Source organism: Streptomyces sp. KR80 (assembly GCF_052245555.1).
GTDB lineage: Bacteria > Actinomycetota > Actinomycetes > Streptomycetales > Streptomycetaceae > Streptomyces.
In genome coordinates this window covers 1-54,219 of the sequence record NZ_JBQQCD010000015.1, presented here as the reverse complement: position 1 = coordinate 54,219, position 54,219 = coordinate 1, and the positions used below count along the sequence as shown (strand labels likewise).

Sequence of the window (54,219 nt, the reverse complement as noted above, 5' to 3'; positions counted from 1 at the left end):
CAGGTCGTCTCCCGCACCGTCGAGGCCCTCCGTGCTCTCCTCGGCCCGGACAGCCTCGGTGACGTCCACCGCGGCCCGCTCGGCAGCCCGTTCGGCCGCCCGTTCGGCCGCCCGCTCCGCCGCTCGCTCGCCCTTCTCCGGCGTGACGAAGCGGTAGCCGACGTTCCGTACGGTCCCGATCAGCGACTCGTGCTCCGGACCGAGCTTCGCCCGCAGCCGCCGCACATGGACGTCGACCGTCCGCGTACCGCCGAAGTAGTCGTAGCCCCAGACCTCCTGGAGCAGCTGCGCCCGGGTGAACACCCGACCCGGGTGCTGCGCCAGGTACTTCAGCAGCTCGAACTCCTTGAAGGTCAGGTCAAGCACCCGCCCCTTGAGCTTGGCACTGTACGTCGCCTCGTCGACCGACAGATCGCCGTTGCGGATCTCCATCGGGCTGTCGTCGGCCGAGAGCTGCTGCCGGCCCATGGCCAGCCGCAGCCGGGCCTCGACCTCGGCCGGACCAGCCGTGTCGAGAAGCACGTCGTCGATGCCCCAGTCCGCGGTGACGGCGGCGAGCCCGCCCTCGGTCACGACCAGGATCAGCGGACAGCCGGGTCCGGTGGAGCGCAGCAGCTGACACAGCGACCGGACCTGTGGGAGGTCGCGCCGCCCGTCGACGAGGATCACATCGGCGCCAGGGGTGTCCACCAGGGCCGGGCCCTCCGCGGGCGCGACGCGTACGTTGTGCAGCAGGAGGCCGAGCGCGGGCAGCACCTCGGTCGAGGGCTGCAGGGCGTTCGTGAGAAGCAGCAGAGAACTCATCGACGGCCCCTTTCGGTCATGGGGTCGTGGTCACAGGTTCGGATGGTTCGGTCCGGCACGGATCGCTTGGCCATTACGTCAGTTCCTCCTCGGTCCCTGCGAGGACAATGCGGCACTGCTTCATCGCGGCACTGCTTCGTACGTGGCGGCCCCGTGCCTGGAGCACACCGGCGCTCGGAGCACATCCGCGCTCATCCGCGCAGGTGTGCTTTAAAGCACGAAAGGACCCGGGGGCGTCGCTGCCCGGATCCTCCTGTCCAGCAGGATAGCCCACATGTGTTCCGAACCGGATGCCCAGTTCACGCGGCCTGGTGTTCCCTCGATCACTTCGGGTGGCCGCCCGACCCCCCGGCGCGTGACGCTGCTGACCGACGACGGGGTGCGGATCGAAGCCGCGTACGAGCCCCGCGTGGCGCCCGCGACCGGCTCGACGGAGGGCTCCGGTGCCCGCCAGGACGACCTCGTGATCGTGATCGCGCACGGCTTCACCGGCTCGCTCGACCGGCCGGCCGTACGGCGCGTGGCGTGGGAGTTCGCCCGGTACGCAGCCGTGATCACGTTCTCCTTCCGGGGCCACGGGCGGTCCGGTGGGCGGTCCACGGTCGGCGACCGCGAGGTGCTCGACCTCGCCGCCGCGGTGCGCTGGGCCCGGTCGCTCGGCCACGCGCGCGTGGCGACGGTTGGGTTCTCCATGGGCGGCTCGGTCGCGATCCGGCACGCCGCGCTCAGCCGCCCGGCGCACCGGGGGCGCACGGAAGCGCGCGCGGCGAGCACGTACCCACTCGGCTCTCCCGGGGCCGACGCTCCCCCTGGGGTTCCCCATGCCGCAGGCCGGGGGGCGTGCCCCCATACCGACGCGGTCGTCGCGGTGAGCGCCCCCGCCCGCTGGTACTACCGGGGCACGGCGCCGATGCGGCGGCTGCACTGGATGATCTCCCGCCCCGCTGGCAGGCTCGTCGTCCGCTACGGGCTGCGCACCCGGATCCACCCGAAGGACTGGGACCCCGTGCCGCTGTCCCCGGTCGAGGCGGTGCCCTTGATCGCCCCGACGCCGCTGCTGATCGTCCACGGCGACCGGGACGGGTACTTTCCGCTGGACCACCCGCAGTCGCTGGCCGACGCCTCGGGTGGTGCGGCCGAGCTGTGGATCGAGCACGGCCTCGGCCACGCCGAGAACGCGGCGGAGCCGGAGCTCCTGCACCGCATCGGCGACTGGCTGAGCAGCGCCTTACCCCTGAGGACCGGCTGACGGCCGACCGGTTGCGCGGCACCGCCCGGCGGAGGGGCCATCATGGAGGACGGCACCGGCGCGGGTGCCGTACGCGGACGCCGTAGATCACGACAGGAGCCGCCCATGGCCGCAGCAGGAACCATCCGCTACTGGGCCGCGGCCAAGGCCGCGGCGGGCACCGCCGAGGAGCCGTACGACGCGACGACCCTCGCCGACGCCCTCGAGACGGCGCGGCGGCGGCACAGCGAGCGTCCGGAGTTCGCCCGCGTGCTCCTCCGCAGCTCGTTTCTGGTGGACGGCGCACCGGTCGGCGCCCGCAGCCATGACACGGTGACACTGGCCGAGGGCGGCACGGTCGAGGTGCTCCCGCCGTTCGCAGGAGGGTGAGCTCACGTCCATGAGCGACCAGCAGCACAACCAGTACGGGCCCTACGACCCGTACCAGCAGCAGCACCAGCCCCAGCAGCCGTACGCGCAGTCGCCTTACGACGCGTACGCCTCCCCTCCGGGCCCTTCGGTCTTCGACGAGTCGTCCACCCAGCCCTGGGAGGGCCGGACGTGGGACGACCAGCCGCAGCAGCACCAGCACCACCACTCCGCGTACGCAGAGACCGCGCATCTGCCGCCGACGCACGCGCGGGCGCAGGAACCGGACTTCACGTACCCCGCCCCACCGCGCCCCGAGGCCGCCCGGCCCGCCGCCGAGCATCTCGTACCGCCCGGTGCCCTGCCCCTGACACCCGCCCAGCGGGCCCGCGCCGAAGGCCGGTCGCCGATCATCCCGCCTGGGATGCAGCCCGCCCTGCTCACCGCGGGGATGGCCGCGCTGCTCGCGCTCACCGCACCCCTCGCTCGCCCCGCGCTCGCCGCCGCCGTCGTGCTGCTCCAGGCCGTGACCGCGGCCGGCTGGTACCGGCTGAACGGTATGTGGCCCGCCCGGCAGGGCATCGCCCTCGCGTTCGCGGGCGGCGTCACCACCGACATCGCCCTGCTCGCCACCGGCCGGGAGCACGCCCCGACGGTGGCGCTCGGCACCCTCGGCATCTGGTGCCTGCTGGTGCTGATCCTGCAGCTGCGCACCCCCAGCTCGGCGGACGAGCGGCTGTACGCGCTGACGGCAGGGGTCGCGTCCACCGCCTTCACCGTCCTCGCCGCGGGCCACCTCGCCGCATCCGCCGCATCCGAGGACGCGGTGGTGATCGGCGCCGCCGCCGTCGCCGTGGCGACCGTGACCCGCGCGCTGCGGCTGCCGCCGTACCTGTCCCCTGTCTTGGCGCTGATCGCGGCCACCGGGGCGGGCGTCGCGGTCGGCGGGCTGCTGGGTGCCAGTGCGTCCGGCGCACTGCTCGGCGCCGCGGCAGGAGGCTGCGCGCTGATCGGGCTGCGGGTGGCGAGCTACGACTACCCGTCCCGCTTTGTCCACCTGACCGCGGGGGTGGCCCTTCCGCTCGCGATGGCGGCGCCCGCGGTCTACATCCTGGGCCGCGCCGTCGGCTAGTTGTACTGATCACGCCCATCAGGTGAGCCGGACGGCCGGGTGAACCTCCCGTAGGCTCGCGGCGACGGCCCGGGACCAGGGGGCTGCAACGGGGGCCCGCAGGGGGTCTGCTCGAGAGGGTGGGGAGCTGTCGAATGCGTGCGCTGCGAATAGTCCTGATCTTCGCCGTGGTTCTGGGGGGCCTGTTCGTGGCGGCCGACCGCCTCGCGGTCGGCCTCGCCGAGGACGAGGCGGCGGAGAAGCTCCGTAGCAGCCAAAACCTCTCAGGCAGCCCTCAAGTGTCGATCAAGGGCTTCCCGTTCCTGACACAGGTCGCGGACCAGCGCCTGGACGAGGTCGACGTGACCCTCGACGGGATCACCGCGAGCGCCGGCGGGCAGGGGATCCGGGTCACCGAGATGAACGCCCGGCTGCTCGATGTACGGCTCGAGAACAACTTCTCCTCGGCCACCGCGACATCCGCCTCCGGTTCCGTACGCATCTCGTACCGGGATCTCTCCAGCGCGGCGCCTCCCGGACTGACCATCGGCTACGCGGGGGAGAAGGCCGGGCAGGGCCGAGTCAAGATCACCGGAGAGTTCCCCGGCGGCATCTCAGGAACGGCCATCAGCGCGGTCAGCGTCGCCGAGGGGGACACGATCCGGGTGCGGGCGGACGACATCGAGGCCCCGGGATCGGACATCGCGCTGGTGCGCCGGGCGATTCGCAAACTCATCGACTACGACCGGGACATCAGCGGCCTGCCGCAGGGCCTGGCGCTCGACACGGTCGAAGCGACCAGGAGCGGCGTCGACATCTCGGTGACCGGCAATCAGGTGAAACTCGCCGGCTAGTCCGGAAAGCGAGACGCGGTCGTCCGCTCGGCGGATACGCCCCGGCCGTACGGCGACGAGGCACCGCCGTGTTGCGAGAAAGAGGGGCCACCGTCCCGAATCACGGACGATCGCGTCTCACCATACGACACACCGGTGACACGCCCGCCCGCGCCTCCCTACGATCTGACCCATGAAGCGACAGGCGAATCTCACGAAGCGACGGGCAGTCGATCTTTGCCGTGTCGCCGCCATGCTCTGTCGCATGTTCTGAGCGGGTGCTCCGACTCCGCTTTCCGCCGGCCCCTGACGGGCCACCCCCGCTCCATCGAAGCGGGCGCACAGGCGCCACGCCTCCGTGCAGGAGCGCGCCCGCACCGCAGCCGCAACCGCAACCGCCATGCGCACCCCTAGGCCTTCACCTGGGGGATCCCCAGTCCCGGAGGAGAAGAACATGAGCCGCAGCGACGTCCTCGTGGACGCCGACTGGGTCGAGGCCCACATCGACGACCCGAAGGTGGTCGTCGTCGAGGTCGACGAGGACACCTCGGCCTACGAAAAGAATCACATCAAGAACGCCGTCCGCATCGACTGGAAGAAGGACCTCCAGGACCCGGTACGCCGTGACTTCATCGATCAGGCGGGCTTCGAGAAGCTGCTGTCGGAGAAGGGCATCGCCAACGACGACACGGTCATCCTCTACGGCGGCAACAACAACTGGTTCGCGTCCTACGCCTACTGGTACTTCAAGCTCTACGGCCACGACAGCGTGAAGCTGCTCGACGGCGGCCGCAAGAAGTGGGAGCTGGACTCCCGCGACCTGGTCGAGGCCGTCCCCACCCGCCCGGCCACCGAGTACAAGGCCAAGGCCCAGGACACCTCGATCCGCGCCTTCCGCGACGACGTCGTGGCCTCGATCGGCGGCCAGAACCTGGTGGACGTGCGCTCCCCCGACGAGTTCAGCGGCAAGCTGCTCGCCCCGGCGCACCTTCCGCAGGAGCAGTCGCAGCGCCCCGGCCACGTGCCCAGCGCCCGCAACATCCCGTGGTCGAAGAACGCCAACGACGACGGCACCTTCAAGTCCGACGACGAGCTCAAGGAGCTCTACGCGGAGGAGCAGGTGGACCTGACGAAGGACACCATCGCGTACTGCCGGATCGGCGAGCGGTCCGCGCTGACCTGGTTCGTGCTGCACGAGCTGCTCGGTGTCGAGAACGTCAAGAACTACGACGGCTCCTGGACCGAGTACGGCTCCCTCGTCGGCGTGCCGATCGAGCTCGGCGCCAACAGCTAACCCCCCGACCCCTCCCGAGAAGGACGAGAAGCGCATGTGTGGAGCAAAGGCCGGCGGCCCGGAACTGGCAGGAGTTGACGTGGCCAAAGAGACCATCATCCAGGGGTCGGTGACCCGCAACGGCGAGCCCATTTCCGGTTACGTCCGTCTCCTCGACGGCGGCGGCGAGTTCACGGCCGAGGTCCCGACCTCGGCGACCGGGCAGTTCCGCTTCTTCGCGGCGCCGGGCACCTGGACGCTGCGCGCCCTCGTGCCGGGCGCGACCGTGGACCGTACGGTCGTCGCCCAGAAGGGTGCGGCGGCGGAGGTCGACATCACCGTCTGACGGCGACGAATCTCTCGTGCGCGGCCGCACGGCACTCCTGCCGTGCGGCCGCGCCGTGTGCCGGGACGCCCGGCACCCGGTCGTACGCTGGACTTATGTACGCGCGGCGGCGACGGCGGTACTTCGCCCTCATGGGACTGTGCCTGACGCTCTTCGTCCTGGCCTGGGGTCTGGTACGGCTCTGGTCGGTCCCGGCGGCCGTCACGATGTGCCTCATCGCCATGATCATCCCGCCTGTTGCGGCGATCGTTGCAAACCGTCGCGGGCCGGACGACCGCTGGTGGGACGACCCCACCGGGGACGAGCAGTCCGACCTCTGGTGGGAGGAGCTCGACGGCAAGCGGCGCTGACAGCCGGCAGCCGATTCAGGGACCTCGTGCGAGGCCGACACCAGGCCCGCCGGGACCCGATCGGTGAACGTCAGTAGACGAGCGCTTGCGTGTCCCCGCCCAGGGCCTCACTGACGAACACCTGCGCCCCCGCGATGCGCACGCCCTCCAGGACATCCTTCTCCGTGATCTCCCGACGGGCGGCGCACTGCGTGCAGAGGGTGATCCGGCCGCCCGCGAGGATCGAGTCCAGCAGGTCGGGCAGCGGCGCGGCGTGCGGCAGTTCGAACTCGGCCGCGCGTCCGGGCAGGGCGAACCACGAGGACTCACCGGTCAGCCAGAGGGAGACGTCCACACCGCTCGCCACGGCGACCGCCGCCACCGTGAACGCCTGCGAGCACCGCTCCGGCGCGTCCGCACCGGCCGTCACCTTGATCACGAGCTTCTTCGCCATGCGCCCACTCTAGGCGGCACACCGCGTGCCGGATCAGGCGTACCAGGGGTACGCCCGACCTCGCGGCGCCGCCCCCACAGCCGCCGACTAAACTCGGCCGCGGCCCCGTAAACCCTCACCCGTCCCAGGAGCCCTCCGTGCTTGAGGCATTCTTCACCGTCATGCTGGTTCTGGTCTGCGTCGGCGTGGTCGGCTTCGTCGGCCTGACCGTGAAGAAGCTGTACCAGGGCCAGCGCTGACCTGACGTAATCCCGCTCTCTACAGATCGCCTGAGCTCATGATCGAGATCCCGTCCGACCTCAACCCGGACCTGGTGCCCCTCGCCTTCCTCCTCGGCAACTGGGAGGGCGCGGGGGTCTTCGACTTCCCCGGGGCCGACAAGTGCAACTTCGGTCAGGAGGTCACCTTCACCCACGACGGCCGGGACTTCCTCGAGTACGTCTCCCACACCTGGGCTCTCGACGGCGAGGGCAAGAAGGTCCGCCCGCTGGAGACGGAGACCGGGTACTGGCGGATCGACAAGGACCGCAAGGTCGAGGTCGTCATGGTGCGCGACCAGGGCGTGGCCGAGATCTGGTACGGGGACCTCGCTGCGAAGAAGCCGCAGATCGACCTGGTCACCGACGCCGTCGCCCGTACCGCAGGATCCGGTCCGTACTCGGGCGGCAAGCGGCTGTACGGCTATGTGAACGGCGACCTGATGTGGGTCGGTGAGAAGGCCACGCCCGAGGTGGAGTTGCGCCCGTACATGTCGGCACACCTGAAGAAGGTCGTCGACCCGCGCGAGTGGGCCAAGGACGTGAAGGACCTGCCGGACGACGGCATCGCGTTCTTCAAGTGACCTCGGCGGCGCCGATGTGGCGGCCCGCCGCTTGTCTGCTCCGGCCAGGCCCTCATGACACCGAGCCCGCCGGGACCACCCACCGGGTCGGCTGCCCGGTCAGCTTGGCGATCGTCTCGATGTCGTTGTCGTAGTGCAGCACCGTCAACCGCAGGGCGTCCGCCGTCGAAGCCACGATCAGATCAGCGATCGACGCTGAACGGTGCTGCCCCTTCGCGGTCATCGCGCCCTGAAGTTCATCGACGCGCGTCCACAGATCGTCCGGAGTGTCCGCCCAGCGCAGGGATGCGGACAATTGCGCCTTGAGTCGCTGCCGATCGTCGGCGTTCCGCGCGGAGAACAGCGCCTCAGCCCGCGTGGCACCGCACATGAACACCAGACCGCGCTCCATGAGGGGCACCAGCACCTCACGCACGGCGGGCAGGTGGAGGCGGGCCAGGGCGCTCTTGTCGATGAGATAGGACGTCACCCCCACATGCGCTCCTCGGCGTCCGGCTCCAGCAGCGCGGAGAACGCCCCATCCTCCGCAGACCGTACGAGCTCTCTGACCGCCGCGACCCTTATGACCTCGCCAAAGGCGGAGTCAATGGTTTCCCTGAGGGTCTCCGTGCCGAGAATCTCCCGGACTCGGGCGAGCTTCTCCGGGTCGATGTCCACGCTGGTCTTCGCCATGACAGCACTCCCTCCATCCAACTGACGGGAATCGGGATATCCACTTCCCCAGATTATCGATACCCCGAGATGGCTTCGATGGATTCCATGCCTCGCCTGAAAGCCAGGTCCGCGTTCGTCGCCTTCGCCGTCACCATCAGCTCGTCCCTCTGTGTCGATGAGCCTGCCGCGCCACGAGAAGACCCTCTGACGATCCGCGCCGCTATCGTCCTCGCCTCCCCGGAGAAGATCATCAGCAGCACCGCCGTCAGCACACACCACGGCCCTGCCGTCCGCGCCACGCGGAAACCCGTGTCTGTGTCGGTACCGACCATCCCCGAAGAGAAACCATGCGGGTGTTTCGCCGGGGAGCAATCGGCGGACCCCTTGTTACGACGGGGGCATCGCGACGACGCGTCGACGACGTACGCACGTCGCCGCCCCGCCCGACGGGGAGATCGCCTGGCCGCCTCCTACACTGGCCGTGTGGTGACCACCGACTGGCAGAGCGACCTCAGAAGGCGCGGGTACCGGCTGACCCCGCAGCGCCAGCTCGTGCTGGAGGCCGTCGACCGGCTGGAGCACGCCACACCCGACGACATCCTCACCGAGGTGCGCCGCACCGCGGGCGGGGTGAACATCTCCACCGTCTACCGGACGCTGGAGCTGCTCGAGGAGCTCGGGCTGGTCAGCCATACGCATCTGGGGCACGGGGCGCCGACGTATCACCTCGCGGACCGCCACCACCACCTCCACCTGGTGTGCCGGGACTGCTCGGAGGTGATCGAGGCCGATGTGTCGGTGGCCTCGGCCTTCACCGAGCGGCTGCGCGAGAGCTTCGGTTTCGACACCGATATGAAGCACTTCGCGATCTTCGGGCGGTGCGCCGCCTGTACGGCCGGGACCGGCACCGGCCGGACGGGCGCGGCCGATACCGGCGGACCGCCACCTACCGGACCGTAGGCTTATCCGCATGCTGCAACATCCATACGCGAGCCCTCTGCTGTCGCTGCCCGGCGCCGTCGCCGCTGAGGCCCCCGACGAGGGCGTCGCCGCGCACTACGGCGACCTGTTCCGCGAGCAGCGCGCACTCGCCGACGGCACCGGCTTCGTCGACCTCTCGCACCGCGGGGTCGTCACGGTCACCGGACCGGAACGGCTGAGCTGGCTGCAGCTCCTGCTCACCCAGCACGTGAGCGAGCTGCCACCCGGCCAGGCCACGGAGGCGCTGATCCTCTCCGCCCACGGCCACATCGAGCATGCGCTCTACCTCGTGGACGACGGCGAGACGACCTGGGCGCACGTGGAGCCGGGTACGCAGGGCGACCTGATCACCTACCTGGAGAGCATGAAGTTCTTCTACCGGGTGGAGATCACGGACGCGACGGGGGAGTACGCGGTGGTGCACCTTCCCGCCGGCTCGATCACCGAGTCGCCGGAAGGCGTCGTCGTACGCGAGACCCCGCACGGCCGGGACCTCTTCCTGCCCCGCCCGGACCTGGAGTCCTTCGCGGCGGCGGCCGGACCGGCGGCCGGCGTTCTCGCGCTGGAGGCGCTGCGGGTCGAGGCGCACCGGCCCCGCTTCGGCCTGGAGACCGACCACCGGACCATCCCGCACGAGCTGGGCTGGCTGAGCACGGCAGTGCACCTGGACAAGGGGTGCTATCGCGGCCAGGAGACCGTGGCCCGGGTCCACAACCTGGGGAAGCCGCCGCGGCGGCTGGTCTTCCTGCACCTGGACGGCAGCGAGGTGAAGCTCCCCGCGCACGGCGCACCGGTGCGGCTGGCGGCGGATGGCCAGGAGGGTCGGCAGCTGGGCTTCGTGACGACCTCCGCGCGCCACTACGAGCTGGGGCCGATCGCACTGGCGCTGGTGAAGCGGAACGTGCCGGTGGACGCCGAGCTCATCGCGGACGCGACGGCAGCCGCGCAAGAGGTCGTCGTCGAGCCGTAGCTAGACCTCGACGATCACCGTGAACGGGCCGTCGTTCGTGAGCGAGACCTTCATGAACGCTCCGAAGCGGCCCGTCTCCACCTGCGCACCGAGGGCGCGGAGCTGTGCGACGACCTCGTCGACGAGCGGCTCGGCGATCTCCCCGGGTGCGGCGGCGTTCCAGGTGGGACGGCGGCCCTTGCGAGCATCACCGTAGAGAGTGAACTGCGAAATCACCAGGAGGGGTGCATCGAGGTCCGAGCAGGACTTCTCGCCTTCCAGGATGCGCATCGACCAGAGCTTGCGGGCCAGTTGGGCCGCTTTGTCCTTGGTATCCGCGTGCGTGACCCCCACCAGCACACACAGGCCCGGCCCGACGATCTCCCCGACGGTCTCTCCGTCGACGACGACGCTCGCCCCATTCACTCTCTGCACCACAGCACGCATACGGACCATGATGCCCTGCGGCCGTCCGGGTCCTCTCCGGTGCGGTACCCATGCGCAGGCCTCGCGCCGAGTGGCACGATGCTTGCAGCCGGTGCGCGTCGGCGACTGCGTACCGAACGAGGGGACTGAAGACACATGAGTACACCTGGCGCCGGGCAGACACCCGGTCGCGTACCGACTGCCCACAGGGCGACGACCACCGCCGCGACCCGCCCCCCGACCCAGCGGACCGCGTCGCTGCCCGACGTACCGCGGCACGACCTCCGCGGGCTGCGGCTGCCCGAACTGCGCTCGCTGCGCCGCCAGTCACAGCAGGAGGAGGCGGATCTCAGCTATGTGCGCAGGCTGCTGCAGGGGCGGATCGACATCCTCGGCGCCGAGCAGGCACGACGTACGGCACCGGAGTCCCCGGTGGTGGAGCGGCTCTCGGAGATCCTCGCGGACGGCCCCTCCCGGGGTCGGTCGGCGCGCCATGTGACGCTCGGCACGCCGCACAGCGAGGAGTACCGGAAGCTGGCCGAGGCCATGTTGTCCGAGGTGGAGCTGTCGGACCTGGAGTCGCGGACGGACGAGGAGCTGCTCGGCGCGCTGGGCCGGCTGGTGCGCTGTGAGCAGCAGGTGTCCCGACGGCGGCAGCAGTTGCAGCGCACGGCCGACGACTGCAGCGCCGAGATCGCCCGGCGCTACCGCGCGGGCGAGGCCCAAGTGGACGACCTGCTCGCATGACGAGCGGGACAGCAGCGGCATCCGATGCACCGGGCATAGCGCAAGGCCCCTCGGTGGCGCCGGTACTCGCCGAGGCGGTCAGATCGGGCGTGACGGAAAGCGTCCACCGCGGCTCGCTGGTCGTTCTGGACGCCGATGGCGGGATCGAGTTGGCGCTCGGCGACGTGTCCTCACCCGTCCTCCCCCGCTCCTCGAACAAGCCGATGCAGGCGGTGGCCGTGCTGCGCGCCGGTGCCGATCTGTCGGGCGAGCGGCTCGCGCTGGCGACCGGAAGTCACTCGGGCGAGCAGTTTCATCTCGACCTCGTGCAGAAGATGCTGGCGCAGGCGGGGTTGACACCGGCGGATCTGCGGAACCCGCCGGATCTGCCGCTCGATCCGGAGGAGGCGCGGGCACGTACGGCGGCCGGAGGCGCCCCCGATCGCGTGGCCATGAACTGCTCCGGCAAGCACGCCGCCATGCTCACCGCCTGCGTGGCGGCCGGCTGGCCGGTTGCCGGCTATGTGGACCCCGGTCACCCGCTCCAGCAGCTCGTCCGGCAGGAGATCGAGGCGGCGAGCGGTGAGCAGGTCGGGCACATCGGGGTCGACGGCTGCGGCGCGCCGCTGATGGCCGTATCCCTCACCGGGCTGGCCCGCGCCTTCCGGGCGTATGTCCTCGCGGAACCCGGCGGGCCGGAGCACCGGGTCGCGGACGCCATGCGCGCGCACCCCGAGTTCGTGGCCGGCACCCGGCGCCATGACACCTGGTTGATGCGGGGTGTGCCGGGCGCGCTGTCCAAGGTCGGTGCGGAAGCCATGCAGGCGGTGGCGCTGGCGGACGGCCGGGGCCTCGCCTTCAAGGTGGAGGACGGTGCCAAGCGGGCCGTGGGACCGGTACTGGCGCGCGCCGTGCGGCTGTTGGGTGTCCGCGCGCCCGTCCTCGACCGGATCGCGGACGCACCGCTGCTGGGCGGTGGGCGCAGGGTGGGGGAAATTCGGGCGACGTTCTGAGGGGCGCCGGTCTAGCGTGCCGTCATGAGCCTCGAGATCCGTACGATCGCCGAATCCGACCTGCCCGACTGGCTGCGTGCCCTGGCCACCGGCTTCCTGCGGCCGCCGGAGTTCTCCGAGGAGGAGGTCCGGATCCGGCTCGGCGGCCTCGACCTGGACCGGACGCTGGGGGCGTTCGACGCCGGTCGCTGTGTCGGCACCTACCGCAGCTTCGCGCAGGAGCTCACGGTGCCGGGCGGTGCGGCGGTGGCGGCGAACGCGGTCAGCAATGTGACCGTGTCCCCCACGCACCGGCGGCGCGGGCTGCTCAGCCGGATGATGGCCACGGATCAGGCCCGGGCGAAGGAGCGTGGCGCCGTCCTCTCGACGCTCATCGCCGCGGAGTACCCGATCTACGGTCGGTACGGCTTCGGACCGGCGACGTGGTTCACCCAGTGGCAGGTCGAGGTGGCCCGGGCGGGTCTGGACCCGCGCTGGTCGGGCCCGGACGACGGCGGTCGGGTGGACCTGATCGACGGGGCGGATGTACGGAAGCTGGGCCCCGAGGTCCACGAGCGGCTGCGAGCTGAGCGGCCGGGGACGGTCAGCCGCACCGAGCGCTGGTGGCGGCGCGCCACCGGGGATCTGCGCTTGACTTCCGAGCCCTGGACGGAGCCCTGCCACGCCGTCTACCGCTCGGCGGCGGGGGACCGGCCCGAGGGCCTTGTCACGTACACCGCGGACGACACATGGGAAGCGAAACTGCCGCACTGCGGAGCGTCGGTCCGCGATCTGATCGCGGTGACCCCTCAGGCGGAGCGGGCGTTGTGGCACTTCCTGCTCTCCATCGACTGGGTCACCAAGGTCACCTCGGGCCTCCGCGCTCCGGACGACCTCCTTCCGCTGCTGCTGCCCAACCCGCGCGCGGCCCGGACCACCACCCAGGCGGACTTCCTCTGGATACGCCTGCTGGACATACCGCAGGCCCTGGAGGCCCGTACGTACTCCGGCTCCGGATCCCTGGTCCTGGACGTCCACGACCCGGCGGGCCTGGCGGCCGGCCGCTTCCGCCTGGACGCCTCCCCGGAGGGGGCGACCTGCGTCCCGACCGGTGCCTCTGCTGAACTGACGCTGACCGTCGGGGACTTGGGGACGCTCTACCTGGGCGATGAGTCGGCGGTCCGGCTGGCATCGCTCGGCCGGGTCCGCGAGGAGCATCCGGGAGCGGCGACGCGTGCGGACGCGCTGTTGCGCACCTCCAGCCGCCCGTGGTGCCCCGACATTTTCTGAGGTCGAAGATTCCGAACGAGGCACCGGTGTCGGGCGGGGCCCTGTGCCGAGCGCGGCGGCACCTGTGTGGGGGCCGGGCCGGGCTCAATGGGTGAGCAGCATCGCCAGCACCACGGCTCCGATGCAGCTGCAGGTGACGTTCCTGGACTTCACGCCGATGGCCAGCAGCGTGAGCCCGATGACGCCCATGGCGCCGAAGCGCCACTGCACGATCTGCTCGAAGCCGATGACGATGACGGCCAGCAGGAGGGCGACGATGGGCGCGAGCTGGGATTCGGGCATGGTGGTCCCTCCTCGGGGTTGGAGGTGCGACGACGGCTGTACGGATCCGGAACGGGCGGTACGGGAGCTGTGCCGGCAGGACCGGGCTGCACCGGGGCACCGGGACTTACCTGCAGTTGGGACGAGGTAGTTGCGGCACTCGCCGAACGGTTCTCTCGCTGATCTCACCGCAGGGCGGCCGAGATTCGCCCGTACGCCGTCGGACGGGCGGTGACACCTGACCAAGCAGCCAACTTCGCTGGTGGTTTTACCATCCTCGAGAAGTTGGCGACCAACTCTGCCTGGATTGTGCCCTGTTGGCGCATACGAGAAACAGCTGGCCGACAACTGCCCCCGGATGGCACGCCGGTTGTAACGTTGACGCGTGAGCCAGGAGAGCACTGCCCTCAACGGTCATTACCGGTCCTACCTGCAGGTCGCCGAGGCACTGCGGGCGCGGATCCACTCGGGCGAGCTGCGCCCGGGCAGTCGTATGCCAACTCAGGCCAAGTTGGCCGAGGAGTTCGGTGTGGAGCGCAGCGTGATCCGCCAGGCCCTGCGCGTTCTGCAGGACGAGAACCTGCTCACCAATGTGTCGCGCGGCAGCCCGGCGACCGTCGCGGAGATCCATACCGGAGAGGTCGGCACCGTCCCTCGGCCCCAGCCCGCCACGGTGGGTCTGGCGTCCCGCGTGGTCGCGGCGTTCGAGGCGCGCCACGTCCGCATCGACGCCCTCTGCCTGACCGCCGAGACCCTGTCCATCGCACTCGCAGAACCGATCCGCCAGGTGCATGCGGGGCTGCTGAGGCCGGAGACGGTGAAGGTGCGGGTACTGCTGCCCAGCCGCGACATCAACCTCGCCTTTCCCGTGCGGGTGGGCGACCACAGCGATGACCGGCCGCACCGGCACTGGCTCAACCTGCGCAACTTCCAGGGGCAGGCACTGCGCGGGTTCCTTCAGTCGCTCCGCAGTACGCCCTCGGTCACCGATGTGTCCGTGACCTTCCGCGCGCTCCCCTTCACCCCGCCCGTGAAGATGTACATCCTCAACAATCGGGAGGCGCTGTTCGGCTACTACATGATCACTCAGCGCGAAGAGGAGATCGAGCACGAGCCGGTCGAGATGTTCGACGCGCTCGGCATGCAGTCGATGCTGTTCCCGTTCCAGCGGACCGAAGCGGAGTCGAAAGACGGGACATTTGTGGAGCAGTCGCAATTGTGGTTCAACGCCCTCTGGGAAACCATCACCACGGACCTCACACTCGCTGAATGACTCGTGACGCGACGCGCCCGGGATTGACGCTGGACGACACCGTGCGGCTCAAGCAGCTGCTGGGCGACGCCGGGTGTGTGCTGTTCGACTTCGACGGACCCATCTGCCGGCTCTTCGCGGGCCATCCCTCGGCCGGCATCGCCCAGCGACTCAAGGACTGGCTGCGGGAACAGGGGCACCGGCATCTGGAGGCGGCCGCCCACAGCGCGGATCCCCATGACGTCCTCCGGGCCGTCGGGGCCTCCGGCCGGGGCAGCGAGCTGGTCGAGGCAGTTGAGCGAAGGCTCACCGTGGAGGAGGAACACGCCACGGCCGGTGCGCGACCGACCCCGTACGCCGATCCGCTGATCCGGACCCTGGTCGCCGTCGACCGGCGGTTGGCCGTCACCACCAACAACGCCGCCAGTGCGGCCCGGCGGTATCTGAACTCCCGTGACCTGGCCGGCTGCTTCGGCCCGCACATCTACGGGCGTGCCGCGGACCCGGCACTCCTCAAGCCCCATCCCGACTGCCTCACCAGGGCACTCACCTCGCTGGGAGTCCCGCCCCAGGAGTCCCTGATGATCGGCGACGCGCGGGCGGACGCCGTCGCGGCGCGGCGCGCCGGCGTGCCCTTCCTGGGGTACGCCCACGATGAGCGACGGGCCGAGGACCTGTATGCCGTGGGCGCCGCCCTCGTCGTCGACTCGCTCGAGTACGTCCTGGAAGCCGTCAGGGCAGAACGCGCCCCCTGACGGCCCCCTCACTCGTCCGGGCGCGCCCCGGGAGCCCGGCGGACTCGGCGCCCGCTAAGCTCGACCCCACTTCTCCTCTGTGATCGAACGCGCATGCCCTACCAGGCCCAAGCCCCAGTCGGTACCCGTGAGATCCATGTCCGTCGATACACAAGGCGCCAGCCGCTCCTCCGTCGTGGGCTCGGCAGCGACGGCTCGTCAGCGGGCAAGCAGCTGGCTTGCCCGTCGGCACCTCGAGCGGCAGATCCGGCGCGGCGGCTCCGCCGCCCTGTCGGGGCACCACCATGTGAATCACGTGGTGGAGATCGGCGGACATCTAGCGCGACTCCTCGGCGTGGAACCGGGTCAACTGGGCAAGTACCGGGTGCCGATCCCCGCCGTGGAAGTGGTCGCTCGGGCATGGACCTGTGAGTCCCTCGTTCTGGAGTCCGTGCGGGAGGTGATCCCGGAAGTGCCTCGGTGCATCAGGCACTTCGAGGGAACGGCGCTGCACTCCTACGTTCCCGGCACGGTCTTCTCGCAGGTCCACCCCGTGGGCGAGGCACTGTGCCGTACGACTCTGCGCGCCCTTGCCGACTACTTCGGGCGCATGGCGAGCCTGGCTGCGGACCGGCTTCCGCAACTCCCCGCGGACTGGCCCGCGGACAAGGACACGAACGGCTTCATCCGGCATCTGGTCGGCTTCACGGACCGGCGCGTCCACCAGGCGAATCGCGCACGCTTCGGTTCCCTGTTCGTCGCGCTGGGGCTCCGGGAGGACGCCATGGAGCGCTTCATGTCACGGATCCCGCCGCTGCAGCCCCGCCCGTTCAGCCTGCTGCACACGGACCTGCACCGGGACAACATCGTGGTCCGGCCCGATGGCTCGCTCTTCATCCTGGACTGGGAACTCGCCATGTACGGCGATCCGCTCCACGACCTCGCCACGCATCTGGTGCGCATGGGGTACTCGGATCGGGAGCGGACGGAGATGACGGCGCTGTGGGTCGATGCCATGGACCGCCGAGGGCTCTCCGCTCTCCGCGACGGGGTCGATGAGGACCTGGGCGTCTACCTCGCCTACGAACACGCCCAGTCCGCCTTCACCAACGTCATGCGCCCCGCCCTGAGCCTCGGCCCGGACCCCCTCGACGCCGAGGTGACCGCGGCGGCACAGTGGATCCAGACGGCCCTGCAGCTCGCCGAGGAGCCGCTCGGCCGCACGCTGGTGACCGACCTGCCGCGGATCGAATCCGCGCTGCGCTCATGGCATGCGGACCGCTCTCCGGTGCCACGCTCACGACCGGGTGGCTGAACCCCGTGGCGGCATCGATTCCCCGTCCGGACGGCGGACGCGGTTGCGAAGCAGGACCGCTTCCCGCGCAACCTTCGCCGCCCCCGAGGTGTCGAACCGGGCGAGTTCACCGGGAGTGCGCTCATGACGACCGACACAGGGATGGGGAAGCACCCATGACGCAACAGCGGATATCGCGGATATCCCGGCGTGGCCGCACGGCGCTGTCCGCGGCACTGGCCGCGGGAGTGCTCGTGCCGCCGATCGCGGGGGCGGGGTCCGCCGCGGCCGCGACACCGCAGGTGGTCTGCACCTCGGGCACGGCGGGGCTCGCCGCCAAGCTCTCCAAGGACATCACCGCCGCGCTGCGCGGCAGATCGGCCACCACGGCGGTCTCCCTCCGCGACCGCACCACGAACACGGTCTGCACCCTCCGCGCGGACCAGCGGTTCGACTCCGCGAGCGTGGTCAAGGTGACCGTCCTCGCCACGCTGCTGTGGGACGCGAAGAAGCACAACCGCTATCTCACCCAGCGCGAGGCCGACCTCTCCAAGGCCATGATCACCAAGTCGGACAACTCCGCCACCAGCGCGCTGTGGAAGCAGCTCGGTGTCGCCAAGGTCAAAGGGTTCCTGCAGGCCGCGGGGATGACCCAGACCGTTCCCGGCAGCGGCGGCTACTGGGGGCTCACCCAGATCACCGCCCGCGACGAGCAGCGGCTCCTGGACTTGGTGACCAGCAAGAACACAGTGCTGAGCGAGAACTCCCGGGCGTACATCCTGAAGCTGATGAACCAGGTCATCTCCGCCCAGCGCTGGGGCACCCCGGCCGGCGCGCCGAGCACCGCGAAGATCCATGTGAAGAACGGCTGGCTGTCCCGGTCCACGCACGGCTGGCGCGTGCACAGCATCGGGGCCTTCACCGGCAACGGTCACCAGTACACGATCACCGTGCTGACGCACGACAACAGCACCATGAACGACGGCGTCGCCACCATCCAGGCAGTCGCCCGTGCGATCCACAAGGACCTCAACCCGACCGCGAACCCGGCCAAGGTCTACACCCCGACGCGTACTCCGGACGAGACGATGCCCGCGGTGCCGCAGTCCTGAGGGCCGGTCCCCACCGGCCCTCGCGGTACGGCTCGGGTAGTGTTGCCGTCTCCAGTAGCGAACGACCGAGGAGGTGAGACCCATCACCGCTGTAGCAGGCTGGGTGCTCTCATCTCACGGCCGTGCGGTCGACCCGACATAGGTGACCGGGAGGGCGCCCTTCGGCATCCCGAAAGGCTCTCATGTCGGTTTCCCCCTCCCCTGTCCCTCGATCCGCCGTCGTCACCAGGCTTCGGGCCGCCGGCTGTGTCTTCGCCGAGGACGAGGCGCGTTTGCTCATCTCCGCCGCGCGGACGCCGGCCGACCTCACCGCCCTGGTGGATCGGCGCGTGGCCGGCGTACCGCTCGAACACGTCCTCGGCTGGGCGGAGTTCTGCGGCCTGCGGGTGGCCGTGGACCCCGGAGTCTTCGTACCTCGCCGCCGCACCGAGTTCCTCGTCCGCCAGGCCGCGGCCCTCACCGGACCGGCCGCCGCCCCTTCCGGACCACGACCTGTCGTGGTCGACCTGTGCTGCGGCTCGGGCGCGGTGGGCGCCGCGCTGGCCGCGGCCCTGGACGGAGTCGAGCTGTACGCCGTCGACATCGACCCCACCGCCGTACGTTGCGCCCGCCGCAACATCGCTGCGGCCGGTGGTCAGGTCTACGCCGGCGACCTCTACGAGCCGCTGCCGCCCGCGCTGCGCGGCCGTGTCGACGCCCTGGTCGCCAACGCGCCCTACGTCCCCACCGAGGCGATCGGGCTGTTGCCCCCGGAGGCCCGCCTGCACGAGCCGCGAGTGGCGCTCGACGGTGGCTCGGACGGGCTCGACGTCCAGCGACGGGTGGCCGCCGCGGCGCCCCGATGGCTGGCGCCGGGCGGCCACCTGCTCGTCGAGACGAGCGAACTCCAGGCCCCGCAGACCGTCGAGACCCTCGCCCGCAACGGCCTGATCCCCCGGGTCGCCCGCTCCGCCGCCCTGAACGCCACCGTCGTCATCGGCACCAGACCCAACCTCGGAAACCAACCGGGCTAGGGCACGGCACTACGTGCATCCAACGCTTGCGCAGCAGGTTCCTGTGCTCGTCGCTGCGACAACATCACTCATCGGTCCGCGAGTGGGACGAGTCGAAACCGATGAGAGAACTCGTCTCACGGTGTCCGCGAGGGCCTCGGTCAGGTGCCGACGTAGGCCGCGAGGTGCTCGCCGGTGAGGGTGGAGCGGTCGGCGACGAGGTCGGCGGGGGTGCCCTCGAAGACGATCCGGCCGCCGTCGTGGCCGGCGCCGGGGCCGAGGTCGATGATCCAGTCGGCGTGCGCCATGACCGCCTGGTGGTGCTCGATGACGATGACCGACTTGCCGGCGTCGACGAGCCGGTCGAGCAGGCCGAGCAGGTGCTCGACGTCGGCGAGGTGCAGGCCGGTGGTCGGCTCGTCGAGGACGTAGACGCCGCCCTTCTCGGCCATGTGGGTGGCCAACTTGAGCCGCTGGCGCTCGCCGCCGGACAGCGTGGTGAGCGGCTGGCCGAGGCTGAGGTAGCCGAGCCCGACGTCGGCGAGCCGGTCGAGGATTTTGTGCGCGGCCATGGGGTATCCCCTGCTCGAAGAGCTTGGGGAAGAGTGCGCCTCGCCGGCGCCGAAGAACTCCGCGGCCTCGGTCACCGACATCGCGAGCACCTCGCTGATGTCGCGGCCGCCGAGGTGGTAGTCGAGGACCGCTGCCTGGAACCGCTTCCCCTCGCACTCCTCGCAGGTGGTGGCGATGCCGGCCATCATCGCCAGGTCGGTGTAGATGACGCCGGCGCCGTTGCAGGTGGGGCAGGCGCCCTCGGAGTTGGCGCTGAACAGCGCCGGCTTCACGCCGTTGACCTTGGCGAACGCCTTGCGGATCGGGTCGAGCAGTCCGGTGTACGTCGCCGGGTTGCTGCGCCGCGAGCCCTTGATCGCTGCCTGGTCGACCGAGACGACACCCTCCCCGGCGGGGATCGATCCGTGGATCAGCGAGCTCTTGCCGGAGCCGGCGACGCCGGTGACCACGCACAGCACCCCGAGCGGGATGTCGACGTCGACACCCCGCAGGTTGTTCGTCGTCGCGCCGCGGATCTCCAGCGCGCCCTTGGGCGTCCGCACCGTCTCCTTGAGGGCGGCCCGGTCGTCGAAATGGCGGCCGGTGACGGTGCCGCCGGCCCGCAGCCCCTCCACGGTGCCCTCGAAGCAGACGGTGCCGCCCGCCGTACCCGCGCCGGGGCCGAGGTCCACGACGTGGTCGGCGATCGCGATCGTCTCCGGCTTGTGCTCCACGACGAGCACCGTGTTGCCCTTGTCCCGCAGTCGAAGGAGCAGGTCGTTCATCCGCTGGATGTCATGAGGGTGCAGGCCGATGGTGGGCTCGTCGAAGACGTAGGTGACGTCGGTGAGCGAGGAACCGAGGTGGCGGATCATCTTGACGCGCTGTGCCTCGCCGCCCGACAGCGTGCCCGACGGCCTCTCGAGCGAGAGGTAGCCAAGGCCGATCTCCTCGAACGAGTCGAGGGTCCCCTGCAGCGCGGTGAGCAGCGGCGCCACCGACGGCTCGTCGAGGCCGCGGACCCATTCGGCCAGGTCGCGGATCTCCATCGCGCAGGCGTCGGCGATGTTGGTCTTGCCGATCTTCGACGACCGGGCCGCCTCGCTGAGCCGGGTGCCGTCGCATTCGGGGCAGGCGGTGAAGGTGACCGCCCGGTCCACGAACGCCCGGATGTGCGGCTGCATCGCCTCCCGGTCCTTGGAGAGGAACGACTTCTGGATCTTGGGGATCAGCCCCTCGTAGGTGAGGTTGACGCCCTCGACCTTCACCTTGGTCGGCTCTCGGTAGAGGAAGTCGTGCATCTCCTTCTTGGTGAACTTGCGGATCGGCTTGTTGGGGTCGAGCAAGCCCGACTCGGCGTAGACCCGCACGGTCCAGAAGCTGTCCGACTTCCAGCCGGGAATGGTGAACGCGCCCTCGGCGAGCGACTTGGAGTCGTCGTAGAGCTGGGTGAGGTCGATGTCGGAGACCGTGCCCCGGCCTTCGCAGCGCGTACACATGCCGCCAGTGCGGGTGAAGGTCACCTTCTCCGTCTTGGTCTTGCCGGCACCGCGGTCGACCGTGAACCCACCGCTCGCCCGGACCGAGGCGACGTTGAAGGAGAACGCGTTGGGCGAGCCGATGTGCGGCTTCCCGAGCCGGCTGAAGAGGATGCGCAGCATCGCGTTGGCGTCGGTGGCGGTGCCGACGGTGGAGCGGGGGTCGGCACCCATCCGCTGCTGGTCGACGATGATCGCGGTCGTCAGCCCTTGGAGTACGTCGACCTCGGGCCGCGCCAGCGTGGGCATGAAGCCCTGCACGAAGGCGCTGTAGGTCTCGTTGATCAGCCGCTGCGACTCCGCGGCGATCGTGTTGAACACCAGCGAGCTCTTGCCCGAGCCTGAGACGCCGGTGAACACCGTCAGCCGGCGCTTCGGGATCTCGATGCTGACGTCCTTGAGGTTGTTCACGCGCGCGCCGTGCACACGGATCAGGTCGTGGCTGTCGGCAACGGGCAGCGCAGGCGACTGCGTGTGCGTCCTCGGGGCCATGCTCATCGTGTCTCCATCTGTTACACGGGGCCGCCTTCGCGGTCTCCGTCGGCGTCGCCTGGCTCGATCTAACCAAGCTTCGAGCAGTACGTCTGGTCTCCTTCACTTCCACCCGCGGAGCCTCTGGGCCCCGGCCACGCGGCGCGCCCGGCCGATGCGTCAGACCAACCGGCGGCCGTCGTGCATCAGCCCGCGGTCGAGCATCTCGTCCACCTTGCGCCACCCTGGATGCGGCGCGGGGAGATTCGGAACCAGCGCACCGTCCGCCGAGGCACTGCTGGCCACCCAGACGTCGATGTCGTGGGTGAGCCGATGCTCGGGGTCGCGACGACGCTGAGCGCGGGAGCGGGGATCGGCACTCATCGGTCCTGAAGCAGCCCGAGGACGAGGCCATCAAGGTCGGTGACGGTGGCCACCAGGCGGCCGCCACCGACGTCGTGCGCGGGCTCCTTCACGGTGCCGTCTGTGCAGGTCATGGCGGCGATCGCCGGACGCCTCAGCGCAGCTCCTGGATGCGGATCAGGTTGCCCGCGGGATCGCGGACGGCGCAGTCGCGAACGCCGTACGGCTGCTCGGTCGGCTCCTGGACGACCTCGGCGCTGCTGGCCTGCAGCCGCTCGAAGGTGCCATCGAGGTCGGCAGTGGCCAGCAGGATCCAGCCGTAGGTGCCCTTGGCCATCATCTCGACAATGGTGCGGCGCTCGTCGTCGGTAACCCCAGGGTCGGCGGCCGGCGGCGCCAGGAGGATGGACGTACCGGGCTGGTCGGCGGGGCCGACCGTGATCCAGCGCATCTTGCCGTGTCCGACGTCGTTGCGGACCTCGAAGCCGAGGGTGTCGCGATAGAAGGCCAGGGAGGCCTCCGGGTCGTCGTGCGGGAGGAAGCTCGCGTGAATGGTGATGTCCATAGCAGTCACGCTAGGTGGGGCTCGGGGCCGGCGCTTCTCGATTCCTGATCGGTCTGGTCACCTGTTTCGCCACGCAGGACGGCATCCCCGCCGTCGCGTGCGCCGCCTGGCGCCGATAGACGCTGGGCGGCACACCGACCAGCTCGGTGAAGCGAGTGCTGAAGGTGCCCAGCGACGAGCAGCCGACCGCGAAGCAGACCTCGGTGACGCTGAGGTCGCCACGACGTAGCAGCGCCATCGCGCGCTCGATGCGCCGCGTCATCAGATAGGCGTACGGCGACTCGCCGTAGGCGAGCCGGAACTGGCGGCTGAGGTGCCCGGCCGACATGTGCGCGCCGCGGGCGAGCGCCTCGACGTCCAGCGGCTGCGCGTACTCCCGGTCGATCCGGTCGCGAACGCGGCGCAGCCGCGCGAGGTCGCTGAGGTGCTGCGCTGCGGCGGGTCTGCTGCTCACCGCGCTAGCGGTACACCCTTTGCCGGACGCCACTGCCACTCCTCCTGCCAACGCGCCGCCTTGGCCTCATAGACCTCCCGCGGCGCGAGCACCGGTTGGGTCGAACCACGAGGTTGAACACGTCGGACAGCCCGTGAGGCGCATAGCCGCGCCAACCTCCGTCAGGCTACAGCCGGATGCCCAGACAACACGTCGTCGCCGCGAAGCAGTCGATCGCGGCCTCGGTGGAATCGTGCGTCTGGAACAAGCAGCCCGCCGTCACATACCAACCGGGCAGCTCCAACGCCGCTGCCGTGGTCAGCATCCGCAACATGTTGCTTACAACACTTTTGCAAGCGGCCGCTTGCAAAAGTTAGCGGGGCGAGGCAGCATCGAAGCATGGCTTCACTCAACGTCGGCAATCTCGGCGAGTTCCTGCGGGAGCAGCGGCGCAGTGCGCAGCTGTCGCTGCGGCAGCTCGCGGAGGCCGCCGGAGTGTCCAACCCGTATCTCAGCCAGATCGAGCGCGGCCTGCGCAAGCCGAGCGCGGAGATCCTCCAGCAGCTGGCGAAGGCCCTGCGGATCTCCGCCGAGACCCTGTACGTGCAGGCCGGGATCCTCGATGAGCGGGACCGGGACGGGCTCGAGGTGCAGAGCGCGATACTCACCGACCCGACGATCAACGAGCGCCAGAAGCAGGTGCTACTGCAGATCTACGAGTCGTTCCGCAAGGAGAACGGACTCGTGTCGGAGACCGACGTGCCGAGCAGCGACGTGCCGGACGACGAAGCCAGCCCACCCTCGAACTGATCCGGGAGAACCATCGCCATGGCCATCACCGAAGACCTGCGCAAGACCCTCACCGACCCGACGCCCCTCTACGCCGCCGCCGGCGTGACCGACCTGGCCGCCGAGAAGCTGAAGGAGGTGCCGGCGCTGGTCGAGAAGTTCCGCACCGAGGCTCCGGAGCGCATCGCGGCCGTACGGTCCACCGACCCCAAGGCCGTGCAGGAGCGGGTGACCAAGCAGGCCAAGGAGGCGCAGGCCACCGTCCAGACCAAGGTCACCGACGTCCTCGGCACGCTCGACACCGACCTGAAGAAGCTGCGCGACCAGGCGCAGGACCTCGCACTGCAGGGTGTCGGCAAAGCCGCCGAGTACGCGGTCAAGGCCCGTGAGACCTACGACGAGCTCGCCGAGCGCGGCCACCGTGCCGTGAAGACCTGGCGCGGTGAGACCGCGGAGGAGATCGCCGAGATCGCCGTGGCCGTCGAGCCCGAGCCCGAGCGGAAGCCCGAGGCCAAGCCGGCCGCCGGCCAGTCCGCCAAGGCTCAGTCGGCGCCCGCCAAGCCCGCCGCGGCGAAGAAGGCCCCGGCCCGCAAGCCGGCGGCGAAGAAGAGCACCCCGCCGGCCGGAAAGTGATCAACAGCGCCTGACGGGCGGAGGTACGGGGCCGGGCACATGATGTGTGCCCGGCCTTCGCCCCTTAGCAGGTCGTGCATGGGAGGGCCCCCCACGGGTACGGTTGCGGCGAGACGCTCGGACGGACAGTGTCTGTCGACAGAGCCGACGAACTGACCGAATCGTGACTGGCGGTGGACGGCGTGCTGGCGCAGGGCTTCGAGAACCTCCTGGGGTGGCTCTATCTGGCCATCCTGCTCTTCACCGTCTTCGCCTTCGGCGATGCGGCCTTCCGGCGCGAGGACGCGTACCGCGCGGCGGACAAGCAGACCAAGCCGTTCTGGTTGATCATCCTCGGGCTCGCGGTCGTGGTGAACCTGATCCCGGTCGGTCTGTTCTTCCTGGTGATCATCGGACTGATCGCGGCGATCGTCTACGTCGTCGACGTGCGGCCCGCGCTCAAGCAGGTCTCAGGCGGCGGGCGCCGTGGCAGCAGCTCCGACGGGCCCTACGGCCCGTACAACGGCGGCCGCTGACACTCCAGGCTGCAAAGACGGCGTCCCGTCACGCCATCGCGGCTGCCCGCACCGGGCTCGCGCCCGTCACGGCCGCCCGCGGTCGAGCAGCAGCACAGCCACATCGTCGTTCAGTTCCCCGCCGTTCAAGGACCGGGCCTCGGTCAGCGTCGCGTCCAGCAGCTCCTCGCCGCGCAGGCCCGCAGCCAGCTGCCGGCCGACCAGCTCGGCCATGCCCTCCTGGCCCAGGCGCTGGTTGCCCTGCCCGACCCGGCCCTCGATCAGACCGTCGGTGTACATCATCAGGCTCCACGCACCGCCGAGCTCCACCGGCTGGCGCGGCCAGCGGGCGCGCGGCAACAGCCCCAGCGCCGGGCCCCCGTCCTCGTACGGCAGCAGCCGCGGCCACCGCCCCGTCCGGGCGACCAGCGGCGCTGGGTGACCGGCCAGGCAGAGCCCCGCCCGCCGCCCGTCGGGGGCGATGTCCACCAGGCACAGGGTCGCGAAGATCTCCTCGTTCGCCCGCTCGTTCTCCAGCACCTTCTGCAGGGTCCCCAGGAGCTCGTCGCCGCACAGGCCCGCGAACGTCAGCGCCCGCCAGGCGATCCGCAGCTCCACGCCCAGCGCGGCCTCGTCCGGGCCGTGACCGCACACGTCGCCGATCATCGCGTGGACCGTGCCGTCCGGCATCCGGACCGTGTCGTAGAAGTCCCCGCCCAGCAGCGCCCGGCTGCGGCCGGGACGGTAGCGGGCCGCGAACCGCAGATCGGAGCCCTCCAGCAGCGGCCTGGGCAGCAGCCCGCGTTCGAGCCGGGCGTTCTCCTGGCCGTGCAGCCGCGATTCGGTCAGCTGGGTGTGTGCGAGATCGGCGCGTTTGCGCTCGACGGCGTACCGGATGGCCCGGTTCAGCACCCGCCCGTCCAGCTCGTCGCGGACGAGATAGTCCTGTGCGCCGACCCGTACGGCCTCGGCGCCGCGCTCTGCGTCGGCCTGCGCGGTCAGTGCGAGCACGGCGGTGCGGGGCGCGAGGCGCAGCACATGACGGAGGGTGTCCAGCTCGTCATTCGCGCCCTCCTTGCCGGGAACGGCCAGGGCCAGATCCAGCAGGATGCAGTGCACGTCATCGGTGAGGAGGCGCTCCGCCTCGGTGAGATTGCGCGCGGTACGGATGCGGACCCGCCGGCCCCCCGCGTCCAGCATCTCGGGGTCCGTCAGCGGCACTGCGGGATGGTCCTCGATCACCAGGAGCGTCATCCCGGGTGCGTTCAGGGCATCCCCGGTCGCCGCCGGTGCGGGCGCCGGCCCGGTGGCGTCCACCGGCCCGGCCTGCGACGGGACACCCGGCCGCCGCGCTGTCGGACGCGCCGAGAGGTCCGCCGGAACACCTCCCGCGGCCGGGACCTCCCCTTGCCGCGGTATGGGTACGGGCATTGCTCTGCTTCCTTCCCTCCCCCCGAGGGCACTGCGGCAGCCTGTCGTTACCGCTCGACCCGGAGCACACGGTTATTGGTTGGTTCGTGGAGCTGCCCCGGGCACTGACAGGCGACCTTAGCGGTACGGCGGGCCGCAGCGGAATGGCGATGCGCAGTCGCCGCGTGTCATATCCCGTTCGTTAATGGGCTTTTGGCCGGAAGCGAGACAATCAGGGAATGACGAACATCACGCTGATCACGGGTGACATCACGGAACAGAAAGTCGACGCCATCGTGAATGCCGCGAACTCCTCGCTGCTCGGAGGAGGTGGGGTGGACGGGGCGATCCACCGGCGGGGCGGCCCCGAGATCCTGGAGGAGTGCCGGGCGTTGCGTTCCTCACAGTACGGCGACGGACTTCCCGCCGGGCAGGCGGTGGCGACGACCGCTGGGCGGCTGCCCGCACGCTGGGTCATCCACACCGTGGGGCCCGTGTTCTCGGCCGCCGAGGACCGTTCCGAAACCCTGGCCTCCTGCTACCGCGAGGCGTTGCGGGTCGCCGACGAGCTAGGCGCGCGCACGATGGCCTTCCCCGCCATCTCGACGGGCGTCTACCGCTGGCCGCTCGCCGACGCCGCCTACATCGCGCTCTCCACGGTCCGCGCCGCCCGCATGAAGACGGTCGGCGAGGCCCGCTTCGTCCTCTTCGACCAGGACGCCTACGACGCCTTCGAGGAGGCGCTGCACACACTGGAGAGCTGACGGCTCAACTCAGGCCGCGCGGCCGTTCCTTGTCGGGGCGGACCACGCCGAGGATCCGCATCGTGCCCGCGCCCGCGACCGTCACCTGCCGGCCGGGCCGCGGTGCGTGCACCATCGCACCGTCCCCGAGGTACATCCCCACGTGGCTCGCGTCATGGTGATAGATGATCAGGTCGCCGGGCCGCATGTCCTCGATGTCCACCCGGGGCAGCTGTCGCCACTGCTCCTGCGAGGTCCGCGGGATGAGCCGCCCGGCCGCCAGCCACGCCTGTGAGGTCAGACCGGAGCAGTCGAACGTCTTTGGACCCTCCGCGCCCCACTCGTAGTCCTTGCCCAGCTGGCGCGTGGCGTACCTGATCGCCTTTTTGCCCGCGGCGGACGCCTTGCCGTCGATCCGGTCGAGCACTCCGGACTCCAGCCACTTCGCCTGCGCCGTGCGGGCGGCCTCCTCCTCCAGCTCGCGCAGCCGCTCGCGCTCCTCGTCCTCGAGCCGGGACTCCAGCTCCTTCGCCGCGGCGAGCCGGGCTTTGATCTCCTTCTGCGCGGCGGCCTTCTTCTTGCGGTTCTCCTCGAGCCTCTTCCACTGTTGGCTCGCCAGCCGCGCGTACCCGTCCAGGTCCTTCTGCGTACGCGCCAGGGTGGTCATCAGACCCTTGGTGGCCTGCTGACCCCCTCGTGCCAGCCGGGCGTCGTCGAGGAAGTCCTCGGGGTCGCTGTTCAGCAGCATCTGCGCCTCGTCGGGCAGCGTGCCGCCCCGGTACTGGGCGCGGGCCAGGGCACCTGCCTGGTCCCTCAGGCGCTCCATCTTCTGCTGGGCGACGACGATCGCCCTGGCGATCCGGACGATCTCCTGTGACTGCTTCTCGGAGGCCGCGCGTACGGCGTTGTACGCCTCGGTGGCGGCCTCGGCCTTGTGGTAGAGCGCGTCGATCTCCTTGCGGACCTTCTCCAGGCCCCGGTCCGGACGCGGCTGCGAGACCGACGGCGCCGACTGCGCCGGCTTCGGGTCCGGCTCTCTGGAAGCCGCCTGGGCGACTCCTGGGGCGATCAGCCCACTCACCGCGCACACCACCGCGATCCCCGTCACCACCCGCAGTCCCCCCTGCCGCCTCACCGGCCACCTCCCCAAGTCATCGCGCCACCGCGTCACCGCGTGTTCACGTCCAGTGCGGATGCTGCCACGCCTTGCCGTAATAGAACAGAGGCACCGCGCAGCGCACGACACGCCGGGTCGCCGCACCGACAGGCGAGGTTCACCTCACGTTCACTTGTGCCCGTCAGTGGATTCACTTCATCTGCCTAATTTCGGCCTTACCGGTGAGCGTGCAGCCCTCCGGGTGGATGCAATGCCAGACAGCTCTCTGCTTCGCCGTACCGCGGCGGGCGCTAGGAAGGAACACTCGAAGGTGAAGCTTCAGCGTAAGAACGGGCGCGGACTGCGAGCCCTGACCGTCGGCGCGGTCGCGGTCTCCGGTGCGCTCGTCCTCACCGCCTGCGGTTCGGACGACAACACCAAGGGCGGCGGCGACAACACCGCCGCCGCGAGCAACATCAAGTGCGACGGCGCGGGCCAGCTGCTGGCCTCCGGCTCCTCGGCGCAGAAGAACGCCGTCGACGCCTGGGTCCAGGCGTACACCGCGGCGTGCAAGGACGTGCAGATCAACTACAAGGACATCGGCTCCGGGGGTGGCATCACCGAGTTCCTCCAGGGCAGCACCGCCTTCGCCGGCTCCGACTCCGCACTGAAGCCGGAGGAGGTCACCGAGTCCAAGAAGGTCTGCAAGGGCGGCCAGGGCATCAACCTGCCGATGCTCGGCGGTCCGATCGCCATCGGCTACAACGTCTCCGGCGTGGACAACCTCGTCCTCGACGCCCCGACGATCGCCAAGATCTTCGACTCGAAGATCAAGAAGTGGAACGACCCGGCGATCAAGAAGCTGAACCCCGAGGCCAACCTCCCGGCCACCGACATCCAGGCCTTCCACCGCTCGGACGAGTCCGGCACCACCCAGAACCTGGGCAAGTACCTGGGCACCGCCGCGAAGAGCGACTGGAAGTACGAGGACGAGAAGTCCTGGCCGGCCAAGGGCGGTCAGTCCGCCAACGGCTCCTCCGGCGTCGCCTCCCAGGTCAAGCAGACCGACGGTGCGATCGGCTACTTCGAGCTGTCCTACGCGACCTCGCAGAGCATCAAGACCGTGAAGGTCGACACCGGCGCCGGCGCGCCCGTCGAGGCCACCGTGGACAACGCCTCCAAGGGCATCGCGGCCGCCAAGCGCGTCGGCCAGGGCAAGGACCTCGCCCTGGATCTCGACTACACGACCAAGGCCGAGGGTGCCTACCCCATCATCCTGGTCACCTACGAGATCGCCTGTGACAAGGGCAACAAGGCCGAGACCCTCGACGCCGTGAAGTCCTTCCTCACCTACACCGCGAGCGAGGACGGTCAGAAGGTCCTCACCGAGAAGGGCTACGCCCCGCTGCCGACCGAGATTGCGGCCAAGGTCCGCGAGACCGTTCCGACCCTCTCCTGACCCAACGGCCGGTTCCGCCCAGCACCAACAGGGCGGGACCGGCCGTCCGGGGTCACCACCATCCGGTGCACCGCCGCCAGGGGCTCGTCACATAGACAGGCCCCGCTTCAGACCGGAGCCAACATTGGACATCACACCCACCGCGACCGCCCCACCGCCAGGCGCCGTGCCCAAGGGCAAGGCCACCCGCCCCGGAGACAAGGTCTTCCTCGGTCTCTCCCGCGGGTCCGGCATCCTGCTGCTGGCCATCATGGCGGCCATCGCGATCTTCCTGACCTACCGCGCGTACCTCGCGGTCTCCAAGAACGAGGCGAACTTCCTCACCGCCTTCGAGTGGAACCCGGCGGGGAGCCCGCCGGAGTTCGGCATCGCGATCCTGGCCTACGGCACGGTCGTGAGCTCGATCATCGCCATGATCATCGCGGTGCCCATCGCCGTCGGTATCGCACTCTTCGTCTCGCACTACGCGCCGCGCAGGCTCGCCTCCCCGCTGGCGTACGTGATCGACCTGCTCGCCGCGGTCCCCAGCATCATCTACGGCCTCTGGGGCGCGCTCGTTCTCGTGCCCTACCTCGGCGGCCTGAACAGCTGGCTGGACGAGTTCCTGGGCTGGACGTACGTCTTCGACAAGGACGGCACGGGCCCGGCCCGCTCGCTGTTCACCGTGGGCATCCTGCTCGCCGTGATGATCCTGCCGATCATCACCAACGTGACCCGCGAGGTCTTCCTCCAGGTCCCGAAGATGCAGGAGGAGGCGGCCCTGGCGCTCGGCGCCACGCGCTGGGAGGTCATCCGCATGTCGGTCCTGCCGTTCGGCCGCTCCGGCATCATCAGCGCCTCGATGCTCGGCCTCGGGCGGGCGCTCGGTGAGACGATGGCGGTCGCCGTCGTCCTCTCCCCGAGCTTCCTGTTCTCCGGCCACGTGCTGGACCCGGGCGGCGGCACCTTCGCCCAGAACATCGCCGCGAAGTTCAACGAGGCGAACGAGTACGGCCGCGACGCGCTGATCGCCTCCGGTCTGGTGCTCTTCGTCATCACGCTGCTGGTCAACGGCGCAGCCCGCATGATCATCGCGCGCCGCAAGGAGTACTCGGGGGCCAACGCATGAGCAACGCAGTGATGGAGAAGCGTCCGGTTGCGGAGGCGCCGCGCCCGACCTCCCTCAGCCACGCCCGGCTTCCCCGCTGGGCCCCGGTGATCATCGCCGCCGTGTCGATCGGCGTCGGCTCCGGGATCGGCACCGTCGCCGGCTGGCACAGCAAGGTGCAGTGGGGCCTGATCTCCGCCCTCGTGTTCGTGTTCGCCAGCTACGCGGTCACCAGCAGTGTCGAGGGCAAGCGTCAGGCCAAGGACCGGGTGGCGACCAGCCTCGTCTGGGTCTGCTTCATCCTGGCCATCGTTCCGCTGGTCTCCCTCGCCTGGACCACGATCGTCCGCGGCGTGAAGGTGCTGGACGGCGACTTCCTCACCCACTCGATGGCCGGTCTGGCCAACACCGATGTGGGCGGCGGCATCTACCACGCGATCATCGGCACGCTGGAGCAGGTCGGCATCGCGACGCTGATCGCCGCCCCGATCGGCCTGCTCACCGCCATCTACCTGGTCGAGTACGGGCGGGGGAGTCTGGCGAAGGCCGTCACCTTCTTCGTGGACGTCATGACGGGCATCCCGTCGATCGTCGCCGGTCTGTTCATCCTCTCCACGTGGGTGCTGACCTTCGGGATGGGCTTCTCCGGCATCGCCGGCGCCTTCGCCCTGGCGATCCTGATGATGCCGGTGGTGGTCCGCTCGACCGAGGAGATGCTCAAGCTCGTCCCGAACGAGCTGCGCGAGGCGTCCCTCGCCCTGGGCGTGCCGAAGTGGCGCACGATCCTCAAGGTGGTTCTGCCGACCGCGATCGGTGGTATCACGACCGGTGTGATGCTCGCCGTCGCACGTATCACGGGTGAGACCGCCCCGGTCCTGCTCCTGGTGTTCGGTAACGCGTTCATCAACAACGACCCCTTCAGCGGTGCGCAGTCCTCGCTCCCGCTGTATGTCTACGAGCAGTACCGCATCGGCACCGAAGCCTCCTTCGACCGCGCATGGGCGGCAGCGCTCGTCCTGATCGCGTTCGTCATGATCCTCAACCTGGTGGCCCGCGGCATCGCCCGCTGGAAGGCCCCGAAGACCGGCCGCTGACGGCCACCGAAAGAAGCTGATTTTCCATGGCCAAGCGAATCGACGTATCCGGCCTCGCCGCCTACTACGGCTCCCACAAGGCCATCGAGGACATCTCGATGACCGTCGAGCCCCGCTCCGTGACCGCCTTCATCGGCCCGTCCGGCTGCGGCAAGTCCACCTTCCTGCGCACCCTCAACCGGATGCACGAGGTCACCCCCGGCGGCCGCGTCGAGGGCAAGGTGATGCTCGACGACGAGAATCTGTACGCCTCCGGCGTCGACCCGGTCGCCGTGCGCCGCACGGTCGGCATGGTCTTCCAGCGCCCGAACCCCTTCCCGACCATGTCGATCTACGACAACGTCGCGGCGGGCCTGCGCCTCAACGGCTCGTACAAGAAGCGCGATCTCGACGCCATCGTCGAGAAGTCCCTGCGGGGCGCCAACCTCTGGAACGAGGTCAAGGGCCGGCTGAACAAGCCCGGCTCCGGACTCTCCGGCGGTCAGCAGCAGCGGCTGTGCATCGCTCGCGCCATCGCGGTCGAGCCGCAGGTCCTGCTGATGGACGAGCCCTGCTCGGCGCTGGACCCGATCTCCACCCTCGCCATCGAGGACCTGATCGGTGAGCTGAAGGAACGATTCACGATCGTGATCGTGACGCACAACATGCAGCAGGCGGCGCGCGTCTCCGACCGTACGGCCTTCTTCAACCTGGCCGCGGTGGGTCACCCCGGCAAGCTCATCGAGATCGACGAGACCGAGCGGATCTTCTCCAACCCGTCCGTTCAGGCCACCGAGGACTACATCTCCGGCCGCTTCGGCTAGCCCCTCGCCGGGCAGGCCGCCCCTTCCGCGACGGGGCGGCCGGGCTGAACGGACACCAAGGCGTCCTGCGGTGCTGCATGGCGGTGCCACCGCAAGGACGAAAGGGCCCGCCCCTGGCTCCCGGGGGCGGGCCCGCGCCATTGTGGGCAGTCGTTCCTCCCCCAGCTACCGCTGGGCGGTGCCCCCAGGGCGGAACAGGTGGGCACAACGGGACCACCGGCGTGCAGCCGCGCACGAGACGGCACCCCTGGCGGCCGGTTGCGCACCGTCGCCGTGGTCTAGCCGAAGATCAGGTTCACGATCCAATAGCTCAGCGCAGCGACGACCGCCGCGGCCGGCATCGTGATGAACCAACCGGCGATGATGTTCTTGGCGACGCCCCAGCGGACCGCGTTGACCCGCTTCGTCGCACCGACGCCCATGATCGCCGAGGTGATGACATGCGTGGTCGAGATCGGCGCGTGGAACATGAACGACGCGGTGTACATCACGGACGCCGCCGTCGTCTCGGCCGCGAAGCCCTGCGGCGGGTCCAGCTCGATGATCCGCCGCCCCAGCGTCCGCATGATCCGCCAGCCACCCGCGTACGTACCGAGCGAGAGCATCAGAGCGACCGCGATCTTCACCCACACCGGGATGGCCTCGCCCTGCTCCTGCACATCGGCGATGACCAGGGCCATCACCACGACACCCATGGTCTTCTGCGCGTCCTGCAGACCGTGGCCGAGCGCCATGCCCGCCGCGGACACCGTCTGCGCTATGCGGAAACCGCGCTTGGCCTTGTGCGGGTTGGACCTCCGGAAGATCCACATGATGCAGACCATCACCAGATAGCCGGCGGCCAGCCCGACGATCGGCGAGAGGAACATCGGGATGACGATCTTCTCGACGACGCCGGACCAGATCACGTCCGTGCTCCCCGCGAGCGCCGCGCCGACCATGCCGCCGAAGAGCGCATGGCTTGAGGACGACGGCAGACCGAAGTACCAGGTGATCAGGTTCCAGACGATCGCACCCACCAGGGCCGCGAACAGAATGCCCATGCCCGACCGGCCGGTCGGCGTCTCGATCAGCCCTTCACTGACCGTCTTGGCGACCCCGCTGCCCATGAAGGCACCCGCGAGGTTCATGACCGCCGCCATCGCCAGCGCCGCCCGCGGAGTCAGCGCCCTGGTCGAGACCGAGGTCGCGATGGCGTTCGCGGAGTCGTGGAAGCCGTTGGTGTACGTGAAGAAGAGCGCGACCCCGATGGTCACGACAAGCGCCAGGGTGTCCATACCGGGGGTCAGGACTCCTTGACCGCGATGGTCTCGACCGTGTTGGCGACGTGCTCGAAGGCGTCGGCCGCCTCCTCCAGGACATCCACGATCTGCTTGAGCTTGAGTACCTCGATGGCCTCGTAGTTGCCGTTGAAGAGGTGCGCCAGGAGCTTGCGGTGGATCTGGTCCGCCTGGTTCTCCAGACGGTTCACCTCGATCCAGTACTCGGTGAGGTTGTTCATGGTCCGCAGGTGCGGCATGGCCTCGGCGGTCAGCTCGGCCGCCCGCGCCAGCACCTCGATCTGCTGCTCCACGCCCTTCGGCAGCTCCTCGATCTGGTACAGCACGACCAGGTCGACGGCCTCTTCCATGAAGTCCATGATGTCGTCGAGCGACGAGGCGAGACGATAGATGTCCTCGCGGTCGAACGGCGTGATGAAGGAGGAGTTCAGCTGGTGGAAGATCGCGTGCGTGGCGTCGTCCCCCGCGTGCTCCGCAGCCCGCATCCGGTCGGCGATCTCGGCCCGGGCGGAGGAGTCCGCCCCAAGCAGTTCCATCAGGAGCTTCGAGCCCGTGACGATGTTGTCCGCGGAGGCGGCGAACATGTCGTAGAAGCTCGTCTCCCTGGGGGTCAGACGAAAGCGCACGTGGGGTCCTCGGGGTGCATCGGATTCGGTCAGGCTGATGCTAGGCGCATCATCCGGCCACGGCTAACCGGCGTTCCTCAGTTTCGCGCATCGGCCGCGGCGCCCCACAGGGGGCCCCGACTCCCGCGAGGAATTTCGCTAACATATACCCGCTGGGGGTATATCCCCCTTTGCGGGTTTTACGGACAACGGAGGATCCCATGACGAGCACCGAGGCCACCGCCGTCGAGGCCGCCACCTGTGACGATCCTCCATCCGAGCCCGCCACGGGCACCGGCCCGCACGGCTACACCAAGGACAAGGACCAGCACCTCAAGCGCCTCCGCCGGATCGAGGGCCAGATCCGCGGCTTGCAACGGATGGTCGACGAGGACGTGTACTGCATCGACATACTGACGCAGGTTTCGGCCAGTACGAAGGCGCTGCAGTCCTTCGCCCTTCAGTTGCTGGAGGAGCACCTCCGGCACTGCGTGGCCTCCGCGGCGATCGAGAGCCCCACGGCGAGCTCGGCCGAGGGTGCCGCCGCGAAGGGCGGCCAGGAGATCGACGCCAAGGTGGCGGAAGCCACAGCCGCCATCGCTCGCCTGCTACGGACCTGACACCCGGGTCCGGAGCTGACGCTCGTTCCGCCCTGGCTGGTCTGGCTGGATTCCGACCCAACCGGACCGCGTCACCGCCGCGGGCGCGCGGCGGTCCCGGCCGAACCTGAGGACCTGGAGGACACCGCCGCTTCGGCGCGGGCGGACGCCACCTCCAGCACCTCGTCGATCCGGTCCGAGCTGAGCCGTTCCCCCTCCGCGGACGATGCCGCGATCATCAACTCACCGCACAGCTCGATCTCGGCGAGGGCCACGTGGTCCTGGACCATGGAACGACTCGGCACAGGCACGTGCGTCACCTCCTCCTTGCGAGCGCGTCTTGCGTTACCGGCCCTTGAGCGCTAAAGCCCAGCGTAGGGACCCGGACACAGTGCGCGCATGGCACGGACGGACCATTTCCGGAGCTGAAGGTCCGTTCACCACACGTTCGCGACTACGCCTCGGGGACGGCAATCTCTCCTGCGTAGATGTCCCGCTCATCCGGCAACAGCACATCCGCAGCGGCCCCGAATGCGTACAGCACGGTCGTCGACACGACCTCCGTGCTGTTCACCCCCCTCTTGCCGCCACGGTCGTTACTGAAGGTGAAGCGATGGCGGACCTTGCGCAGTCGGCCCTGGTCGTCGAGGTAGGCATCGAAGAAGACGGTGTCCCGGGAGAAGCCCTTCGCGGCCGCTGCCAGCGCCCCACGGGCCTGCGGCGACGCGGCTTCCGCCGCTCGCGCGATGTCCGTCGTCCCCCGGTAGTGCCGGACCCTCGCGCCGTCCTCGCGGGCCTTCGTCTCTCCGACATACGTCACATGGCGCACGCCGCGCAACAGTTCGGCCGCGGACATCGGGTCGGTCGCACCGCCGGTGACCAGATTCCCGTCGGCGAGGCCGGTGGTGTCCACCCGTACCCACTTGTCGGGGGGAACGCCGGCGCCCCGGTCCTTCATGTACAGGGCGCCGGGAGCGAGGAGTTCGGTGACCGGCTGGTGCTCCTCGGTGCCGGAGGCGTCCTTCGGCAGCACGACGCGGATACGGCCGAGCCGTCGGCCGTAGTCGAATGCGCCCACGCCCCGAATCGTGACGCGCGTGCCCCCCGTGGCGGTCTCCAGAGACGTACGGGTCCGGGAGCTGCCGGACCTGGCAAGGACGTCGGCGGCGCGACGCACGGCGGCGGCAGCGGCCGGGTCGTAGCCGCCCGGCCGGTCGTCGGCCGCAGCGCCCATTCCGGAACAGCCGGTGGCCACCAGACCGGCCGCAAGGCTCCCCACTGCGGCGGCCACGGCGCCGCCCTTCCGTCCGTGCCGCTGCACCACCATCGCCATCGCCCGCTTACCCCCTGAAGGATTCAGCCGGAACGATCCGGCGATCCGGCTCGAAGCTCGTTTCGCTTAACGACGCTCCGGGGGCAGCCGTCACGGCCGTCGCTGCCAGTACGGTGGAGGGGTGCACCAGCCCACTTCTGGGGAGCCTGCGATAGGCCGCGACGAACACCGCACACACACGGTAGAAAAGGGATCCTTCTGCACGGCCCGCTGCTCCTGCGGCTGGACGGGCCCGGCCAGGCGCGCTCGCGCCAAGGCCCGCGAGGACGCCGCCGCACACGTCGCGGGCTGAAGCCCGGCCGGGCGGGCGGGGGTGCCCGCCGTTCCCCCACGGGGACCTTGACCTCTCCCCAACGTGCCGTCATCGGACGGGTCGGCGACCGGGCCGACGTCGAGGACCGGAGACCGCTCGGGTGATGGGCCGGCGTGGGTGCCGATGTGGTCGGATCCGCCGGTTCCTACGGTCTCCCGGACCTGCGCAGATGCGGCGGGAGCCATACCGGGTGTGATGCAGATCGCCCCGCGGGGGAAAGAACCTCCGCCGCCCGTGCACCGATCGGGGGCTTCAGCCGTCTTGTGCGAAAGGTCGGTCGGATGAACGTCAGCCGCGGGGACATCGGTCGGTCGGACCGGCGTACGTTGCTCCGAGGCGCCGCCGGATATGCCTCCGGGAGTGTCCTCGGAAGTGCCGCCGGGGCCGTCACGGTCAGCGGTCCCGGCGCTCGCGCCGCGGGAGCCGGGCCCCGCCCCGCCGACTGGTCCGCTCTCGGCCGCAGCCTCAGCGGTGGTCCCGGCAGCGGTCTCGTACGGCCCGGCGACGCCGACTACGCCACCGCCCGCCGGCTGCACAACACGCGCTTCGACGGTCTCCGCCCGGCCGCCATCGCCTACGTGGCGACCACCACGGACATCGCCGAGTGCCTGGCCTTCGCCCGCCGCCACACCGTGCCCGTCTCGATCCGCAACGGCGGCCACTCCTACGCCGGTTGGTCCAGCGGCGACGGGCGTCTGGTCATCGATGTCTCCCGGCTGAACCGGATCACCTGCACCCGCACCACGGCGACCATCGGTGCGGGCGCCAAACTCGTCGACGTCTACGACCGCCTCGGCGCCCACGGCATCACCGTTCCCGCCGGCACCTGTCCGACCGTCGGAATCTCCGGGCTGACCCTCGGCGGGGGACACGGGGTCACGTCCCGTGCGTACGGCCTCACCTGCGACAGCCTGCTCTCCGCCACCCTCGTCACCGCCGACGGCCGCACGCTCCGCTGCGACGCCTCCCGCCACCGCGACCTCTTCTGGGCCCTCCGCGGTGCGGGCAACGGCAACTTCGGCGTCGTCACCGAGCTCCGCTTCCGTACCCAGGCGCCGCGCGGCACCGTGAGCGCCCGCCTGATCTGGCCCTGGTCCCGAGCCGCCGCCGTCCTGGGCGCCTGGCAGGAATGGGGCCCGGCCCAGCCCGACGAGATCTGGTCGTCAGTGCACCTCACCGCCGCCGCGGGCGGGACGCCCAGGGTCAGGGTCTCCGTCTTCTCGCTCGGCACGTACGGCGATCTGCACAATGCCCTGGACCGGCTCACCGGCCGGGTCGGCGCCCCGCCGTCCACCCTGTCGCTGCACCGCCGCACGTACCAGGAGGCGATGCGGGGTTACGCCCGCTGCGCGTCGTACTCGACGGAGGAGTGCCATCTGCCCGGCTCCACTCCGGGCCGTAACCCCGCCGGGGTGGTGCAGCGCGAAACGTACGCCGCAGGTTCGGACTTCTACGACCGCGAGCTGACTGCCCAAGGCATCCAGGTGCTGGTGGGCGCATGCGAGCGCTACAGCCGGGACGGCGGCTCCGGCTCGGGACAGATCCACCTCACGGCGCTCGGTGGCGCGATCAATCGGGTCCCGTCCGGCGCGACCGCCTTCGTTCACCGCCGTTCCCGCGTCCTCGCCCAGTACCGAGCCGCGTGGCCCGCGGGCCGTACGGACACCGTGCCGATCGCCTGGCTGGACGCTCTCCGCCTGGTGATGCGCCACCATGCCTCGGGCGCGGCGTACCAGAACTACCCGGACCCACGGCTCCGGGGCTGGCGCCGCGCGTACTACGGCCCGGCTGCGGAGCGGCTGGCGCGAGTGAAGCGACGGTACGATCCGAACCGGCTGTTCGACTTCCCCCAGGCCCTGTGAGGGCATCCGCCAGGCACGGTGAGCGGCTTCCGCTCGCACCCGTGCCGGGCGGTCCGGACTCATGCCGCGAGACCCTTGTCGCCCTTCTTGCTCCGCTCCTTCGGCTCAGGGTCCGTGGAATCGGTGGAATCCGTGGAGTGCCCGCCCGCTGTCGGGGCCGCCCCGACGAACCGGCCGGCCCCCGAGTCGCCAACGGCCCGCACCAGGGGCGTGAGCAGGGCCATCGCCCCGGGCGCCAGCAGCAGTGTCACAGCCGTGCCGAGAGCGAAGCCGCCGATGACGTCGGTCGGGTAGTGCACCCCCAGGTAGACACGGCAGAAGCCTTCGAGGAACGCAAGGGCGATGCCCGCGAGCCCCAGCTTGCGGTGCGCGATGAACAGCCCGACACCGACGGCCATCGCCATCGTCGCGTGGTCGCTGACGAAGGAGAAGTCGGTCTTCCCCCGCACCAGGACCTCGAGCCCGTCGTGTTCGGCGAACGGTCTGGGCCGCTCTACGACGCCGCGGATCGGGATGTTGACGAGCAGCGCGATACCGGCCGCGAGCGGGGCCCACAGGAGAGCGGCGACAGTGGCCGGTGCATTCTCGTCCGCCCCGCTCCTCACGATCCACCAGCAGCGGACGAGCAGCAGCACCAGTGCCGCCACGATCCCGTACTCGCCGATCCACTCGATGACGCGGTCGAACCACGAAGGGGCGCCCACGGCCAGCCCGTTGATGTCGTAGAGCAGAGACACGTCGGGGTTCGACCCGGTCGATTCGACTCCCGTCATACGGCGGCGCCCCTCATCTTCCCTGCCCGTACCAACTGCCGTTCCGAACCCCCGTGGTGGAAGGAGGTGCTGCGTCCCCAGTCCAGGAAACGTCACGCCCCGCGCGATCGTTCCGCTCTCCACCCAATGATCACCAGGACGTTATCGAAGGGTGACTCATCACCGCAGCTCAGGGGCCGGCTTGTCGCCCTGCCGCACGACGAGTTCGCCGCTTCGACCCGGTTCCGCGCGAGCCCCACCGTTCCCCCATGGCCTGGGCGCATCTGCACCGAAAGCACTCCCATTCCGCGCGACGCACCTTACGCAGCGTCAGCCGTGGGGAGCGCCTTTGCGCCGTCCTCCGTGACCCGGGTCGCCCCGAAGTAGTCCGGCGTATCGATCTTGTCGAAGCGGATCACCGCGCCGGTGTACGGGGCGTTGATCATGTAGCCGCCGCCTACGTAGATGCCCACATGCCGGATCGCCCGCGAGTCGGTCAGGTCGTCCGAGAAGAACACCAGATCGCCCGGCAACAGCTCGTCCCGGTCCGGGTGGGGGCCGGCGTTGTACTGGTCGTTCGCCACCCGCGGCAGCCCGATCCCCACCGACGCGTACGCCGCCTTCGTCAGCCCCGAACAGTCGAACCGCCCGCGGTCCCCGGCCGTCCCGTCACCGCCCCACAGATAGGGCGTGCCAAGTTTCTTCTGCGCGTAGTAGATCGCCCCGGCCGCCTTCCGCGACGAGGGCACCGTGCCGACCGGCGCCTCGAAGCTCTTGGCGAGCGTCGTGATGACCTTCACGTAGTTCTGTGTCTCGCGGTACGGCGGCACCCCGCCGTACTTGATCACTGCATACGCGCCCGCGTTGTACGCAGCCAGCATGTTCCTGGTGGGATCGCCGGGGGCGTCCTTCACATACTTGGCCAGTTTGCAGTCGTATGAGGCCGCCGACGGGATCGCATCCTCGGGGTCCCAGACGTTCCGATCTCCGTCCCCGTTACCGTCGATCCCGTGGGTGGCCCAAGTCCCCGGAATGAACTGCGCTATCCCCTGGGCCGCCGCCTGGCTCTGGGCCCTCGGGTTCCAGCCGCTCTCCTGGTACAACTGCGCCGCCAGCAGTGCGGGGTTGATGGCCGAACACAGACTGCCCCACTTCTGCACCAGCGGCCGGTACGCCGCCGGCACCGCGCCCTTCGCCAGGCCTACGGCCCTGCCTCCGCCCATGAGATAGGCGGCAGCGGAGTACGTGCCGATGATGAGCAGCGCCATGAACCCGGCCCCCAACGCGAGCCCGGCCCCGCCCCACCACCACGCTTTCCGCACCGCGTCCGTTCACCCCCACTCGGCCTCTTCCAGGCTATCGGCGATCTTGGCAGTTGTCCGCCCCGTTCGCCCCTCCCGGCGTGACCGGACTCCCCCAACAGACCACATTCGCAGGGGAGTTGATCGAGACGGGCTCCGGCCGCACCGCGCGCATCGCCGTGGTGTCAGGGTGTACGGCGGCGGAGCAGCCAGAAAGCGGCCGCGGTGGCGAGGGCGGTGAGGGCGAGGGCGAAGCCGGTCTCGGCGAGTTGAACGGGCCAGTACTGCGAGGCGGGGTGGGCGCCGAGGCAGGCATCGACGGAGTACTTGTGGTCGGACTGGTTCCACTGGCAGGGCGTCGCGGTGAATCCCCAGGGGCCGTTGCCCTTGACGGTGGAGGTGACGGTCGGCCAGATACGGGTGCGCCACGGGGCGATGGCCCAGGTGACGACCCAGGTGGCGGCGGCGCCGACGGCAAGCGCCGGCAGTGCGCGGCGCAACCAGAAGGCGGTCAGGGCGCCGAGGGTCAGGCCGAGCAGGGGGTAGGCGACGAGCGACGGGCCGGTGGCGAAGTAATAGTCGTTGCTCCTATAGCCGGCGGTGAGCAGATGGTGGGCGGCGGACCAGTCGAGGAGCCCGCGATAGCCGACAACAAGAAGGGCCGTACCGGCGGCGAGGAAGAGGACGGGGACGGCGAGCTTGTGCGCGAGCCAGCGGGCAGGGCTGACGGACTGGGTCCAGGCCAGCTCGGCGGTGCGGTTCTCCAGTTCGCGACCGATCAGCGCGGCGGCTGCCCAGGCGGCCACGACGGGGGCCAGGTTGCGCAGGAGCGAGCCCACGTCCAGGAGGTGCTCCTGGAAGGTGTAGTAGACGTCCGCGTCGAGGGGGATCATGCTGCAGGCGCGGTGGCCGGGGGTGCCACATCCGGCCTGGAGCCGTGCGGCGGCTGTTGCTTCCGGGCCGAAGCGCAGCCACAGCAAAGCGGCCGCCGTTATCGCCACGAAGGCGATCCAGATCCACAGGGCGGATCGGTGCAGCCGGAGCACCGTCCAGGGCGATCCGGAGCGGGGCGTGCGGACCCGGTTCGAGGCGGCTGGCCGGGTCTTTCCGGTGGTGCTCATGTGAGGATCTCCTACTCCTGTGGGTGTTGCGGAAGTACGGGGATGGCGCTCTCGGTGAGAAGGGCCGGGGCGTGGGGGTTGCGGAGGTGGGCGAGGAGGACGTCCTCCAGGCTGGGGCGCTCGGCCAGCAAGTCGCCTGACGGTGCGCCATGCGGGCGGACCAGGGCGGTGCGGCCGCGGCCGGCGGGGCGCTCCTCGATCACGGTGTGCCCGCTGGTGGCGGTGGTGGCGGTTCCGGTGATCAGGGTGTGCGCTGCGACGACCTCCTCGGTCTCGCCGCCGAGCCGGACCCGGCCGCCGCAGAGAAGGAGCAGGTAGTCGCAGATGCCTTCCAGTTCGGCGATGACATGTGAGGACATCACGATGGAGGTGCCATGCTCGGCGGCCTCGGACATCAGCGCGCCGGTCAGTTGTCGGCGGGCCAGCGGGTCGAGGTCGGCCATCGGCTCGTCGAGCAGCATCAGTTCGGGCCGCTTGCCAAAGGCGAGGGCGAGTGCGACGCGAGTGCGCTGGCCGCTGGAGAGCGACCGTACCTTCGCGGTGGGTTCGAGGCCGCCGTCGCCGTACGCGATGCGTTCGGCGGCCTGTTGGTCCCAGCGACCGGAGGGGCGGTTGAGTTCCGCGCCGAAGCAGAGGGTGTCGGCGACGGAGAGGTGCGGGTGCAGCGGCCTGGTCTGGTCGACGTAGGCGATGCGGTCGCGGGCCTCGGCAGGCGCCTGGCCGAGCACGGTCAGGGTGCCGGCGGTCGGCCGGAGCAGGCCGGCGGCCAGGCCGAGCAGGGTGGACTTGCCCGCCCCGTTCGGGCCGACCAAGGCGCAGACGCGGCCCTGCGGGAACCGGAAGGAGCAGTCGGCGAGGACATCCTTCTTCCGGCGCGAGTACGCCATGCCGAGGCCGGACGCTTCGAGGGCGGCCTTGGGGCTGTTCATGGGCTCTCCTGCGAGAAGTGTTCGTTCAGCACGGAGTCGAAGAGGGCCGCCATGTCCTCCCGGTCCAGGCCACCCTCGTGGGCGCGGGCCACCCACTCCTCCAGAGCCGGCCGGTAGGGGGACTCGGCGGCCGAGGAGGCGCCGAGCGACTTCTGCACGAAGGTGCCGAGGCCGCGGCGGGCCTCGACCAGCCCTTCGCGCTCCAGTTCGCGGTAGGCCTTGAGGACGGTGTTCGGGTTGATGGCGGTCGCCTCGACGACCTCGCGGGCGGTGGGCAGCTTGTCGCCGGGCTCCAACAGGCCGAGCCGCAGGGCTTGTTTGACCTGCTGCACTATCTGGAGGTAGGTGGTGACGCCGCTGCGGCGGTCGATGCGGAACTCAATGGTTCCTGGTGCAGCCACGAACACCACCCTCTCCGTCGAAGTCTCGTTTCACTAATTGAGTAGTGAAAGGGTGGTGCATGACGGGTCGGCGTGTCAATCCCGTGGTCGGCAGCGCGCGATCAGGGCGCGGACAGCACCAGGCGGCGGGCGAAGTTGCGGTAGCCGGCACGCTCGAAGGCCGTGGCCATCGGCAGGTTCGTCAGGTCGGTGTCGGCGCGTATCGCCTCGGCTCCCGCCTCGACCGCGAGGATCCGGGTGATCTCCGCCAGGATGTCATCGACGTATCCGTGGCCGCGGTGTTCGGGCAGCACACCGAGATAACCGACCACCGGGGAGGCAGGGTTGCGCGACGGGAGCCCGAATCCGACCACCTCTCCGTCCGGTGTCTCGGCCACTCGCCACCAGGACCGCTCCCCGAGCATCGTCTCGCGGTAGAACGCGACGTCGTCGCGGGCTTGTGCATCAGCGCCGATGTCCGCGGCCGCCTTGCGTGAAGCCGCGTCGAGGGTGCCGGTCAGGACCCGGCGAAACAGGTTGACGAACACCTCGTCATCCGGTTCCGTACGGAACAGCAGGCGACCCGACGGCTCGGGCAGAGCGGTGGCCTGCGCCGTCCACTCGTAGCGGAGTCGTTCCAGGCTCACCGACAGTCCGGCCCGTCGGGCCGCCTCCCGACGCCAGGACAGAGCCGAGATCATGTCGGGCCGGTCACGCCAGTCGCCCGGCAGGAACACGTGGTATTCCGGGGGTTGGGCCTGGCCTGTCCTGGCGTATGCCGTGTGCGCGGCGGTGAGCAGCTCGGCGGCGAGGTTTATGCGATCGGCGGTCGTGCCGACCGATGTGTGAACGAAAACGCCGTCGAGGGCACCGGGTTGGGACTCGTTCGGACTGCCCCACCAGACGGCGACCGCCAGCGGCGCGCCCTCGGCCGCGTCTTGGGCTATCCACGTCCATTCGGGCCGGTACTCGCGGTTGGCGAGCTTGGTCCTGTAACTGTCGGCCGACATCGTGGGACTGGCCTGGTCGGCGACGAGGAGGGGGAGTATGCCGTCGACATCGGACTCGACGGTGCTGCGGAACATCACGGTTGCCTCCGAGGCAGTGAAGCTGGAGGCGCGACCCGAAGGTATGGCGCCTACCGCCCCGGTGTGGTGGTGGGGACGGCAGGGACCATCGGAAGCGCCTGGTTCGGGGTGAACATCGCAGGTCTCCCTTCTTGTTGGGCCACGACACGACAGTCAGACCCGGGTTGGGGACAACAGTTCCGCCGAGGTGCACGCAAGCCCAACCCCCCGAGCCATTGCTCGGAGTCACCAACTGTGATACACAGAGTGACAATACGCTTCTCTGCCGACACCGGCAGACCGTCTCCACAGCCTGTGACCGGGGACACGCACGGGATCCACCAAAATTGGCCGCCAAGTCGACATGCGACGGCGGCATCGTCAGCGAAGATAGAACCTGACCCGTGCCGTCCGGCAGGGCACCACAACTACCCAACAGGGGCGGTGAGTTTCAGAATGTTCCTGGCAGCCGACAAGGGCGACATCACCACCATCATCGGCGGCATCGCCCCGGACTGGGGGCCGTTCGGGAGTCTGGGCAACGAAGCCCGGGTGATGATCGAAGTCGTGATGGCCGTCGCGATCCTGCTCTGCCTCGGCATCGCGATCTGGGGTGCGGCCAAACAGCGCATCGGCGCCACCGCGCTGCGCGACACATTCAGCGCGGAGCAGGGGAAGGGACTGATCGTCGCGGGCCTCACCGGTGTCTTCATCATCGGGTCGCTCGGCACGCTGTTCACCATCGTGTACGGCATGGCCGTCTAGCGCCGCGCGCCCGCCCCTGCAAACCCTCGGCAGGGGCGGAGCACCCACGGCCCGTACCCCCGTCCGTCGTGCCCACCGGCTGAGGTTGCATCCCCTTGATGTCGAGTCACCACACCGAGCCCGCGCGGGTATCAGCGCGGCTACCGTCGTACTACGGACACTGCGAGGGGGCGTACGCAGCATGAGTCTCGACGACGGATACGGTCCGGACTACGACGACGATCCCGAGCGCGGCCACCAGACGCGTACGCGCCTGCCCGAACGGGCGGGCGGCGACGCGTACGGCACCGGCCGGCGCAGCCGCACAGCGGTGCGGCCGTCGAGAAACATGGTCACGGTCGTGGGTGTGGTGGTGCTGCTGATAGCGGCCATCGCCTTCGCGAATCGCGACGATGGAAACGGTGACGCAGACGGCGCGGGCTCCACGGGCAACGGGCCTCAGGCGCAACCGACGGCCCCGACGGGCGAGAAGCCGGTGCCGGGGTCGGAGGCGGGCATCGCGAAGGGCTTCCCGAAGACGGAGCAGGGCGCGCAGAGCGCGGCAGCGAACTACGCGGTGGCGCTGGTCTCGGCCGACATCCTGAAGCCTCAACGGCGGCAGGAGATCGTCCAGCAGGTGTTCGTCAGCGAAAAGGTGGACGAACTCAGCTCCAAGTTCAACCAGGCTTACTCCAAGGACTTTCTGGACAAGCTCGGCCTGGATGCCAACGGCAATGCCGAGAAGGGCATGACCTATGTCTCCCGCACCGCACCTGTCGGCACCAAGACCACCGAGTACGCGGATACCACCGCGACCGCGGAGGTCTGGTGCACAGGCGTCTTCGGCACTGCTGGGGTGAGTTCCACCAACCCGGTCGCCAACGACTGGTTCACCATGACCCTCAAGCTCCGGTGGGTCGACGGTGACTGGAAGGTCGAGAGTTTCTCTCAGAAGGATGGCCCGGCTCCAGTGAACAGCGACCGCAAGGCCTCCAACGCCGACGAGATCGCGAAGGCGGTCGAGGAGTACGGAGGCTTCACCTATGCCCGGTAGCCCGAGCCGCCGCACGCTGACGTTCGCCGCCGCCTTTGCTGCCGTTCAGACTGCTGCCGTCCTGCTCGCTGCTCGGGCAGTTGCGGCCCCGACTCCCACACCGGCGCCATCCGCGGACGACAAGGACAACTGCGACCTCATCGTCGGCCCCGCCAGGGACTATTGCGAGCGCGGCGACGGCGCGGGCGGCGGCACAAACAGGACCGATATCACCGAGGACAACCCCCTCGACCCCCTCTCCTCTCTCGCCAAGGGCTGCGCCGACGCCGCCGCCTGGATCGTCGGGAAGTTGTCCAAGGCGGTCGACGAGACGACGAACGTCGACTTCACCAACGCCGCCTTCCTCCGCCAGTACGCCGTCGTCTTCGCCGCCTCCACCATCCTCACGCTCCTCCTCTGGCTGCTCGCCGTCGCCAAGCGCGCCATCCGGGGCGTCCCCCTCACCGAGGCACTCACCGAGGCCGTCGGCTTTCTCTGGCTGACCGTTCTGGCGTCCGCCTTCACCCCCCTCATCCTCTACACGATCGTCTCCGCGACCGACGCCGTCACCGAGGTCATCGCCGCCGGGACGTCCTCGAACACCGACACCTTCTTCGGGTCGTTCTCCGAGGCCCTGAAGAAGGGCGATGACATCGGTGGCGGGCCGATCATGCTGATCGTCGTCAGTCTGGTGTCCGTGCTCGCCGCGGGCGTGCTGTGGCTGGAGCTGGTCATCCGGGCCGCGCTGCTCTACGTCGGGGCACTGCTCGGGACCGCGGTCTACGCGGGGTTGGTCGACAAGAACATGTGGGGCCACGTACGCCGCTGGGCCGGGATCATGATCGCGGTGATCCTCGTCAAACCGGTCATCATCATCGTGCTCGGCATGGCCGGCGCGCTGTCCGCGTCCGACGACGGGCCGGACGCGTTCTCCGCCGTGATCTCCGGGCTCGCGATCATCCTGCTCGCCATCTTCGCCAGCGCCATGATCTACCGTTTCGTCCCCGGCTTCGGCGACGAGATCGCGAGCGCCCGCAGCAACCGTAAGACCGCCACCGACGGAGCCGCGGCGGCCGCGGCCATCTCCACCCCGGCCGCGCTCGTCAAACAGGGCATCAAGACCCACAGCAGCCGCAGCTCCGGCGGAGGCGCGGACGACGGGCCGTCACGGTCCTCGTCCAAGCCCGCGGGCAGCGTCGCGGGCGGGATCGCGGCGCACAGTTCGCGCGGCGGGTCCTCCGGTCCCGGCGGCGGCAGTGGCGGATCCGCCCCCGCTCCCGCCCCTCGTACCCACCACCGCGGCAGCAGCGGCACCCGCAGCAGCAATCCCGCTGGAGGTGAGCGGCGTTGACGGCCCAGTCCCACTCGATCACGCCCCGCCGTACGTATCTCATGGGCCGGGCCCGGCCGAACGCGATCATCGGCAAGAACCGGGAGACCGGCGAGATCGCGCTGATCATCGCGGGCGCGTTCCTCGGCATGATGTGCGGGCTGCTCGTACCCGTTCTGCCCCTGCGCATCGCGACGCTCACGGGCTTTCCGCTGCTGGCGCTGGCGGCCGTCTACGTGCCGTACAAACACCGCACCTTCTACAAATGGTTCGAGATCAACCGCTCGTACCGGCGCACCCTGCGCCAGGGCACCGTCTACCGTTCCGCCGCACCCGAGGCTGGCACCCGGATCGACGGCCGGGAAGTGGAGATCGGCCCGCCGCCCGGGATCGGCCGGATCAACTGGCTCGCGGCGCCCTTCGGACCCGACGAGATCGCCGTGTTGCTGCATGCGGACCGCCGTACCGTCACCGCCGCGATCGAGATCGAGGGGCCGGGCGTCGGGCTGCGGGACAGCGAGGACCAGGAGGCCCTGGTCGACCGGTTCGGGACGCTGCTGAAGCATGTGGCCAACGGCGACGGCTTCGTGACGCGCCTGCAGATGCTGGCCCGTACGCTGCCTGCCGACCCCGACGCACACGCGAAGGACGTGGAGCGACGCGGCGACTCCAAGGCACCGGAGTGGCTACAGGATTCGTACGACCAGCTCCAGTCCATGGTGTCCACATCGTCCGAGCAGCACCGGGCGTATCTCGTCGCGTGCATGCACTTCACGCGCGAACTCGCCGCGGAGGCGCACACCATGGCGCGCGCGGCACAGCAGGGCCAGGCACAGGGGCGCGGCAAGCTCGACAAGGACGCGGGCCTGGCCGTGGTCATGGCCCGCGAGCTGACCGACATCTGTGCGCGGCTCGCGGAGGCCGACATCCGCGTCCGGCAGCCGCTCGGACAGGGACGGCTGTCGTCGCTGATCCACTCCATGTACGACCCGGACCACCCGATCGACCACATCCAGGCGATGACGAAGCGCAACGCCTGGCCGGCCGAGCTGGATGCGGTGGAGCCGACCTACCTCCAGGCGAAGACGCGGGAGTCCAACACCCGCGCTCCCTGGTGCCATGCGACGGCGTGGGTGAAGGAGTGGCCGATGACCCCGGTCGGCGTCAACTTCCTTGCGCCGCTGCTGGTCCACACCCCGGATGTGATCCGTACGGTCGCGGTCTGCATGGACCTCGAGCCGACCGAGGTCGCCATCGAGCGGATGCTGACGGAGAAGACGAACGACGAGGCGGAGGCTTCGCGGGCGGCGAAGATGAACCGGACGGTGGACCCGCGGGACGTCGCCGCCCACGGACGGCTGGACCAGCGGGGCGAGGATCTGGCGAGTGGCGCGGCGGGGGTGAATCTGGTCGGGTACATCACCGTGTCGTCGCGTACGCCGGAGGCCCTGGCGCGTGACAAGCGCACGATTCGCGCCTCGGCGGGCAAGTCGTACCTCAAGCTGGAGTGGTGCGACCGCGAACACCACCGGGCCTTTGTGAACACACTGCCCTTCGCGACCGGCATCCGGCGATGACCGGCTTCCGACGACGGCGAACGGTAGGAGCCTGCTGTGCCTGATCCGCTGACCGCGCTCACCGAGGCCTTCACCAGCTTCCTGTTCGGGAAGGTGGAGACGACCCGGCTGCCGGTCCGTACGTCCACCGGCCAGGCCCAGGCCGTCTATCTGCCCACGGCCGCGCCCGGCCTCGGCGACTCCGGCGTGATCATCGGGCGCGAGGTCTACTCGGGGAAGGGCTACATCTACGACCCGTTCCAGCTGTACGGCCAGCAGCTGCCCGCCCCGCACTGGCTGGTGCTCGGCGAGTCGGGCAACGGCAAGTCGGCGCTGGAGAAGACGTACGTCCTGCGGCAACTGCGGTTCCGGGACCGGCAGGTGGTGGTGCTGGACGCGCAGGGCGAGGACGGGGTGGGGGAGTGGAACCTCATCGCCCAGGAGCTGGGGATCACTCCGATCCGGCTGGACCCGATGGCCGCACTCGACGGCGGTATCCGGCTCAATCCCCTCGACCCCTCGATCACGACGACCGGTCAACTGGCCCTGCTCCGTACGATCATCGAGGTCGCCATGGGGCGCGGGCTGGACGAGCGGTCCGGCTTCGCGCTGAAGGTCGCGCACGCGTATGTGAACGAGACGATCACCGACCGGCAGCCCGTTCTCACCGACATCGTCGAGCAGCTGCGGCACCCGGAACCGGAGTCGGCGGAAGCGATGAACGTCGACATCGACGACGTACGGGCCTGGGGCCTGGACGTGGCACTCGTGCTGGACCGGCTGGTCGACGGTGACCTGCGGGGGATGTTCGACGGGCCGACGACGGTGGGGATCGATCTCGACGCCCCGCTGATCGTCTTCGACCTCTCCCACATCGACCGGAACTCGATCGCGATGCCGATCCTGATGGCGATCGTGGGGGTGTGGCTCGAGCACACCTGGATCCGACCCGACCGGAAGAAGCGGATCTTCCTGGTCGAGGAAGCCTGGCACATCATCAACTCACCTTTCGTGGCACAGCTCTTCCAGCGGCTGCTGAAGTTCGGGCGCCGGCTGGGGCTCTCGTTCGTCGCCGTCGTGCACCACCTCTCCGACGTGGTGGACGGTGCGGCGGCACGGGAGGCGGCCGCGATCCTGAAGATGGCGTCGACGCGGACGATCTACGCGCAGAAGGCGGACGAGGCGCGAGCGACGGGACGGGTACTGGGCCTGCCCCGGTGGGCCGTGGAAATCATCCCGACGCTGACCCCGGGCATCGCCGTCTGGGACGTCAACGGGAACGTCCAGGTCGTGAAGCACCTGGTGACCGAGGCCGAACGGCCACTCGTCTACACCGACCGGGCGATGACGGAGTCGTCGCTGAGCGAGGAGGCTCTGGCCGTGGAACGAGCGGCCGAGGCGGAGGCAGAGGAGCGGGCGGCGAAGGCGATGGAACAACAGCTCTCGGACGAGTCGACGGTGGCGTGACATGGCGGCGCCCGGATCGAGACCGTCGGGATCCTCCCCGGAGTCGGCGAAGCCGGGCGGGATCCCGGACGGCCTGCTCATCGGTGTACTGGCCTTCCTGCTCGGGCTGACGGTCCTGGTCTGGACGGCGACGGAGGTGTCGGCCCGCTTCGCCCGGGGCGCGTGGCCGCAAGGGGTGGACTTCGCGCACACGCCGCTGGCGATGCGGCAACTCGTCGAGGAGCCGCACGACGTGGCGGCGGCATGGCCGGACGCCCCGGCGGGGCAGTTGTCGGGCTACGGGCTGTTCTGGGGCGTCTTCATCAGCCAGCTGATGGTGCTCTTCGTGGTCGCGGTCTTCGCCATCGGCGTGACGGCCCGCTGGCGTGCCCGCCGGTCTCGGTCGGCGCGGCCGAGCGCACGGGGCCACGACGACGTCGAGGCAGCCGATGGCGATCCGTCGCCCGGCCCCTCGCCCCAGGCTCCCGGTGCGAGGTCCCGCACTGCTGCGGCGCCGGTGGACCACGATTCCGGGCCCAGGCTGAATCCCGCGCCGGACAAGGACCTTGACCCGGGCGCGAGCCTTGGCCAGGGCACAGGACGTGGCCAGAGCGCGTGCGGCGGCATGCCGACACCGGACGGGGGCGACGACAGAACACCGGCCGCACCCCTTGAAGCCGTTGAAGCGGGGTCCGGCAGCGGGGCCCGCGGAGCCGACGGCGCGGGCACAGCCGAACGAGCTGACGGCGCCGACGGCGCCGCGTATCCGCATCCGGACGCTGCCGACCGCGCGGCCGACCCCGCGGCGAACAGCGCCGCAGCCAGCGCCTGGCTGCCGGGGCAGCGGAACACGTCACATCTGCACTTCACGGGTGCCCGGAGCGCCGCCCACAAGGAGCTCGCTGCGCAGGCGATCCGGGCGGCGGAGGGGCCCGTTCTCGTCGTCACCTCCGCCCCCCTCCTGTGGGCGGAAACCAAGGACGCCAGGGCCAAGCTCGGACCGACCCATCTCTACGACCCGAGCCATCTCCTCGACACCCCTGCCCGGCTCCGTTGGTCCCCCTCCGCGGGGTGCGAGGCCCGAGACGTCGCCGCGGCGCGCGCGGCGGCCCTGCTCGCACCCGTACGACCGTCCCACAGCCTCGACTCGGCGATGGCAGAGGCGGCGGACACGCTGCTTCGCTGCTGGCTGCACGCCGCGGCCGTCGACGGACAACCGTTCCGGCAGGTGCACCGCTGGGCATCCGGCAGCGCCGCACACGAACCCGTACGCATCCTGCGGACCCACCCCGGCGCCGCAGCCGGCACCGCAGGCGAACTCGAGAGCACGCTCACCGCGTATCCCGAACGCCGTGAGATCGCCCGGCAACTGACGGCCCGTGCCCTCTCCGCGCTCTCGTCCATCCACATCAGGGACGCCTGCAATCCGACCCGCGCCGACTCCCTCGCCGTGGAATCATTCGTCGCCGAAGGGGGAACGCTGTACGTGGTGGGTGAAGGGATCGAGGACCCGCGGACCCACCCGGGTGCGATGCCGCTGCTGACCGCACTCGTCTCGAGCGTGGTCGAGCACGGCCGCCGCATGGCCGAACGGTCATCCTCCGGTCGGCTCGACCCACCACTCACGCTCGTCCTCGACGACATCGCCGCCGTCGCCCCGCTCCCGCAACTCCCCGAGCTGCTGGCCGACGGCGCCGCACGAGGCCTCCCTACGCTGGCGCTCCTCCGTTCCGAGGAGCAAGCGCGGGCCCGCTGGCCGCATCGGAGCCTGGTGGGGTGAGAGCCATGGGCGTGGCGGGGCGCTCCATCGCCATCTCGTACTCCAAGTCTTCCGGGGACGGAGGGAACGGCATCGTCTCGCCCGTCCTCGTGAAGCCGAGCCGGCGGTAGAAGGCCTCGGCGCGGGGGTTGTCGGCGTGAACCCAGAGGTGGATCCGCTCCGCCTTGGTGTGCTGCCAGGTCCAGTCGATCGCCGTACGGAAGAGCTGCTCCGCCACACCCGTGCCACGGTGCTCGGGACGTACGTACACGCTCACGACGTGGATCTGCGGCGAACCGGCACTGTCGTCGTCGATGACCCCGGGCGCACCGACCGGCGGGGCCGTCTGGCCGGTCTCGTCGAGCAGCGCGAGCATCGCCACCCACCTGCCGTGCCCGTCCTTCGCGATCACGTTCGTCGCAGTGCCGCCCTCGGCGATGGGCGTGGCCCAGGCGCGCCAGTGGTCGTCGGCCCTGGTGACGCTGTTCTCGTACGTGTCGACGAAGGCGACGCGCGCGACCGGATCGCGCAGCGCGGCCAGCCGCAGTTCCTTCAGCTCGGCCCAGTCGTCGGCACGGACGGTCCGGATCTCATAGCCCATGTCTCGATGCTCGCATCCGCTCCTGGACGGCGCGCAACGTGATATCGAACGCATGCGGCGCAGCCGCACGTCGCCCAGGGGGAACGCCCCTGCGACGGTCGTGTGCCGGGCACAATCTCGCACGATCCTGATGCGCACGGTGAATGATGGTGGCCGGTGGAGAATGGGCTCAGGGTGGAGAGAGGTGGCCGGTGGCCGACCGACTGAACGCGATGATGTGCATGGACCCGGAGGCCGCGCGCGCCGCCTTCCCACCGCCGCTGCGGCAACGGCTCACCGATGTCGTCGATTTGGCGCCCGACCTTGCACCAGTGCTGCTCGCCGGCCACGGGGGCGGTACCTACGGCGGGGACGGTACGAGGGCCGTTGCGGGCGATCGGGCCAGTCTCGCCGATGTTGATGTCCTCATCACCGGCTGGGGTTGTCCGCCCCTCGACGAGGACGTGCTCGACGCCGCCCCTCGGCTGCGCGCAGTGATCCACGCGGCGGGGTCGGTGAAGGGCCACATCACCCCTGCGGTCTGGCAGCGCGGCATCACCGTCTCGTCGGCGGCCGAAGCGAACGCCGCTCCGGTCGCCGAGTTCACCTCCGCGGTCATCGTCCTGGCCGCGAAGCAGGCCCTGACGACCGCAGCGCGATACACCGACGGCTGGCCTTCACTGGCCGAGCGCGAGGGCACCGACGGCCGCACAGTCGGGATCATCGCCGCCTCCCGCACCGGCCGCCGCGTCATCGCCCGGTTGACCTCCTCCGATGCCGGTTATCGGGTGCTGCTCGCCGATCCGTACGTGGGCAGGGAGGAAGCGACAGCCCTCGGCTGTGAACTCGTCTCGCTGGATGAACTGTGCCGCCGCAGCAGCATCGTCAGCATTCACGCACCGGAACTGCCGGAGACCCGGCACCTTCTCGACACCCGGCGGCTGGCGCTGCTCCCGGACGGGGGAACGGTCATCAACACCGCCCGCGGCTCGCTCGTCGACACCGAGGCGCTGACCCGCGAGTGCGCGACGGGACGGCTGAACGCGTATCTCGACGTCACCTTCCCCGAGCCGCTACCGCCCGACCACCGGCTTCTCTCGCTGCGCAATGTGCTCGTCACCCCGCACATCGCGGGCGCACAGGGCAGCGAGGTCCGACGCCTGGGCGAGTACACCATCGCGGAGGTCGGCCGGTTCATCAGCGGAGCCCCGCTCGAAGGCCGGGTCGAGGCCGCGGATCTGGCCCACATCGCCTGACGCGGCCCCAACGCCGGTGGTGCCGGAACAAAAGAATCACCGGACGTCTTTCAACGACCGATGAAAATGCCGCAACCCCCGGGCGGGGCCCGGGGGTTGCGGATCAAAGATTGTCCGGCGGTGTCCTACTCTCCCACAGGGTCCCCCCTGCAGTACCATCGGCGCTGAAAGGCTTAGCTTCCGGGTTCGGAA

At 69.9% G+C, this 54,219-nt stretch carries 59 protein-coding genes, 1 rRNA gene and 1 pseudogene (1 of these 61 only partly in view); 36 read left to right on the top strand and 25 right to left on the bottom strand.

The window, feature by feature from the left end:
- Positions 1–804, bottom strand: partial view of a response regulator transcription factor gene (locus ACTWQI_RS20850; RefSeq protein ID WP_443272555.1) — the 5' portion only. It extends 33 nt beyond the left edge of the window; 804 of the gene's 837 nt are visible here — the first part of the coding sequence; the start codon lies at positions 802–804; its stop codon lies off the left edge, out of view.
- A gap of 274 nt (positions 805–1,078) precedes the next feature.
- Here ACTWQI_RS20850 and ACTWQI_RS20845 point away from each other — a divergent pair, with 274 nt between their 5' ends.
- The 8 genes from ACTWQI_RS20845 (at position 1,079) to ACTWQI_RS20810 (ending at position 6,314) form a co-directional block, all read left to right on the top strand.
- Positions 1,079–2,053 carry an alpha/beta hydrolase gene (locus ACTWQI_RS20845; RefSeq protein ID WP_443272554.1) on the top strand — a complete coding sequence of 325 codons (975 nt, stop codon included), beginning with the start codon at positions 1,079–1,081 and terminating at the stop codon, positions 2,051–2,053.
- Positions 2,054–2,158: 105 nt separating this feature from the next.
- A complete protein-coding gene (locus ACTWQI_RS20840; RefSeq protein ID WP_443272552.1) occupies positions 2,159–2,422 on the top strand; it encodes a MoaD/ThiS family protein in 264 nt (87 codons plus the stop codon).
- Positions 2,423–2,432: 10 nt separating this feature from the next.
- Positions 2,433–3,533, top strand: a complete 1,101-nt coding sequence (locus ACTWQI_RS20835) for a hypothetical protein (RefSeq protein WP_443272550.1) — start codon at positions 2,433–2,435, stop codon at positions 3,531–3,533.
- A 134-nt stretch (positions 3,534–3,667) separates the two neighbouring features.
- Positions 3,668–4,366, top strand: coding sequence for an LmeA family phospholipid-binding protein (locus ACTWQI_RS20830; protein WP_443272548.1), 699 nt, complete (start codon positions 3,668–3,670; stop codon positions 4,364–4,366).
- 172 nt (positions 4,367–4,538) lie between these two features.
- Positions 4,539–4,619, top strand: coding sequence for an Ms5788A family Cys-rich leader peptide (locus tag ACTWQI_RS20825; RefSeq protein ID WP_443272757.1), 81 nt, complete (start codon positions 4,539–4,541; stop codon positions 4,617–4,619).
- A 180-nt stretch (positions 4,620–4,799) separates the two neighbouring features.
- Complete coding sequence (locus ACTWQI_RS20820) at positions 4,800–5,639, top strand: sulfurtransferase (protein WP_443272546.1); 840 nt, start codon at positions 4,800–4,802, stop codon at positions 5,637–5,639.
- Between the two features lie 34 nt (positions 5,640–5,673).
- Complete coding sequence (locus tag ACTWQI_RS20815) at positions 5,674–5,964, top strand: DUF1416 domain-containing protein (RefSeq protein WP_443272545.1); 291 nt, start codon at positions 5,674–5,676, stop codon at positions 5,962–5,964.
- Positions 5,965–6,059: 95 nt separating this feature from the next.
- Positions 6,060–6,314, top strand: a complete 255-nt coding sequence (locus tag ACTWQI_RS20810; RefSeq protein ID WP_443272543.1) for a DUF3099 domain-containing protein — start codon at positions 6,060–6,062, stop codon at positions 6,312–6,314.
- Positions 6,315–6,384: 70 nt separating this feature from the next.
- Here the strand turns inward: ACTWQI_RS20810 and ACTWQI_RS20805 are convergent, their stop codons facing one another.
- Positions 6,385–6,747, bottom strand: a complete 363-nt coding sequence (locus ACTWQI_RS20805; RefSeq protein ID WP_443272541.1) for a DsrE family protein — start codon at positions 6,745–6,747, stop codon at positions 6,385–6,387.
- A 277-nt stretch (positions 6,748–7,024) separates the two neighbouring features.
- On the opposite strand from ACTWQI_RS20805, the gene ACTWQI_RS20800 reads away from it, so the two are divergent.
- A complete protein-coding gene (locus ACTWQI_RS20800; protein WP_443272539.1) occupies positions 7,025–7,588 on the top strand; it encodes an FABP family protein in 564 nt (187 codons plus the stop codon).
- 52 nt (positions 7,589–7,640) lie between these two features.
- Here the strand turns inward: ACTWQI_RS20800 and ACTWQI_RS20795 are convergent, their stop codons facing one another.
- Positions 7,641–8,057: a PIN domain nuclease gene (locus ACTWQI_RS20795; protein WP_443272537.1), complete on the bottom strand. Its 417-nt coding sequence runs from the start codon at positions 8,055–8,057 to the stop codon at positions 7,641–7,643.
- Positions 8,054–8,260: a hypothetical protein gene (locus tag ACTWQI_RS20790; protein WP_443272536.1), complete on the bottom strand. Its 207-nt coding sequence runs from the start codon at positions 8,258–8,260 to the stop codon at positions 8,054–8,056. The genes ACTWQI_RS20795 and ACTWQI_RS20790 overlap by 4 nt, the downstream gene beginning before the upstream one ends.
- A 465-nt stretch (positions 8,261–8,725) precedes the next feature.
- Between ACTWQI_RS20790 and ACTWQI_RS20785 the strand changes: the two genes are divergently transcribed.
- Together ACTWQI_RS20785 and ygfZ are read left to right on the top strand one after the other, a co-directional pair.
- Positions 8,726–9,202: a Fur family transcriptional regulator gene (locus tag ACTWQI_RS20785; protein ID WP_443272534.1), complete on the top strand. Its 477-nt coding sequence runs from the start codon at positions 8,726–8,728 to the stop codon at positions 9,200–9,202.
- Positions 9,203–9,212: 10 nt separating this feature from the next.
- Complete coding sequence (ygfZ, locus tag ACTWQI_RS20780) at positions 9,213–10,193, top strand: CAF17-like 4Fe-4S cluster assembly/insertion protein YgfZ (protein ID WP_443272532.1); 981 nt, start codon at positions 9,213–9,215, stop codon at positions 10,191–10,193.
- Here ygfZ and dtd read toward each other — a convergent pair whose 3' ends face one another.
- Positions 10,194–10,619 carry a D-aminoacyl-tRNA deacylase gene (gene dtd, locus ACTWQI_RS20775; RefSeq protein ID WP_443272530.1) on the bottom strand — a complete coding sequence of 142 codons (426 nt, stop codon included), beginning with the start codon at positions 10,617–10,619 and terminating at the stop codon, positions 10,194–10,196.
- Between the two features lie 135 nt (positions 10,620–10,754).
- On the opposite strand from dtd, the gene ACTWQI_RS20770 reads away from it, so the two are divergent.
- From ACTWQI_RS20770 to ACTWQI_RS20760, 3 genes are read left to right on the top strand one after another with little or no spacing between them, the layout of a single operon-like run.
- Positions 10,755–11,345, top strand: a complete 591-nt coding sequence (locus tag ACTWQI_RS20770; RefSeq protein ID WP_443272529.1) for an RsiG family protein — start codon at positions 10,755–10,757, stop codon at positions 11,343–11,345.
- Positions 11,342–12,337 (top strand): asparaginase, encoded by a 996-nt coding sequence (locus ACTWQI_RS20765; protein WP_443272527.1) that lies wholly within the window; start codon positions 11,342–11,344, stop codon positions 12,335–12,337. The genes ACTWQI_RS20770 and ACTWQI_RS20765 overlap by 4 nt, the downstream gene beginning before the upstream one ends.
- Positions 12,338–12,361: 24 nt before the next feature.
- Positions 12,362–13,606, top strand: coding sequence for a GNAT family N-acetyltransferase (locus ACTWQI_RS20760; protein ID WP_443272525.1), 1,245 nt, complete (start codon positions 12,362–12,364; stop codon positions 13,604–13,606).
- 84 nt (positions 13,607–13,690) lie between these two features.
- Here ACTWQI_RS20760 and ACTWQI_RS20755 read toward each other — a convergent pair whose 3' ends face one another.
- Positions 13,691–13,888 carry a hypothetical protein gene (locus ACTWQI_RS20755; protein WP_443272523.1) on the bottom strand — a complete coding sequence of 66 codons (198 nt, stop codon included), beginning with the start codon at positions 13,886–13,888 and terminating at the stop codon, positions 13,691–13,693.
- Between the two features lie 364 nt (positions 13,889–14,252).
- Here ACTWQI_RS20755 and ACTWQI_RS20750 point away from each other — a divergent pair, with 364 nt between their 5' ends.
- From ACTWQI_RS20750 to ACTWQI_RS20730, 5 genes are all read left to right on the top strand, one after another.
- Positions 14,253–15,140, top strand: coding sequence for a winged helix-turn-helix domain-containing protein (locus ACTWQI_RS20750; protein ID WP_443272522.1), 888 nt, complete (start codon positions 14,253–14,255; stop codon positions 15,138–15,140).
- A complete protein-coding gene (locus ACTWQI_RS20745) occupies positions 15,137–15,874 on the top strand; it encodes an HAD family hydrolase (protein WP_443272520.1) in 738 nt (245 codons plus the stop codon). Before ACTWQI_RS20750 ends, ACTWQI_RS20745 begins: the two co-directional genes overlap by 4 nt.
- 136 nt (positions 15,875–16,010) lie before the next feature.
- Positions 16,011–17,168: a phosphotransferase gene (locus ACTWQI_RS20740; protein WP_443272518.1), complete on the top strand. Its 1,158-nt coding sequence runs from the start codon at positions 16,011–16,013 to the stop codon at positions 17,166–17,168.
- Between the two features lie 155 nt (positions 17,169–17,323).
- Positions 17,324–18,259: a serine hydrolase gene (locus ACTWQI_RS20735; RefSeq protein WP_443272516.1), complete on the top strand. Its 936-nt coding sequence runs from the start codon at positions 17,324–17,326 to the stop codon at positions 18,257–18,259.
- A gap of 182 nt (positions 18,260–18,441) precedes the next feature.
- The gene (locus ACTWQI_RS20730; RefSeq protein ID WP_443272514.1) at positions 18,442–19,272 is read left to right on the top strand and encodes a putative protein N(5)-glutamine methyltransferase; all 831 of its coding nucleotides are present in this window, start codon (positions 18,442–18,444) and stop codon (positions 19,270–19,272) included.
- A 140-nt stretch (positions 19,273–19,412) separates the two neighbouring features.
- Here the strand turns inward: ACTWQI_RS20730 and ACTWQI_RS20725 are convergent, their stop codons facing one another.
- The 5 genes and pseudogenes from ACTWQI_RS20725 to ACTWQI_RS20705 form a co-directional block, all read right to left on the bottom strand.
- Complete coding sequence (locus tag ACTWQI_RS20725; protein ID WP_443272513.1) at positions 19,413–21,839, bottom strand: ATP-binding cassette domain-containing protein; 2,427 nt, start codon at positions 21,837–21,839, stop codon at positions 19,413–19,415.
- 153 nt (positions 21,840–21,992) lie between these two features.
- A complete protein-coding gene (locus tag ACTWQI_RS20720; RefSeq protein WP_443272511.1) occupies positions 21,993–22,196 on the bottom strand; it encodes a hypothetical protein in 204 nt (67 codons plus the stop codon).
- Positions 22,197–22,329: 133 nt separating this feature from the next.
- Positions 22,330–22,740: a VOC family protein gene (locus ACTWQI_RS20715; RefSeq protein WP_443272509.1), complete on the bottom strand. Its 411-nt coding sequence runs from the start codon at positions 22,738–22,740 to the stop codon at positions 22,330–22,332.
- 10 nt (positions 22,741–22,750) lie between these two features.
- A complete protein-coding gene (locus ACTWQI_RS20710; protein ID WP_443272507.1) occupies positions 22,751–23,194 on the bottom strand; it encodes a helix-turn-helix transcriptional regulator in 444 nt (147 codons plus the stop codon).
- Positions 23,191–23,507, bottom strand: a pseudogene (locus ACTWQI_RS20705) (nucleotidyltransferase family protein). Before ACTWQI_RS20705 ends, ACTWQI_RS20710 begins: the two are co-directional and overlap by 4 nt.
- Before the next feature lie 65 nt (positions 23,508–23,572).
- On the opposite strand from ACTWQI_RS20705, the gene ACTWQI_RS20700 reads away from it, so the two are divergent.
- From ACTWQI_RS20700 to ACTWQI_RS20690, 3 genes are all read left to right on the top strand, one after another.
- Positions 23,573–23,983 (top strand): helix-turn-helix domain-containing protein, encoded by a 411-nt coding sequence (locus ACTWQI_RS20700; protein ID WP_443272505.1) that lies wholly within the window; start codon positions 23,573–23,575, stop codon positions 23,981–23,983.
- 18 nt (positions 23,984–24,001) lie between these two features.
- Positions 24,002–24,595: a hypothetical protein gene (locus ACTWQI_RS20695; RefSeq protein WP_443272503.1), complete on the top strand. Its 594-nt coding sequence runs from the start codon at positions 24,002–24,004 to the stop codon at positions 24,593–24,595.
- Positions 24,596–24,777: 182 nt separating this feature from the next.
- Complete coding sequence (locus ACTWQI_RS20690) at positions 24,778–25,110, top strand: DUF2516 family protein (RefSeq protein WP_443272754.1); 333 nt, start codon at positions 24,778–24,780, stop codon at positions 25,108–25,110.
- A 66-nt stretch (positions 25,111–25,176) separates the two neighbouring features.
- On the opposite strand, the gene ACTWQI_RS20685 is transcribed toward ACTWQI_RS20690, so the two are convergent.
- A complete protein-coding gene (locus tag ACTWQI_RS20685) occupies positions 25,177–26,520 on the bottom strand; it encodes a PP2C family protein-serine/threonine phosphatase (RefSeq protein ID WP_443272502.1) in 1,344 nt (447 codons plus the stop codon).
- A gap of 218 nt (positions 26,521–26,738) precedes the next feature.
- On the opposite strand from ACTWQI_RS20685, the gene ACTWQI_RS20680 reads away from it, so the two are divergent.
- Positions 26,739–27,263, top strand: coding sequence for an O-acetyl-ADP-ribose deacetylase (locus tag ACTWQI_RS20680; RefSeq protein WP_443272501.1), 525 nt, complete (start codon positions 26,739–26,741; stop codon positions 27,261–27,263).
- Between the two features lie 4 nt (positions 27,264–27,267).
- Here the strand turns inward: ACTWQI_RS20680 and ACTWQI_RS20675 are convergent, their stop codons facing one another.
- Positions 27,268–28,377, bottom strand: coding sequence for an NlpC/P60 family protein (locus ACTWQI_RS20675; protein ID WP_443272499.1), 1,110 nt, complete (start codon positions 28,375–28,377; stop codon positions 27,268–27,270).
- A 292-nt stretch (positions 28,378–28,669) separates the two neighbouring features.
- Here ACTWQI_RS20675 and pstS point away from each other — a divergent pair, with 292 nt between their 5' ends.
- From pstS to pstB, 4 genes are all read left to right on the top strand, one after another.
- Positions 28,670–29,797, top strand: a complete 1,128-nt coding sequence (gene pstS / locus ACTWQI_RS20670; RefSeq protein ID WP_443272497.1) for a phosphate ABC transporter substrate-binding protein PstS — start codon at positions 28,670–28,672, stop codon at positions 29,795–29,797.
- A gap of 124 nt (positions 29,798–29,921) precedes the next feature.
- Entirely contained in the window at positions 29,922–30,905 is a 984-nt protein-coding gene (gene pstC / locus ACTWQI_RS20665; protein ID WP_443272495.1) for a phosphate ABC transporter permease subunit PstC, read from the top strand.
- Positions 30,902–31,978, top strand: a complete 1,077-nt coding sequence (gene pstA, locus ACTWQI_RS20660) for a phosphate ABC transporter permease PstA (protein ID WP_443272492.1) — start codon at positions 30,902–30,904, stop codon at positions 31,976–31,978. The genes pstC and pstA overlap by 4 nt, the downstream gene beginning before the upstream one ends.
- A gap of 26 nt (positions 31,979–32,004) precedes the next feature.
- Positions 32,005–32,781 carry a phosphate ABC transporter ATP-binding protein PstB gene (pstB, locus tag ACTWQI_RS20655; protein WP_443272491.1) on the top strand — a complete coding sequence of 259 codons (777 nt, stop codon included), beginning with the start codon at positions 32,005–32,007 and terminating at the stop codon, positions 32,779–32,781.
- A gap of 278 nt (positions 32,782–33,059) precedes the next feature.
- Here pstB and ACTWQI_RS20650 read toward each other — a convergent pair whose 3' ends face one another.
- Together ACTWQI_RS20650 and ACTWQI_RS20645 are read right to left on the bottom strand one after the other, a co-directional pair.
- Positions 33,060–34,058 (bottom strand): inorganic phosphate transporter, encoded by a 999-nt coding sequence (locus ACTWQI_RS20650; RefSeq protein ID WP_443272489.1) that lies wholly within the window; start codon positions 34,056–34,058, stop codon positions 33,060–33,062.
- 8 nt (positions 34,059–34,066) lie between these two features.
- Positions 34,067–34,687 (bottom strand): DUF47 domain-containing protein, encoded by a 621-nt coding sequence (locus ACTWQI_RS20645; RefSeq protein ID WP_443272487.1) that lies wholly within the window; start codon positions 34,685–34,687, stop codon positions 34,067–34,069.
- 200 nt (positions 34,688–34,887) lie between these two features.
- Here ACTWQI_RS20645 and ACTWQI_RS20640 point away from each other — a divergent pair, with 200 nt between their 5' ends.
- Positions 34,888–35,286 (top strand): metal-sensitive transcriptional regulator, encoded by a 399-nt coding sequence (locus ACTWQI_RS20640; protein ID WP_443272485.1) that lies wholly within the window; start codon positions 34,888–34,890, stop codon positions 35,284–35,286.
- A gap of 71 nt (positions 35,287–35,357) precedes the next feature.
- On the opposite strand, the gene ACTWQI_RS20635 is transcribed toward ACTWQI_RS20640, so the two are convergent.
- Together ACTWQI_RS20635 and ACTWQI_RS20630 are read right to left on the bottom strand one after the other, a co-directional pair.
- On the bottom strand, positions 35,358–35,555 hold the full coding sequence (locus ACTWQI_RS20635) for a hypothetical protein (RefSeq protein WP_443272752.1): 198 nt from the start codon (positions 35,553–35,555) through the stop codon (positions 35,358–35,360).
- Between the two features lie 164 nt (positions 35,556–35,719).
- Positions 35,720–36,592: a hypothetical protein gene (locus ACTWQI_RS20630; RefSeq protein WP_443272750.1), complete on the bottom strand. Its 873-nt coding sequence runs from the start codon at positions 36,590–36,592 to the stop codon at positions 35,720–35,722.
- Between the two features lie 600 nt (positions 36,593–37,192).
- Between ACTWQI_RS20630 and ACTWQI_RS20625 the strand changes: the two genes are divergently transcribed.
- Complete coding sequence (locus ACTWQI_RS20625) at positions 37,193–38,773, top strand: FAD-binding oxidoreductase (RefSeq protein ID WP_443272483.1); 1,581 nt, start codon at positions 37,193–37,195, stop codon at positions 38,771–38,773.
- Positions 38,774–38,832: 59 nt separating this feature from the next.
- Here ACTWQI_RS20625 and ACTWQI_RS20620 read toward each other — a convergent pair whose 3' ends face one another.
- The 6 genes from ACTWQI_RS20620 to ACTWQI_RS20595 all read right to left on the bottom strand — a co-directional run bounded on the left by ACTWQI_RS20620 (position 38,833) and on the right by ACTWQI_RS20595 (position 44,341).
- Positions 38,833–39,546 (bottom strand): phosphatase PAP2 family protein, encoded by a 714-nt coding sequence (locus ACTWQI_RS20620; RefSeq protein WP_443272481.1) that lies wholly within the window; start codon positions 39,544–39,546, stop codon positions 38,833–38,835.
- A gap of 299 nt (positions 39,547–39,845) precedes the next feature.
- On the bottom strand, positions 39,846–40,847 hold the full coding sequence (locus ACTWQI_RS20615; RefSeq protein ID WP_443272479.1) for a bifunctional lytic transglycosylase/C40 family peptidase: 1,002 nt from the start codon (positions 40,845–40,847) through the stop codon (positions 39,846–39,848).
- Between the two features lie 164 nt (positions 40,848–41,011).
- Complete coding sequence (locus ACTWQI_RS20610) at positions 41,012–41,947, bottom strand: hypothetical protein (RefSeq protein ID WP_443272477.1); 936 nt, start codon at positions 41,945–41,947, stop codon at positions 41,012–41,014.
- Between the two features lie 11 nt (positions 41,948–41,958).
- Positions 41,959–42,876, bottom strand: coding sequence for an ATP-binding cassette domain-containing protein (locus ACTWQI_RS20605; RefSeq protein WP_443272475.1), 918 nt, complete (start codon positions 42,874–42,876; stop codon positions 41,959–41,961).
- On the bottom strand, positions 42,873–43,277 hold the full coding sequence (locus ACTWQI_RS20600) for a GntR family transcriptional regulator (protein ID WP_443272473.1): 405 nt from the start codon (positions 43,275–43,277) through the stop codon (positions 42,873–42,875). The genes ACTWQI_RS20605 and ACTWQI_RS20600 overlap by 4 nt, the downstream gene beginning before the upstream one ends.
- A 101-nt stretch (positions 43,278–43,378) precedes the next feature.
- Positions 43,379–44,341 carry a GNAT family N-acetyltransferase gene (locus tag ACTWQI_RS20595; protein ID WP_443272470.1) on the bottom strand — a complete coding sequence of 321 codons (963 nt, stop codon included), beginning with the start codon at positions 44,339–44,341 and terminating at the stop codon, positions 43,379–43,381.
- A gap of 438 nt (positions 44,342–44,779) precedes the next feature.
- Between ACTWQI_RS20595 and ACTWQI_RS20590 the strand changes: the two genes are divergently transcribed.
- From ACTWQI_RS20590 to ACTWQI_RS20565, 6 genes are all read left to right on the top strand, one after another.
- Entirely contained in the window at positions 44,780–45,088 is a 309-nt protein-coding gene (locus tag ACTWQI_RS20590; protein WP_443272467.1) for a hypothetical protein, read from the top strand.
- Between the two features lie 181 nt (positions 45,089–45,269).
- A complete protein-coding gene (locus tag ACTWQI_RS20585; protein ID WP_443272465.1) occupies positions 45,270–46,121 on the top strand; it encodes a hypothetical protein in 852 nt (283 codons plus the stop codon).
- On the top strand, positions 46,111–47,451 hold the full coding sequence (locus ACTWQI_RS20580) for a hypothetical protein (protein ID WP_443272464.1): 1,341 nt from the start codon (positions 46,111–46,113) through the stop codon (positions 47,449–47,451). The genes ACTWQI_RS20585 and ACTWQI_RS20580 overlap by 11 nt, the downstream gene beginning before the upstream one ends.
- A complete protein-coding gene (locus ACTWQI_RS20575) occupies positions 47,448–49,007 on the top strand; it encodes an SCO6880 family protein (protein WP_443272463.1) in 1,560 nt (519 codons plus the stop codon). The genes ACTWQI_RS20580 and ACTWQI_RS20575 overlap by 4 nt, the downstream gene beginning before the upstream one ends.
- A 36-nt stretch (positions 49,008–49,043) precedes the next feature.
- A complete protein-coding gene (locus tag ACTWQI_RS20570) occupies positions 49,044–50,453 on the top strand; it encodes an ATP-binding protein (protein ID WP_443272462.1) in 1,410 nt (469 codons plus the stop codon).
- Position 50,454: 1 nt separating this feature from the next.
- A complete protein-coding gene (locus ACTWQI_RS20565) occupies positions 50,455–52,212 on the top strand; it encodes a type IV secretory system conjugative DNA transfer family protein (RefSeq protein ID WP_443272460.1) in 1,758 nt (585 codons plus the stop codon).
- On the opposite strand, the gene ACTWQI_RS20560 is transcribed toward ACTWQI_RS20565, so the two are convergent.
- Entirely contained in the window at positions 52,142–52,792 is a 651-nt protein-coding gene (locus tag ACTWQI_RS20560; protein WP_443272459.1) for a GNAT family N-acetyltransferase, read from the bottom strand. The two genes, ACTWQI_RS20565 and ACTWQI_RS20560, sit on opposite strands and share 71 nt — an antisense overlap.
- A gap of 191 nt (positions 52,793–52,983) precedes the next feature.
- On the opposite strand from ACTWQI_RS20560, the gene ACTWQI_RS20555 reads away from it, so the two are divergent.
- On the top strand, positions 52,984–54,027 hold the full coding sequence (locus tag ACTWQI_RS20555) for a hydroxyacid dehydrogenase (RefSeq protein WP_443272458.1): 1,044 nt from the start codon (positions 52,984–52,986) through the stop codon (positions 54,025–54,027).
- A gap of 112 nt (positions 54,028–54,139) precedes the next feature.
- On the opposite strand, the gene rrf is transcribed toward ACTWQI_RS20555, so the two are convergent.
- Positions 54,140–54,219: ribosomal RNA gene (gene rrf / locus ACTWQI_RS20550) — 5S ribosomal RNA — on the bottom strand; the annotation flags it as partial.

What these genes read in the sequence shown, in the direction of transcription:
- ACTWQI_RS20845 (WP_443272554.1), top strand. Translation starts at nt 1,079, where the DNA reads ATGTGTTCCGAACCGGATGCCCAGTTCACGCGGCCTGGTGTTCCCTCG.
- ACTWQI_RS20840 (WP_443272552.1), top strand. Translation starts at nt 2,159, where the DNA reads ATGGCCGCAGCAGGAACCATCCGCTACTGGGCCGCGGCCAAGGCCGCG.
- ACTWQI_RS20835 (WP_443272550.1), top strand. Translation starts at nt 2,433, where the DNA reads ATGAGCGACCAGCAGCACAACCAGTACGGGCCCTACGACCCGTACCAG.
- ACTWQI_RS20830 (WP_443272548.1), top strand. Translation starts at nt 3,668, where the DNA reads ATGCGTGCGCTGCGAATAGTCCTGATCTTCGCCGTGGTTCTGGGGGGC.
- ACTWQI_RS20825 (WP_443272757.1), top strand. Translation starts at nt 4,539, where the DNA reads ATGAAGCGACAGGCGAATCTCACGAAGCGACGGGCAGTCGATCTTTGC.
- ACTWQI_RS20820 (WP_443272546.1), top strand. Translation starts at nt 4,800, where the DNA reads ATGAGCCGCAGCGACGTCCTCGTGGACGCCGACTGGGTCGAGGCCCAC.
- ACTWQI_RS20815 (WP_443272545.1), top strand. Translation starts at nt 5,674, where the DNA reads ATGTGTGGAGCAAAGGCCGGCGGCCCGGAACTGGCAGGAGTTGACGTG.
- ACTWQI_RS20810 (WP_443272543.1), top strand. Translation starts at nt 6,060, where the DNA reads ATGTACGCGCGGCGGCGACGGCGGTACTTCGCCCTCATGGGACTGTGC.
- ACTWQI_RS20805 (WP_443272541.1), bottom strand. Translation starts at nt 6,747, where the DNA reads ATGGCGAAGAAGCTCGTGATCAAGGTGACGGCCGGTGCGGACGCGCCG.
- ACTWQI_RS20800 (WP_443272539.1), top strand. Translation starts at nt 7,025, where the DNA reads ATGATCGAGATCCCGTCCGACCTCAACCCGGACCTGGTGCCCCTCGCC.
- ACTWQI_RS20790 (WP_443272536.1), bottom strand. Translation starts at nt 8,260, where the DNA reads ATGGCGAAGACCAGCGTGGACATCGACCCGGAGAAGCTCGCCCGAGTC.
- ygfZ (WP_443272532.1), top strand. Translation starts at nt 9,213, where the DNA reads ATGCTGCAACATCCATACGCGAGCCCTCTGCTGTCGCTGCCCGGCGCC.
- dtd (WP_443272530.1), bottom strand. Translation starts at nt 10,619, where the DNA reads ATGCGTGCTGTGGTGCAGAGAGTGAATGGGGCGAGCGTCGTCGTCGAC.
- ACTWQI_RS20770 (WP_443272529.1), top strand. Translation starts at nt 10,755, where the DNA reads ATGAGTACACCTGGCGCCGGGCAGACACCCGGTCGCGTACCGACTGCC.
- ACTWQI_RS20765 (WP_443272527.1), top strand. Translation starts at nt 11,342, where the DNA reads ATGACGAGCGGGACAGCAGCGGCATCCGATGCACCGGGCATAGCGCAA.
- ACTWQI_RS20760 (WP_443272525.1), top strand. Translation starts at nt 12,362, where the DNA reads ATGAGCCTCGAGATCCGTACGATCGCCGAATCCGACCTGCCCGACTGG.
- ACTWQI_RS20755 (WP_443272523.1), bottom strand. Translation starts at nt 13,888, where the DNA reads ATGCCCGAATCCCAGCTCGCGCCCATCGTCGCCCTCCTGCTGGCCGTC.
- ACTWQI_RS20745 (WP_443272520.1), top strand. Translation starts at nt 15,137, where the DNA reads ATGACTCGTGACGCGACGCGCCCGGGATTGACGCTGGACGACACCGTG.
- ACTWQI_RS20740 (WP_443272518.1), top strand. Translation starts at nt 16,011, where the DNA reads ATGTCCGTCGATACACAAGGCGCCAGCCGCTCCTCCGTCGTGGGCTCG.
- ACTWQI_RS20735 (WP_443272516.1), top strand. Translation starts at nt 17,324, where the DNA reads ATGACGCAACAGCGGATATCGCGGATATCCCGGCGTGGCCGCACGGCG.
- ACTWQI_RS20730 (WP_443272514.1), top strand. Translation starts at nt 18,442, where the DNA reads ATGTCGGTTTCCCCCTCCCCTGTCCCTCGATCCGCCGTCGTCACCAGG.
- ACTWQI_RS20725 (WP_443272513.1), bottom strand. Translation starts at nt 21,839, where the DNA reads ATGAGCATGGCCCCGAGGACGCACACGCAGTCGCCTGCGCTGCCCGTT.
- ACTWQI_RS20720 (WP_443272511.1), bottom strand. Translation starts at nt 22,196, where the DNA reads ATGAGTGCCGATCCCCGCTCCCGCGCTCAGCGTCGTCGCGACCCCGAG.
- ACTWQI_RS20715 (WP_443272509.1), bottom strand. Translation starts at nt 22,740, where the DNA reads ATGGACATCACCATTCACGCGAGCTTCCTCCCGCACGACGACCCGGAG.
- ACTWQI_RS20700 (WP_443272505.1), top strand. Translation starts at nt 23,573, where the DNA reads ATGGCTTCACTCAACGTCGGCAATCTCGGCGAGTTCCTGCGGGAGCAG.
- ACTWQI_RS20695 (WP_443272503.1), top strand. Translation starts at nt 24,002, where the DNA reads ATGGCCATCACCGAAGACCTGCGCAAGACCCTCACCGACCCGACGCCC.
- ACTWQI_RS20685 (WP_443272502.1), bottom strand. Translation starts at nt 26,520, where the DNA reads ATGCCCGTACCCATACCGCGGCAAGGGGAGGTCCCGGCCGCGGGAGGT.
- ACTWQI_RS20680 (WP_443272501.1), top strand. Translation starts at nt 26,739, where the DNA reads ATGACGAACATCACGCTGATCACGGGTGACATCACGGAACAGAAAGTC.
- pstA (WP_443272492.1), top strand. Translation starts at nt 30,902, where the DNA reads ATGAGCAACGCAGTGATGGAGAAGCGTCCGGTTGCGGAGGCGCCGCGC.
- pstB (WP_443272491.1), top strand. Translation starts at nt 32,005, where the DNA reads ATGGCCAAGCGAATCGACGTATCCGGCCTCGCCGCCTACTACGGCTCC.
- ACTWQI_RS20650 (WP_443272489.1), bottom strand. Translation starts at nt 34,058, where the DNA reads ATGGACACCCTGGCGCTTGTCGTGACCATCGGGGTCGCGCTCTTCTTC.
- ACTWQI_RS20640 (WP_443272485.1), top strand. Translation starts at nt 34,888, where the DNA reads ATGACGAGCACCGAGGCCACCGCCGTCGAGGCCGCCACCTGTGACGAT.
- ACTWQI_RS20635 (WP_443272752.1), bottom strand. Translation starts at nt 35,555, where the DNA reads ATGGTCCAGGACCACGTGGCCCTCGCCGAGATCGAGCTGTGCGGTGAG.
- ACTWQI_RS20630 (WP_443272750.1), bottom strand. Translation starts at nt 36,592, where the DNA reads ATGGTGGTGCAGCGGCACGGACGGAAGGGCGGCGCCGTGGCCGCCGCA.
- ACTWQI_RS20625 (WP_443272483.1), top strand. Translation starts at nt 37,193, where the DNA reads ATGAACGTCAGCCGCGGGGACATCGGTCGGTCGGACCGGCGTACGTTG.
- ACTWQI_RS20620 (WP_443272481.1), bottom strand. Translation starts at nt 39,546, where the DNA reads ATGACGGGAGTCGAATCGACCGGGTCGAACCCCGACGTGTCTCTGCTC.
- ACTWQI_RS20610 (WP_443272477.1), bottom strand. Translation starts at nt 41,947, where the DNA reads ATGAGCACCACCGGAAAGACCCGGCCAGCCGCCTCGAACCGGGTCCGC.
- ACTWQI_RS20605 (WP_443272475.1), bottom strand. Translation starts at nt 42,876, where the DNA reads ATGAACAGCCCCAAGGCCGCCCTCGAAGCGTCCGGCCTCGGCATGGCG.
- ACTWQI_RS20595 (WP_443272470.1), bottom strand. Translation starts at nt 44,341, where the DNA reads ATGTTCCGCAGCACCGTCGAGTCCGATGTCGACGGCATACTCCCCCTC.
- ACTWQI_RS20590 (WP_443272467.1), top strand. Translation starts at nt 44,780, where the DNA reads ATGTTCCTGGCAGCCGACAAGGGCGACATCACCACCATCATCGGCGGC.
- ACTWQI_RS20585 (WP_443272465.1), top strand. Translation starts at nt 45,270, where the DNA reads ATGAGTCTCGACGACGGATACGGTCCGGACTACGACGACGATCCCGAG.
- ACTWQI_RS20580 (WP_443272464.1), top strand. Translation starts at nt 46,111, where the DNA reads ATGCCCGGTAGCCCGAGCCGCCGCACGCTGACGTTCGCCGCCGCCTTT.
- ACTWQI_RS20565 (WP_443272460.1), top strand. Translation starts at nt 50,455, where the DNA reads ATGGCGGCGCCCGGATCGAGACCGTCGGGATCCTCCCCGGAGTCGGCG.
- ACTWQI_RS20560 (WP_443272459.1), bottom strand. Translation starts at nt 52,792, where the DNA reads ATGGGCTATGAGATCCGGACCGTCCGTGCCGACGACTGGGCCGAGCTG.